The sequence below is a fragment of the Streptomyces sp. H27-H1 genome, from assembly GCF_026627445.1.
Classification (GTDB): Bacteria; Actinomycetota; Actinomycetes; order Streptomycetales; family Streptomycetaceae; genus Streptomyces.
The window spans coordinates 1-55,612 of the sequence record NZ_JAPNLJ010000038.1; the positions used below are offsets into that span (position 1 = coordinate 1).

The 55,612-nt window shown below is 71.7% G+C and carries 53 protein-coding genes, 1 tRNA gene, 1 pseudogene and 1 riboswitch (1 of these 56 cut by a window edge); of the genes and pseudogenes, 18 read left to right on the forward strand and 37 right to left on the reverse strand.

All coding sequences use genetic code 11. The features are described 5' to 3' along the window. On the forward strand, positions 1–514 hold a 514-nt coding region (locus OTB20_RS31255; protein ID WP_267822653.1), incomplete at its 5' end, for a transposase. Positions 515–522: 8 nt separating this feature from the next. Here the strand turns inward: OTB20_RS31255 and OTB20_RS31260 are convergent. Both OTB20_RS31260 and OTB20_RS31265 read right to left on the reverse strand, forming a co-directional pair. Continuing rightward, positions 523–1,422: an amidohydrolase family protein gene (locus OTB20_RS31260; RefSeq protein WP_267822654.1), complete on the reverse strand. Its 900-nt coding sequence runs from the start codon at positions 1,420–1,422 to the stop codon at positions 523–525. Between the two features lies 1 nt (position 1,423). Further along, positions 1,424–2,335 (reverse strand): SDR family oxidoreductase, encoded by a 912-nt coding sequence (locus tag OTB20_RS31265; RefSeq protein WP_267822655.1) that lies wholly within the window; start codon positions 2,333–2,335, stop codon positions 1,424–1,426. A 163-nt stretch (positions 2,336–2,498) separates the two neighbouring features. On the opposite strand from OTB20_RS31265, the gene OTB20_RS31270 reads away from it, so the two are divergent. Next, on the forward strand, positions 2,499–2,912 hold the full coding sequence (locus OTB20_RS31270) for a MarR family winged helix-turn-helix transcriptional regulator (protein WP_267822657.1): 414 nt from the start codon (positions 2,499–2,501) through the stop codon (positions 2,910–2,912). A gap of 45 nt (positions 2,913–2,957) precedes the next feature. Here the strand turns inward: OTB20_RS31270 and OTB20_RS31275 are convergent, their stop codons facing one another. The 5 genes from OTB20_RS31275 to OTB20_RS31295 are packed head-to-tail and all read right to left on the reverse strand — an operon-like array spanning position 2,958 to position 8,188. Then, positions 2,958–3,740: an ABC transporter ATP-binding protein gene (locus tag OTB20_RS31275; protein WP_267822658.1), complete on the reverse strand. Its 783-nt coding sequence runs from the start codon at positions 3,738–3,740 to the stop codon at positions 2,958–2,960. After that, positions 3,737–4,720, reverse strand: a complete 984-nt coding sequence (locus tag OTB20_RS31280) for an ABC transporter ATP-binding protein (protein WP_267822659.1) — start codon at positions 4,718–4,720, stop codon at positions 3,737–3,739. Before OTB20_RS31280 ends, OTB20_RS31275 begins: the two co-directional genes overlap by 4 nt. Positions 4,721–4,725: 5 nt before the next feature. Then, a complete protein-coding gene (locus tag OTB20_RS31285; RefSeq protein ID WP_267822660.1) occupies positions 4,726–5,595 on the reverse strand; it encodes an ABC transporter permease in 870 nt (289 codons plus the stop codon). After that, entirely contained in the window at positions 5,592–6,545 is a 954-nt protein-coding gene (locus OTB20_RS31290; protein WP_267822662.1) for an ABC transporter permease, read from the reverse strand. The genes OTB20_RS31285 and OTB20_RS31290 overlap by 4 nt, the downstream gene beginning before the upstream one ends. Beyond that, positions 6,542–8,188 (reverse strand): ABC transporter substrate-binding protein, encoded by a 1,647-nt coding sequence (locus OTB20_RS31295; RefSeq protein WP_267822663.1) that lies wholly within the window; start codon positions 8,186–8,188, stop codon positions 6,542–6,544. Before OTB20_RS31295 ends, OTB20_RS31290 begins: the two co-directional genes overlap by 4 nt. Positions 8,189–8,329: 141 nt before the next feature. Between OTB20_RS31295 and OTB20_RS31300 the strand changes: the two genes are divergently transcribed. Next, positions 8,330–9,400: a LacI family DNA-binding transcriptional regulator gene (locus OTB20_RS31300; protein WP_267822664.1), complete on the forward strand. Its 1,071-nt coding sequence runs from the start codon at positions 8,330–8,332 to the stop codon at positions 9,398–9,400. Here the strand turns inward: OTB20_RS31300 and OTB20_RS31305 are convergent. Continuing rightward, positions 9,367–11,001, reverse strand: a complete 1,635-nt coding sequence (locus OTB20_RS31305; RefSeq protein ID WP_267822666.1) for an amidohydrolase — start codon at positions 10,999–11,001, stop codon at positions 9,367–9,369. The two genes, OTB20_RS31300 and OTB20_RS31305, sit on opposite strands and share 34 nt — an antisense overlap. 149 nt (positions 11,002–11,150) lie before the next feature. On the opposite strand from OTB20_RS31305, the gene OTB20_RS31310 reads away from it, so the two are divergent. Both OTB20_RS31310 and OTB20_RS31315 read left to right on the forward strand, forming a co-directional pair. After that, positions 11,151–11,858 carry a TetR/AcrR family transcriptional regulator gene (locus OTB20_RS31310; protein ID WP_267822669.1) on the forward strand — a complete coding sequence of 236 codons (708 nt, stop codon included), beginning with the start codon at positions 11,151–11,153 and terminating at the stop codon, positions 11,856–11,858. 189 nt (positions 11,859–12,047) lie between these two features. Then, entirely contained in the window at positions 12,048–13,436 is a 1,389-nt protein-coding gene (locus tag OTB20_RS31315) for an NAD(P)/FAD-dependent oxidoreductase (RefSeq protein WP_267822671.1), read from the forward strand. A 93-nt stretch (positions 13,437–13,529) separates the two neighbouring features. Here the strand turns inward: OTB20_RS31315 and OTB20_RS31320 are convergent, their stop codons facing one another. After that, on the reverse strand, positions 13,530–14,231 hold the full coding sequence (locus tag OTB20_RS31320) for a substrate-binding domain-containing protein (protein WP_267822673.1): 702 nt from the start codon (positions 14,229–14,231) through the stop codon (positions 13,530–13,532). 95 nt (positions 14,232–14,326) lie between these two features. Between OTB20_RS31320 and OTB20_RS31325 the strand changes: the two genes are divergently transcribed. From OTB20_RS31325 to OTB20_RS42915, 8 genes and pseudogenes are all read left to right on the forward strand, one after another. Further along, on the forward strand, positions 14,327–15,094 hold the full coding sequence (locus OTB20_RS31325; RefSeq protein ID WP_267822676.1) for an IclR family transcriptional regulator: 768 nt from the start codon (positions 14,327–14,329) through the stop codon (positions 15,092–15,094). A 105-nt stretch (positions 15,095–15,199) separates the two neighbouring features. Continuing rightward, complete coding sequence (locus OTB20_RS31330) at positions 15,200–16,411, forward strand: 4-hydroxybenzoate 3-monooxygenase (protein ID WP_267822678.1); 1,212 nt, start codon at positions 15,200–15,202, stop codon at positions 16,409–16,411. A gap of 28 nt (positions 16,412–16,439) precedes the next feature. Continuing rightward, positions 16,440–17,465 carry an amidohydrolase family protein gene (locus OTB20_RS31335; RefSeq protein ID WP_267822679.1) on the forward strand — a complete coding sequence of 342 codons (1,026 nt, stop codon included), beginning with the start codon at positions 16,440–16,442 and terminating at the stop codon, positions 17,463–17,465. A 17-nt stretch (positions 17,466–17,482) separates the two neighbouring features. Next, positions 17,483–18,172, forward strand: a complete 690-nt coding sequence (gene ligK, locus OTB20_RS31340; RefSeq protein WP_267822682.1) for a 4-carboxy-4-hydroxy-2-oxoadipate aldolase/oxaloacetate decarboxylase — start codon at positions 17,483–17,485, stop codon at positions 18,170–18,172. An 11-nt stretch (positions 18,173–18,183) separates the two neighbouring features. Then, complete coding sequence (locus tag OTB20_RS31345) at positions 18,184–19,095, forward strand: amidohydrolase family protein (RefSeq protein WP_267822683.1); 912 nt, start codon at positions 18,184–18,186, stop codon at positions 19,093–19,095. Positions 19,096–19,120: 25 nt separating this feature from the next. Then, the gene (gene ligA, locus OTB20_RS31350; protein ID WP_267822685.1) at positions 19,121–20,428 is read left to right on the forward strand and encodes a protocatechuate 4,5-dioxygenase subunit alpha; all 1,308 of its coding nucleotides are present in this window, start codon (positions 19,121–19,123) and stop codon (positions 20,426–20,428) included. A gap of 1 nt (position 20,429) precedes the next feature. After that, a complete protein-coding gene (locus OTB20_RS31355) occupies positions 20,430–21,404 on the forward strand; it encodes a Gfo/Idh/MocA family oxidoreductase (RefSeq protein WP_267822687.1) in 975 nt (324 codons plus the stop codon). Positions 21,405–21,693: 289 nt separating this feature from the next. Beyond that, positions 21,694–21,810 (forward strand): annotated as a pseudogene (locus OTB20_RS42915) (hypothetical protein); the annotation flags it as partial. A 336-nt stretch (positions 21,811–22,146) separates the two neighbouring features. Here the strand turns inward: OTB20_RS42915 and OTB20_RS31360 are convergent. Continuing rightward, positions 22,147–22,220: transfer RNA gene (locus OTB20_RS31360), tRNA-Pro, on the reverse strand. A 146-nt stretch (positions 22,221–22,366) separates the two neighbouring features. Here OTB20_RS31360 and OTB20_RS31365 point away from each other — a divergent pair. Together OTB20_RS31365 and OTB20_RS31370 are read left to right on the forward strand one after the other, a co-directional pair. Then, on the forward strand, positions 22,367–23,071 hold the full coding sequence (locus tag OTB20_RS31365; RefSeq protein WP_267822689.1) for a transketolase: 705 nt from the start codon (positions 22,367–22,369) through the stop codon (positions 23,069–23,071). Positions 23,072–23,137: 66 nt separating this feature from the next. Further along, complete coding sequence (locus tag OTB20_RS31370) at positions 23,138–24,037, forward strand: transketolase family protein (protein ID WP_267822691.1); 900 nt, start codon at positions 23,138–23,140, stop codon at positions 24,035–24,037. Here the strand turns inward: OTB20_RS31370 and OTB20_RS31375 are convergent. The 10 genes from OTB20_RS31375 to OTB20_RS31420 all read right to left on the reverse strand — a co-directional run bounded on the left by OTB20_RS31375 (position 24,024) and on the right by OTB20_RS31420 (position 33,129). After that, the gene (locus OTB20_RS31375) at positions 24,024–24,425 is read right to left on the reverse strand and encodes an MmcQ/YjbR family DNA-binding protein (protein WP_267822693.1); all 402 of its coding nucleotides are present in this window, start codon (positions 24,423–24,425) and stop codon (positions 24,024–24,026) included. The two genes, OTB20_RS31370 and OTB20_RS31375, sit on opposite strands and share 14 nt — an antisense overlap. Before the next feature lie 98 nt (positions 24,426–24,523). After that, a complete protein-coding gene (locus tag OTB20_RS31380) occupies positions 24,524–25,075 on the reverse strand; it encodes a GAF domain-containing protein (protein WP_267822695.1) in 552 nt (183 codons plus the stop codon). Positions 25,076–25,143: 68 nt separating this feature from the next. Continuing rightward, positions 25,144–25,728 carry a GTP-binding protein gene (locus OTB20_RS31385; protein ID WP_267822697.1) on the reverse strand — a complete coding sequence of 195 codons (585 nt, stop codon included), beginning with the start codon at positions 25,726–25,728 and terminating at the stop codon, positions 25,144–25,146. Further along, positions 25,706–26,125 (reverse strand): DUF742 domain-containing protein, encoded by a 420-nt coding sequence (locus tag OTB20_RS31390; protein WP_420716522.1) that lies wholly within the window; start codon positions 26,123–26,125, stop codon positions 25,706–25,708. Before OTB20_RS31390 ends, OTB20_RS31385 begins: the two co-directional genes overlap by 23 nt. Beyond that, a complete protein-coding gene (locus OTB20_RS31395; protein ID WP_267822700.1) occupies positions 26,122–26,553 on the reverse strand; it encodes a roadblock/LC7 domain-containing protein in 432 nt (143 codons plus the stop codon). The genes OTB20_RS31390 and OTB20_RS31395 overlap by 4 nt, the downstream gene beginning before the upstream one ends. A 38-nt stretch (positions 26,554–26,591) precedes the next feature. Further along, entirely contained in the window at positions 26,592–28,325 is a 1,734-nt protein-coding gene (locus OTB20_RS31400; protein ID WP_267822701.1) for an ATP-binding protein, read from the reverse strand. A gap of 299 nt (positions 28,326–28,624) precedes the next feature. Continuing rightward, positions 28,625–29,827: an MBL fold metallo-hydrolase gene (locus OTB20_RS31405; RefSeq protein WP_267822703.1), complete on the reverse strand. Its 1,203-nt coding sequence runs from the start codon at positions 29,825–29,827 to the stop codon at positions 28,625–28,627. Between the two features lie 136 nt (positions 29,828–29,963). After that, positions 29,964–30,809 carry an SGNH/GDSL hydrolase family protein gene (locus tag OTB20_RS31410; protein ID WP_420716523.1) on the reverse strand — a complete coding sequence of 282 codons (846 nt, stop codon included), beginning with the start codon at positions 30,807–30,809 and terminating at the stop codon, positions 29,964–29,966. Positions 30,810–30,918: 109 nt separating this feature from the next. After that, positions 30,919–32,067 carry a winged helix DNA-binding domain-containing protein gene (locus OTB20_RS31415; RefSeq protein ID WP_267822707.1) on the reverse strand — a complete coding sequence of 383 codons (1,149 nt, stop codon included), beginning with the start codon at positions 32,065–32,067 and terminating at the stop codon, positions 30,919–30,921. A gap of 60 nt (positions 32,068–32,127) precedes the next feature. Continuing rightward, positions 32,128–33,129: a M23 family metallopeptidase gene (locus tag OTB20_RS31420; protein WP_267822709.1), complete on the reverse strand. Its 1,002-nt coding sequence runs from the start codon at positions 33,127–33,129 to the stop codon at positions 32,128–32,130. A 4-nt stretch (positions 33,130–33,133) separates the two neighbouring features. Continuing rightward, positions 33,134–33,328, reverse strand: a riboswitch (cyclic di-AMP (ydaO/yuaA leader). 325 nt (positions 33,329–33,653) lie between these two features. Here OTB20_RS31420 and OTB20_RS31425 point away from each other — a divergent pair. Further along, positions 33,654–34,460, forward strand: a complete 807-nt coding sequence (locus tag OTB20_RS31425) for a tyrosine-protein phosphatase (RefSeq protein ID WP_267822711.1) — start codon at positions 33,654–33,656, stop codon at positions 34,458–34,460. A 52-nt stretch (positions 34,461–34,512) separates the two neighbouring features. Here OTB20_RS31425 and OTB20_RS31430 read toward each other — a convergent pair whose 3' ends face one another. The 15 genes from OTB20_RS31430 to OTB20_RS31500 form a co-directional block, all read right to left on the reverse strand. Next, positions 34,513–35,919, reverse strand: coding sequence for an aspartate aminotransferase family protein (locus OTB20_RS31430; protein WP_267822713.1), 1,407 nt, complete (start codon positions 35,917–35,919; stop codon positions 34,513–34,515). After that, entirely contained in the window at positions 35,916–36,947 is a 1,032-nt protein-coding gene (gene hpnH, locus OTB20_RS31435; protein WP_267822715.1) for an adenosyl-hopene transferase HpnH, read from the reverse strand. Before hpnH ends, OTB20_RS31430 begins: the two co-directional genes overlap by 4 nt. 5 nt (positions 36,948–36,952) lie before the next feature. Beyond that, positions 36,953–37,618, reverse strand: a complete 666-nt coding sequence (locus OTB20_RS31440) for a 1-hydroxy-2-methyl-2-butenyl 4-diphosphate reductase (RefSeq protein ID WP_267822717.1) — start codon at positions 37,616–37,618, stop codon at positions 36,953–36,955. Further along, the gene (gene shc / locus OTB20_RS31445; protein WP_267822719.1) at positions 37,615–39,651 is read right to left on the reverse strand and encodes a squalene--hopene cyclase; all 2,037 of its coding nucleotides are present in this window, start codon (positions 39,649–39,651) and stop codon (positions 37,615–37,617) included. Before shc ends, OTB20_RS31440 begins: the two co-directional genes overlap by 4 nt. Before the next feature lie 115 nt (positions 39,652–39,766). Next, positions 39,767–40,861, reverse strand: coding sequence for a polyprenyl synthetase family protein (locus OTB20_RS31450; protein ID WP_267755260.1), 1,095 nt, complete (start codon positions 40,859–40,861; stop codon positions 39,767–39,769). A 116-nt stretch (positions 40,862–40,977) separates the two neighbouring features. Next, positions 40,978–42,351 (reverse strand): hydroxysqualene dehydroxylase HpnE, encoded by a 1,374-nt coding sequence (gene hpnE / locus OTB20_RS31455; protein WP_267822720.1) that lies wholly within the window; start codon positions 42,349–42,351, stop codon positions 40,978–40,980. A gap of 91 nt (positions 42,352–42,442) precedes the next feature. After that, positions 42,443–43,375: a presqualene diphosphate synthase HpnD gene (hpnD, locus tag OTB20_RS31460; RefSeq protein WP_267822722.1), complete on the reverse strand. Its 933-nt coding sequence runs from the start codon at positions 43,373–43,375 to the stop codon at positions 42,443–42,445. Between the two features lie 53 nt (positions 43,376–43,428). Then, the gene (gene hpnC / locus OTB20_RS31465; protein ID WP_267822774.1) at positions 43,429–44,343 is read right to left on the reverse strand and encodes a squalene synthase HpnC; all 915 of its coding nucleotides are present in this window, start codon (positions 44,341–44,343) and stop codon (positions 43,429–43,431) included. A gap of 407 nt (positions 44,344–44,750) precedes the next feature. Next, positions 44,751–45,527 (reverse strand): ABC transporter ATP-binding protein, encoded by a 777-nt coding sequence (locus OTB20_RS31470; protein ID WP_267822724.1) that lies wholly within the window; start codon positions 45,525–45,527, stop codon positions 44,751–44,753. Continuing rightward, entirely contained in the window at positions 45,520–46,449 is a 930-nt protein-coding gene (locus OTB20_RS31475) for an ABC transporter permease (protein ID WP_267822726.1), read from the reverse strand. The genes OTB20_RS31470 and OTB20_RS31475 overlap by 8 nt, the downstream gene beginning before the upstream one ends. A gap of 96 nt (positions 46,450–46,545) precedes the next feature. Then, entirely contained in the window at positions 46,546–47,409 is an 864-nt protein-coding gene (locus tag OTB20_RS31480) for a glycosyltransferase family 2 protein (RefSeq protein WP_420716526.1), read from the reverse strand. A gap of 35 nt (positions 47,410–47,444) precedes the next feature. Further along, positions 47,445–48,224: a CDP-alcohol phosphatidyltransferase family protein gene (locus tag OTB20_RS31485; RefSeq protein WP_267755250.1), complete on the reverse strand. Its 780-nt coding sequence runs from the start codon at positions 48,222–48,224 to the stop codon at positions 47,445–47,447. Continuing rightward, on the reverse strand, positions 48,202–49,263 hold the full coding sequence (locus OTB20_RS31490) for an iron-containing alcohol dehydrogenase family protein (RefSeq protein WP_267822730.1): 1,062 nt from the start codon (positions 49,261–49,263) through the stop codon (positions 48,202–48,204). Before OTB20_RS31490 ends, OTB20_RS31485 begins: the two co-directional genes overlap by 23 nt. Further along, positions 49,251–50,003: a phosphocholine cytidylyltransferase family protein gene (locus OTB20_RS31495; RefSeq protein WP_267822732.1), complete on the reverse strand. Its 753-nt coding sequence runs from the start codon at positions 50,001–50,003 to the stop codon at positions 49,251–49,253. The genes OTB20_RS31490 and OTB20_RS31495 overlap by 13 nt, the downstream gene beginning before the upstream one ends. Next, a complete protein-coding gene (locus OTB20_RS31500) occupies positions 50,000–51,805 on the reverse strand; it encodes a DUF5941 domain-containing protein (RefSeq protein WP_267822775.1) in 1,806 nt (601 codons plus the stop codon). The genes OTB20_RS31495 and OTB20_RS31500 overlap by 4 nt, the downstream gene beginning before the upstream one ends. A 511-nt stretch (positions 51,806–52,316) precedes the next feature. Between OTB20_RS31500 and OTB20_RS31505 the strand changes: the two genes are divergently transcribed. Next, positions 52,317–53,555, forward strand: coding sequence for a bifunctional class I SAM-dependent methyltransferase/N-acetyltransferase (locus tag OTB20_RS31505; RefSeq protein WP_267822777.1), 1,239 nt, complete (start codon positions 52,317–52,319; stop codon positions 53,553–53,555). A gap of 161 nt (positions 53,556–53,716) precedes the next feature. Beyond that, positions 53,717–54,316, forward strand: coding sequence for an isopentenyl-diphosphate Delta-isomerase (idi, locus tag OTB20_RS31510; protein WP_267755244.1), 600 nt, complete (start codon positions 53,717–53,719; stop codon positions 54,314–54,316). A gap of 14 nt (positions 54,317–54,330) precedes the next feature. Here idi and OTB20_RS31515 read toward each other — a convergent pair whose 3' ends face one another. Together OTB20_RS31515 and OTB20_RS31520 are read right to left on the reverse strand one after the other, a co-directional pair. Then, positions 54,331–54,849 (reverse strand): ATP-binding protein, encoded by a 519-nt coding sequence (locus OTB20_RS31515; protein WP_267822779.1) that lies wholly within the window; start codon positions 54,847–54,849, stop codon positions 54,331–54,333. A 130-nt stretch (positions 54,850–54,979) separates the two neighbouring features. Beyond that, positions 54,980–55,612 carry the 3' portion of an HdeD family acid-resistance protein gene (locus OTB20_RS31520; RefSeq protein WP_267822781.1) on the reverse strand. The gene runs 21 nt beyond the window's last position, so only the last 633 of its 654 coding nucleotides appear in the window; its start codon lies off the right edge, out of view; it ends in the stop codon at positions 54,980–54,982.

Sequence of the window (55,612 nt, forward strand, 5' to 3'; positions counted from 1 at the left end):
GGAGAAGGCCACCGCGCAGGTGATCCACACCCTGGCGAAGGAGGTGATGGGCCTCAACGAGCAGATCGCCGAGATCGACAAGCTCATTGCGGCCCGGTTTCGCGACCACGAGCTCGCCGAAGTGATCGCCAGCATGCCCGGCATTGGCCCGCTTCTGGGGGCGGAGTTCCTGGCTGCCACCGCCGGCGACATGAGCCGATACGGCAGTTCCGACCGCCTGGCCAGCTTCGCCGGAGTGGCCCCGGTGCCCCGGGACTCCGGCAACGTCAGCGGCAACCTGCACCGGCCCCGGCGCTACCACCGCGGGCTGCAACGCGTCTTCTACACCTCCGCACTCATCAGCATCCGCAACTGCGACGAGTCCCGCCGCTACTACGAACGCAAGCGCGCCGAAGGCAAGCGACACACCCAGGCCGTCCTCGCCCTGGCCCGCCGACGCGTCAACGTCCTGTGGGCCCTCATCCGCGACGGAAAGTGCTTCCAACGTGAACTCCCTGTCACTGCCGCTGCTTGACAACAGCATTAGGAGGTGAGCAGGCCGAGCAGCCGGGCGGCGTTCTCCTTGAGGATCTTCGGCCGGACTTCGGGCTTGATGCCGAGCGTTTCGAAGTCGGCGAGCCAGCGGTCGGGGGTGATGACCGGGTAGTCGGAGCCGAACAGGACCTTGTCCTTGAGGAGGGTGTTGGCGTACCGCACGAGCTGGGGCGGGAAGTACTTCGGGGACCAGCCGGACAGGTCGATGTGGACGTGCGGCTTGTGGGTGGCCACCGCCAGGGCCTCGTCCTGCCAGGGGAAGGAGGGGTGGGCGAGGATGATCCGCAGGTGCGGGAAGTCGACGGCGACGTCGTCGACCAGCATCGGGTTGGAGTACTTCAGCCGGATGCCGCCGCCGCCCGGGACTCCGGCGCCGATTCCGGTCTGGCCGGTGTGGAACAGGGCGGGAACGCCGAGCTCCTCGATGGCCTCGTACAGCGGGTAGGCGAGGCGGTCGTCCGGGGCGAAGGCCTGGAGGCTGGGGTGGAACTTGAACCCCCGCACGCCGTACTCCTCCACCAGGCGCCGCGCCTGAAGCACTCCGGCGCGGCCCTTGTGCGGGTCGATGCTCGCGAACGGGATCAGCACGTCGGCATGGGCGGCGCAGTTCTCCGCGATCTCTTCGTTGGAGATCCGCGGATGCCCTGTGGCGTGTTCGGCGTCGACGGTGAACACGACGGCGGCCATGCGCCGTTCGCGGTAGTGGTCGGCCATCTCATCGATGGTGGGCTGCCGGTGTCCGTGGGCCTTGAAGTACTTCTCGGAGGCGCCCAGCAGTTCAGGGCCGAGTGCCGTGCGGCCGTCCTTGGCGACCTCGGCGTGCGTGTGCATGTCGATGGCGGTCAGCCGGTCGAGGTCGAGCGCGGGTTCGTAGGCACGGTCGCCCATGTCATGCCTCCGGGGCCTGGGGCGCGGGAATTCCGTACGTCTCGGGTTCGGCTCCGACACCACCGGGCCATTGCGCTGCGATCGCCTCCGCGCTCCACCCGCCGTCGGCGAAGGCGGTCGCCTTCTCCTTGGGGTGCGCCCACAGGGCGAGCCGGTCGCCGCCTACGCCGATGGCCTGTCCGGTCACGTCCTTCGCGGCGTCGGAGGCGAGGAAGGTGACGAGCCCGGTGACGTCCTCGACGGTGCCGAGGCCCTCGCCCTTGCGCAGCCAGTCCGGCAGCGGACTACCGGTGCGCTCGGACTCCTCGATGACGGGGGCGAAGGCCGGGATGGTCCTGGTCATCTCGGTGGCGGCGACCGGGACGACCGCGTTGACGGTGATGCCGGAGCGGCCCAGTTCCATGGCCCAGGTGCGGGCCATGGCTACGATGCCGGCCTTGGCGGCGGCGTAGTTGGTCTGACCGAAGTTGCCCCGCTGTCCGGCGGGCGAGGAGATCAGGACGAGACTGCCGCCGGTCCCCTGCTCCCGCATCCGGACGGCGGCCGCCCGGGCGCAGGTGAAGGTGCCGCGCAGGTGGACGCGGACGACGTCGTCGAAGTCGTCGTCGGTCATCTTCCACAGCACGCGGTCGCGCAGGATGCCGGCGTTGGTGACGAGCACGTCCAGGCGGCCGAATTCCCGTACCGCGGCGTCCACGAGCTCCTGGGCCGCCGCGCTGTCTCCGACGGCCGCGACGACTCCGGCCGCCGTGCCGCCCTCGGACCGGATCGCGGCGAGGGCGGCGTCGACCGTGTCCTGGTCGACGTCGTTGACGATGACCGCGGCGCCGGCGGCGGCGAGGGCCCTGGCGTATCCGAGGCCGAGGCCGCGTCCGCTGCCGGTGACGACGGCGACCTTCCCGTGCAGATCCATGAGGTGCCTCTCTGAGGGGTGGGGGATGCCGGAGCACCGGCGGACGGCCGGGCTCGATCGACAGGAATCCTGTTGAATGACAGTCTCGTCAATCAACAGGATTCCTGTCAATGCTTTAGGGTGTACCTGCCATCCACCCGGGCACCACCACAGGAGGACGAACGTGAGCACCTCGCTGCTCTACCTGGTCAAGCGGACGGAACTCGCGGTGCGGGCCCGTCTCGAAGAGCTGGTCAGGCCTGCGGGCATCACCGCCCTGCAGTACACCGCCCTCACCGTCCTGGACCGGCACGACGGGATCTCCGCCGCCCAGCTTGCCCGCGACTCATTCGTCACCGCCCAGACCATGGCCGACATGGTCCGCGCCCTGGAGAGCCGCGGCCTGATCCGCCGCGAGCCGAACCCCGACAACCGCCGGGAACGCCTCGTCCTGCTGACCGGGGCGGGGAAGGGGCTCCTGGACGAGTACGCCGGACCGGCCCGCGCGCTGGAGGAGCGCATGGTCGCCGACCTGACCCCGGAGGAAGTCGACGGGTTCCGGCAGGCACTGCAGCGCACGTGGCGCTCCCTGACCTGACCGCGCGGGGCGCCGCCCGATGGTTTTCTGCCCGTCGTCCGGCCCTCAGCCACCTCCACCCAGCAGACTGCCGCGCCGTGGCACCGAGCTGAGCAGGAGTCGGGTGTACGGGTGCTCCGGGGCGTCGAGCACCCGGTCCGCGGGGCCCGACTCCATCACCCTGCCCGATTTGAGGACGAGCACCTCGTCCGCGATGTGGCGTACGACGGCCAGGTCGTGGGTCACGAACAGGAAGCCGACCCCCGCCTCGCGGCGGATCTCACGCAGCAGTTCGAGGATCTGGGCCTGGATGGAAACGTCCAGCGCGGCGACCGCCTCGTCCAGGACCAGCACCCGGGGCTCCACCGCGAGGGCGCGCGCGATCGCCACGCGCTGGCGCTGCCCGCCGGACAGGTCGCGCGGCAAGGCCGCCGCCTCTCGGGTCCCGAGGCCGACCTGATCCAGGTGTCCGGCGACACGGACCGCGCGCGCCGCGGCGTCCAGGTCGGTGTGCAGCCGCAGTACCTCGTCCAGGCAGCCGCTCACCGTCACCCGCGGATCGAGCGACAGGTAGGGATCCTGGAAGACCATCTGGATCTCCCGCGCCCGGGAGAGCCGTTCGGCGCGGCCGCGGGCCCGGGCCGAACGGTCCCGGCCGTCGAGCCGGACCGTACCGCCGTCCGCTCGCTCCAGGCCCACGAGCATCCGGACCGTCGTCGTCTTGCCGCTGCCGGACTCGCCGACGATCGCGAGCGAACCGCCGGCCGGCAGCGAGAACGACACCCCGTCGACCGCCGTGTGCTCCCCGTACCGCTTGTGCAGCCCCTCGACCACCAGACCCTTCGTCACAGCGTGATTCCTTCCTCGGCGCGCAGGCACGCGGCCAGGCCCCCGCCGTGCGGTGCCAGTACGGGCGTCTCCACCGCACAGCGCGGCAACGCGTGCGGACAGCGGGCCGCGAACGCGCAGCCGGGCGGGGCCTCGGACAGTGAGACGGGCCGGCCCTGGATGGGCCGGGGCGGGGGCGCGCCCGCTTCGATGCGCGGAGTGGAGGCGAGGAGCCCCGCCGTGTAGGGGTGGCGGGGCCGGTCGAAGAGCTCGTCGGTGGAGCGGGTCTCGACGATCCGGCCGGCGTACATCACGTACACCCGGTCGCAGATCGCCGAGGCCAGCTCCAGGTCGTGGGTGACGAAGAGCATTCCGGTACCGCGCTCGGCCCGCAGCCGGGCCAGGATCGCGATCACCTCCGCCTGGGTGGTGACGTCCAGCGCGGTGGTCGGTTCGTCGGCCAGGAGCAGGGCCGGCTCGGCGGCGAGGGCGGCGGCGATGACGACCCGCTGGAGCATGCCGCCGGAGAACTGGTGCGGGAAGCGGCGCAGGGCGCCGCGCGGATCGCGGATGCCGACGGCGTCGAGGAGTTCCTCGGCACGTGCGGCGGCCCGGTCGGCGGGGGTACCGGAGGCGCGCAGCCCCTCGGTGAGGAAGTCGCCCACTCTGCGCAGCGGGTTGACGGAGGCACGCGGGTCCTGGAAGACCATGGCGACCTCGCGGGCCCGCAGCCCGGCGAGCTCCCGCGGGCGCATGCTCAGCACGTCCCGCCCGGAGACCCGGACCCGACCGGTGGCCCGGGCGCCCGGGGGCAGCAGTCCGAGGACGCTGCGGCAGGCGACCGACTTGCCCGAGCCGGACTCGCCGACCAGGCCGACGGTCTCCCCGGGCCGTACGGTCAGGCTGACCCCGTCCAGGATGGGCCGGGCGGCCCGGTCGTCCGGGAGCCGTACTCCGAGCCCGTCGATCTCCAGGACGGGCGTGGTCGATGGCGTGGTCATGGCGTTCATCTCTCCCGCCTCGCGATCCGGTCGGCGAGTCCCTCGCCGACGATTCCGAACGCCACGACCGCGAGCACGACGCACGCGGACGGCGCGAGCGTCGGGAGCATCGCCCCTTGCATGACGGCCCCCTGACCCTCGTTGATCATGGCGCCCCAGTCGGCCGTCGGCGGCTGGACGCCGAAGCCGAGGAAGGACAGGGCCGCCAGGTCCATCAGCGCGTACCCGAAGTTCATCGCGGACTGGGCGAGAACGGTCGGCGCGATGTTCGGCAGGAGGTGACGGGCACAGACCGTCCAGCCGGACCATCCCTGCACCACGTAGGCCTCGATGTAAGGCCGTTGTTTCTCCTGCCGGGCGATGCCGCGCACGAGCCGGCCCACGTACGGGGTGTAGGCGACGGACATGGCGATGACGGGTGCGGTCATGCCGGAACCGAGGACGGAGACGAGCAGGATCGCCAGCAGCAGTCCCGGGATCGCGAAGACCAGGTCCATCGAGCGGGACAGAAGAGTGTCCGCCCAGCCGCCCCGCCAGGCCGCCACCACACCGAGCAGCAGGCCGAGCAGGGTGGAGACGGCGACGACGAGCAGCGGCCCCAGGAGCCCGGTGCGGGCGCCGTGGATCAGCCGGGACAGGATGTCCCGCCCCGACTGGTCGGTCCCGAGCAAGTGGTCGCCGCTGGAGCCGGCGAGGCTCGCGGCGAGGTCGAGCGCCTCGGGGTCGTACGGGGCGAGGACGGGTGCGAGGACGGCGACGAGGACGAGCACGGCGAGCACCGCGACCGAGACCGCGAACAGTGGCCCCTGGCCCAAGAAGCGCAGTCCGCGCAGGCCCGGTCTGCGGTACGCCGCCGTGGTGAGGGTGGAGGTCATGGAGAGCCTTCCCCGGGGGAGAGACGGGGGTCGATGAGCGGGGCGAGCAGGTCGACCGCGAGGTTGACGAGGACGAAGGCCGCCACGCTGAGCAGGGTGACGGCCTGGACCACGGCGAAGTCCTGCGCGGTGACCGACTGTACGAGCAGTGAGCCGAGCCCCGGCACGTCGAAGGCGGTCTCCACGATCGAGGTGCTGATGAGCAGGCCGGCGAGCATGGTGCCGCCGACGGTGACGACGGGGCCCAGCGCGTTGCGCAGCACGTGCCGACGCACCACCGTCCGCCCAGCGACGCCCCGGGCCCGCGCGACCTCGACGTGCTCGCGGCCGAGTTCGTCGAGCATCGCGGAGCGCGTGACCCGGGCCAGCAGGCCCGCGAACGTCAGGGCGAGGGCGACGGCCGGCAGGGTGAGCTGGTGGACCCGGGCGCCGAAGCCCTCCGCGGCGCCGCCGCCCGGGCCGGGGAACCAGCCGAGCCCGACCGAGAACACCGAGACGAGCACGATCGCGGTGACGAAGGACGGGGTGGCGGTGGCCACGCCCGTGCCGATGAGCACCGCCCGGTCGAGGAGCCCGGGGCGCAGCGCCGCGAGGATGCCGACGCTCACCCCCAGGACGGCGACGAGCAGGGCCGCGTAGCCGACGAGGAGGGCGGTGCCGGGCAGCCGGGAGCCGAGGAGTGCGGTGACGTCCTGGTGGTACTGGGCCGAACGGCCGAGGTCGCCGCTCAGGACGGCGCCGAGCCACTTGCCGTACTGCACCACCACGGGGTCGTTCAGGTGGTGCTCGGCGCGCAGGGCGGCCACGGCCTCGGGGGTCGCGGGGCGGCCGTGCAGCAGGAAGGTCACCGGGTCGCCGGGGGCCAGGTGGATCGTGCCGAAGACCACGACGGAGGTCACGAACAGCACGGCCACCAGGCCCAGGAGCCGTCCGACGAGGAAGCGGGTCATTTCTGTGCGGCCCCGATCGTCGCGGCCCACGGGTAGTAGAGCTGGGTGATGCCGGTGGGGGCGCCGGTGATCCGCTTGCCGAGGAAGACCGAGTACGGCGCCTCGTACAGGGGGATGACGGGCAACTCGCGCAGGGCGATCGCCTGGAGCTTCGCGGTGAGGTCGGCGCGCTTGGCCGGGTCCGGCTCGGAGTTGGCCCGGTCGAAGACGACGTCGAATTCGGTGTCGGACCAGGAGCCGTAGTTCCCGAAGTCGCCGGCGCGCAGGTACTGGTAGAACTCCAGCGGGTCCGGCGTGTTGTCGTAGCCGTTGGTGATGACGAGGTCGAGCCCGTCGCGGGCCTTCGGGTCGACGAAGATGCTGCTGTACGCGTCGGGGGAGACGGTCTTCAGCTTGACGTCGAGGCCGATCTGGCGTCCGGCCGCCTGCACCGCGTTGGCGACCACGCTGATCTCGGGGGCGAGCGAGCTCGTCACGAGGGTGATCGAGCGGCCGGTGGCACCGGCCTCCTGGACCAGCTTCTTGGCGGCCGCGAGGTCATGGGGCAGGTCGGGCAGCGTGTCGTAGTGCGTGGCGGCCTTCTCCGGGAGGAGCGCCCAGGCACCGCGCGCCGCGGGGGCCTTGGCCGGGACCCCGACGCCGCCGGCCGCCGCGTTGATGATGTTCTTCCGGTCGAGCGCCATGGACAGGGCCTTGCGGACCCTGAGGCTGCCGAGCGGGCCGTCGAAGTTGAGGACCGCGAGGTTCGCAGCCGCGGTGTTGGGGCCGAAGAGGACCGCTCCGTTGCCGCCCGCCCGCAGTTGGGCGAGGGAGGAGGACGGCACCATGTAGCCGCCGTCGGCCGTGCCGGACAGGAAGGCGTTGGAGCGGGCGGCCGCGTCCTCGATGAAGGTGAACTTCACGGACCGGGACTTCGGAGCGAGCGCCTTGTCCCAGTACGCCGGGTTCTCGCGCAGGGTGATGCTGTCGCCCTGCGCCCACTTCTCCAGGGAGAAGGGGCCGGTGCAGTTCAGGGCGCCCTTCGGGGTGCCGTAGTCCGGGCCTTCCTTGGCCAGGGAGGCCGCGCTCACGACGGTGCCGGGAGAGGCGGCCATGAGTTCGTGGAAGAGGACGTCGGCCTTCATGAGGCGGATCGTCACCTCCAGCGGGCCGGTCGTCTCGACGGAGTGGACGTTCTTGAAGGCCGAAGCCCACGGGGAGCCGGTGGCCGGGTCCATCTGGCGCTTGAGGGAGGCGACGACGTCGTCCGCGGTCAGCGTCGTGCCGTCGTGGAACTTCACGCCCGGCCGCAGGGTGTAGACGAGCGTGCGCGGGTCGGGCTGCGCCCACTTGACCGCGAGACCGGGCTCGACCTTCAGGTCGGGGGTGACGCGGAGCAGCTGCTCGCAGACGTTGGCGAGCACGGTGTTCGGCGGGTAGTCGTACGCGAGGGCGTAGTCGAGGGTGTACGGCTCGGCGTACAGCGACCACGTGAAGGAGTCCAGGGGGCCCTGGGCGGGCGGTGAGGTCGGGGTGACCTCGAAGGCGGCACCGCCACCGCCAGTGGTGCCGGTCTGGGGCCGGGTGGCGCCGGAGCAGGCGGTGAGAGAGGAGGCCGCGAGCACGGCGGTACAGGCGAATGCGATGAATCTGGGGACACGCATGCAGATCCACCCCTTTACGGGTGTTGTGAGGGGCACGGGGGGATGGAGCGAGTATTGATGCGGGAACGTTCCCGCACAAGAGTTCGGCCAGGATTGCGGGAACGGTTTTGCAGAGGCCGGGAGGATGGCAGCATCCCTCTCATGACCGAAGATTCAAGGCTCGGCGAGCAGCCCGCCCCACGCGTGCGGCTCGTGGACGTCGCCCGCGAGGCGGGCTTGTCCAAGACGACCGTCTCGGCGGCGCTCAACGGCACCGGCCGGCTCTCCCCCGACGTACGGGAGCGGGCCCGCGAGACCGCGCGCACAATGGGCTACCGGCCCAACGCCTCCGCACGCCAGCTGCGCGCGGGACGGGCCCGGCTGATCGGATATGTGGTCGGCGAGCTGGCCGACGCCCCCTGGACCTTCCTGGAGTCGCCGTACTTCGCCCGGCTCACCGGGGCCACCGCCGCCACCGCGCTCGGACGCGGCTACGCGATCGTGCTGCTGCCCGCAGGCTCCCTGCAGAGCGAGTGGTCCACGCTGCCCCTCGACGCCGTGATCGTCGCCGACCCCGTCGCCGACGACCGGATCGTCGAGGACCTGCTCGCCGCCCGCATCCCGGTCTTCAGCGACCGGTCGGTGGAAGGCCGACCGGAGGCCCACTGGGTGGACGTCGACGCGGTCGACGCGGTCCACCGGACCCTGGACCACTTCGCGGCCCAGGGCGCCCGGAGGCCCGCACTGGTCGTCCCGGACAGCACCACCCGCTTCCACCGCGAAGTGTTCGCCGCGCACCATGACTGGTGCACGGCGCACGGGCTGCCGGAGCTGGCCGTACGGGCCGCGGAGCCCGGCAACGGGCCGGTGGTCCGGGCCGTCGAGACCGCTTTGGGGGCCGGGCCGGAACGCCCCGATGCCCTTTTCGTGGTCGCCGAGGCCAGCCCGCCCCTCGTCCTGGACGCGGCACGGCGGCACGGCTACGACGTTCCTGGCGACCTGCTCGTCGCGTGTATCAGCGAGGACGAGGCCGCCGTGCACACCGAACCGCCGGTGACCACGCTCAGCCTGCGCCCCGGCGCCGTCGCCGAAGCCGGGATCGAGCTGGTGGTGGCCGTTCTGGAGCACGGGCGGAGGGAGACCAGCGGGGTTCTCGTGCCGGTCCGCCTCGACGTCCGCGCCTCCTCGGTACGGCATCCTCAGCCTCCGAACACGAGCTCGCCGCCCACATAGGTCCGCTCCACCCGCGCCTCGGCGATCTCCTCCGGGGGCGCGGCCAGGATGTCCCGATCGAGCACCACGAGGTCGGCCAGATGGCCGGGGAGGAGGCTGCCGGCGTCGTCGAGCCGGCTCACGTGCGCGGAACCGGCGGTGTAGGCGGCGATCGCCGAGAGGAGGTCAATGCGCTGCTCGGGCAGGAACACCCGCTCGTCGTCGGTCCCCGGCTCCCGGCGGTTCACGGCCACGTGGATGCCCGCGAGCGGGTCCGGGCTGGAGACCGGCCAGTCACTGCCCGCCGCCAGGGTGGCCCCCGACCGCAGCAGACCTCCGAACGGGTACTGCCAGGCGGCGCGCTCCGGGCCCAGGAACGGGATGGTCAGCGCGTCCATCTGCGGCTCGTGCGCCGCCCACAGCGGCTGGATGTTCGCGATGGCGCCGAGCGCGGCGAACCGGGGCAGGTCGTCGGGGTGGACGACCTGGAGGTGTGCCAGGTGGTGCCGGTTGCCGCGCCGCCCGTTGGCCACCACGGCGGCCTCGACCGCGTCGAGCGCCTCGCGTACCGCACGGTCGCCGAGCGCGTGGAAGTGGACCTGGAAGTCCAGCGCGTCCAGCGCGGTCACGTGACCGCGCAGGGCCTGCGGATCGATGAAGCTCAGCCCGCTGTTGGCCGTGGCACAGCCGCAGCCGTCCAGGTACGGGGCGGTCAGCGCGGCCGTGAAGTTCTCCGCGATCCCGTCCTGCATGATCTTCACCGACCCGGCCCGGAACCGCCCGTACGCCAGCTCCTTGCGGCGCTCGACCAGTTCGGGGATCTGCTCGGCACCGCGCTCACGGTCCCACCACAGCGCGCCCGACACGCGGGCGGTCAGCGAACCGTCCCGCGCGGCGGTCAGATAGGCCTCCGAGGGGTCCCCCATCCCGTTGAAGCCGCCGAGCAGCGCGTCCTGCCAGCCGGTGATGCCGAGTGAGTGCAGCAGCTCCTGCGCCCGCAACAGGCCCGCGATCCGGTCCTGCGGCGTACTCGGCGGCACCAGCCGCGAGACCAGAGCCGTCGCGCCCTCCTGGAGCATTCCGCTGGGCGTGCCGTCCGGCTCGCGCTCGATCCGACCGTCGGCCGGATCCGGGGTGGCGGCGGTCAACCCCGCCCGTTCGAGGGCCCGGGTGTTGGCCCAGGCCCCGTGGTGGTCGCGGTTCGAGAGCAGCACCGGCCGGTCGGGCACCACCGAGTCCAGCAGCTGCCGGGTCGGCAGTCCGCCCGCGAAGCTCTCCATCGACCAGCCGCCGCCGGTGATCCACTCATGCTCCGGGTTGGCCTCCGCGTACGCCCGGATCCGCTCCAGGTACGCGGCGACGTCGACGATCTCGGTCAGATCGCATTGCGCCAGCTCACTGCCCCCGCCCACCGCGTGGACGTGAGCGTCCTGGAAGCCGGGCATCAGGAGCCTGCCCGCGAGGTCGACCACCTCCGTACGGGGCCCGATCAGCTCCCGCACCGCGTCATGTCCGACGGCGGTGATCCGCTCCCCCGTGACCGCGAGCGAACTCGCCCGGGTGCGGGCCGGATCCATGGTGAGGACTGGACCTCCGGTGAAGACCAGATCGGCGTGAGACATGCGGCGGCTCCCTTGCGTGCGGATGCGCTGGACAGACTGCGTACGGATGGTCTGGACGGCTTGCGTACGAATGCGCGGAACGGGTGACGGGCGCCATCGAAGCCCGCGAGCCGTTTACACGTCAATGGTGTTGACGTAAGGTCCCGGCCATGTCCGAACGCGTGGTACCCGAGGGCAGGCGGCAGCGCAGCCGTCCGACCAAACACGGCGCCGTCCTCTCCGAACGCCTCATCGTCGACACCGCACTGCGTCTCGTCGAACAGCACGGCGCGAAAGCACTCTCGGTACGCAGGCTCGGGGCCGCGCTCGGCGCCGACCCCACCGCCCTCTACCGCTACTTCCGCAACACCGACGCCCTGCTCCTCGCCCTCGCCGACGAGCTCATCGGCCGCGCCCAGGAGGGTTGGACGGCCACCGGCAACTGGCGGGAGGACCTGCGCTCGATGGGCCGACGCATCCACGCCTCGTACCTCGCCCAGCCCCAGGCCGCGCTACTCGCCGCCCACCGCACCACCGGCCGCCCGCACGAGACCCGGGCCGTCGAGACCATCCTCGGCATCCTCCGTGACGGCGGGTTCCCCGACGCCCTGGCGGTACGGATCTACCACGCCTTCGTCGACCAGTCGCTCGCCTTCGCCGCCCAGGACGCCGCGGCGGCGGCCCTGCCACCCTCGGCAGCGGCGACCGACGCCGAGGTCTGGCATGCCGCGTACAGCCGCCTCCCCTCCGACACCCACCCGCACATCGCGGCGGCGTACCCCCTCCTGGCCGTCGACATGCGCGACAGCGGCTACCCCTTCGCCCTGGAACTGATGCTCATCGCCGTCGCCGCGCTGCACCCGGACGCGGGGCGGTAGCGGCCCCGAGCCGCGGCCGCTGCCTGCCCGTGGAGCCCGGCCGGCACCGCGGACCGCAGCCCCCGCAATCCACCCGAAGGCGCTTACGTCAACACCATTGACGTTGCTGTGTCCGACCGGGTCTCATGGGCGGCACCTCGGAGGGAAGTCCCCGCGCCCGGGCTCCTCCGCCACCCGAAGGAAGCCACCATGGACCCCCTGCTCTCGCTCCGGGACGCCGATCCGACCCCGTTCTGGCTCGACGATCCGCGCCGCCCCCGGGCCACCCCCGCCCTCATCGGCGGCACCACCTGCGACCTGCTGGTCGTCGGCGGCGGCTACACCGGTCTGTGGACCGCCCTCGCCGCCAAGGAGCGCGACCCCTCCGCCGATGTCGTCCTGGTCGAGGGCGACGAGGTCGGCGGCGCCGCCTCCGGCCGCAACGGCGGCTTCTGCGAGTCGAGCCTCACCCACGGTCTCGCCAACGGCCTCGCCCGCTGGCCCGACGAGATCGGCGTCCTCGAACAGCTCGGCCGCGCGAACCTCCAGGCCATGGAGGACACCCTCGCCCGCCACTCCATCGACTGCGACTGGGAGCGCACCGGATCCCTGGTCGTCGCCACCGAACCCCACCAGGTCGACTGGCTCGCCGAGGAGGCCGAGGCGGCCGCCCGGTACGGCGCCACTGCCACCGTCCTCGACGCCGACGCCGTCCGCGCCGAGATCGACTCCCCCACCTTCCTCGGCGCCGTCTGGAACAAGAGCGACACCGCCATGGTCAACCCCGCACGGCTCGCCTGGGGCCTCAAGCGCGCCTGCCTCGACCTCGGTGTCCGCATCCACGAGCACAGCCCGGCCCTTTCCCTCGACGAGCAAGGCGCCGTCGTCTCCGTCCGCACCCCCTACGGCCGGATCACCGCCGGGCGGGTGGCGCTCGCCACCAACGCGTACCCCTCCCTGGTCCGCCGCCACCGCCTTTACACCGTCCCCGTGTACGACTACGCCCTCATGACCGAACCGCTCGGCGAGCAACAGCTCGCCTCGGTCGGCTGGCACAACCGGCAAGGCTGGGCGGACCCCGCCAACGCCTTCCACTACGTGCGGATCTCCGCCGACAACCGGATCCTGTGGGGCGGCTACGACGTCGTGCACCAGCGCCGGGTCCGCGCCGAGCACGACCAGCGCCCCAAGACCTACGCGACGCTCGCGCGCCAGTTCTTCCGCACCTTCCCGCAGCTGGAGGGCATCCGCTTCAGTCACGCGTGGGGCGGCGCCATCGACACCAGCACCCGCTTCTGCGTCTTCTTCGACACCAGCCATCACGGCAAGGTCGCCTACGCCGCCGGCTTCACCGGACTCGGCGTCGGCGCCAGCCGGTTCGGCGCCGAGGTCATGCTGGATCTCCTGGCGGGCGAGCGCACCGAGCGGACCGCCCTCGATCTCGTACGCCGCAAGCCGCTGCCCTTCCCGCCCGAGCCCGTCCGCTCCCTCGGCATCGGCATCACCCAGCGCTCCCTCGCCCGCGCCGACCGCAACGAGGGCCGCCGCGACCTGTGGCTGCGGTCCCTGGACCGCCTCGGCCTCGGCTTCGGCAGCTGACCGAACCAGCATCGGGAGGCCCGGTCGCGCGGCCTTTCGTGCCGCCGTCCGCGGCACACGGTCACCGTTGCCCGGGCTGCTGCCGACGCACCCTCAGCCCCGGTCCCCGGGGGCCCGCATGCCCCTGGCGCGGGCGGTCTTCGACGCCGCGTCGGAGGCGAGGAGACCGAGGATTTCGCAGGCTCGGCCCGGTTGGGTGGAGGCGGCCAGTACGCCTCCGCTGAACGTCGAGGTGATTTCGGTGTCGCCCGGCAGCGGGCCGACGATGACGACGCCCTGCAAGTCCATCAGTTCGCTGTGCTGCTGGAAGGCCAGGTCGGCTTCGCCGGACGCCAGCAGGCTGCCGGCAGGCACCCCCGGTGATGCTTGGACAAGCCGGTCCCGGAGCGTGTCGGCAAGGTCCAGCCGGGTGATGAGATCGAGCAGGGCCGTGCCGCTGGGGCCCGTCGAGTAGGCGATCTTCATCGCGGACAGGAGAGCGGTCCGCAGGTCGGACTTCGAGCGGAGTGCCGGCACCGGTGTTCCTTCCGGCACGGCGGCGACGACCTGGGAGACCCACAGCGGGCGCACCGTGTCCCCGAGGAGGTGTCCTTCGGCCGCGAGCTCGGCCATTGCTCCGTCGGCCAGCACGAGAAGGTCGGCCTCGACTCCCTGGCGCACCCGTTGGGCGATCTTGACGCCGCCTGCGGATTCGAACCGCACCGGAATCCCGTGAGCGAGGCGGATCTGTTCGGAAAGCTCGGTCAGTATCAGCCGCGTCGCCATCGAGGACAGCCCGGAGGTGTCTCGGTCCATGTCGCCTCCTTGTGTCCGGCAGGTGGTACGGCGTGTCCGCCAGATGGTACGGCGCACGGCCGGGCGCTTCAACGCCGGTCTGCGAGACTGAGCGTGTGAGCAGAACCCGGAGCACGGCGGCTGGGAAGGTCCTCGAGGTCCTCTCGGCCTTCGATCGCGACCACCCCTCGCGAACACTGTCGGAGATCGCACAGTGCACGGGCCTGGCTTTGAGCACCGCACACCGAGTGGTCGCGGAGCTGGCGGAATGGGGCGCGCTGGAGCGCACGGAGGACGGGTCGTGGCATGTCGGGCTGAGGCTCTGGGAGATCGTCTCCGGATGCCCCCGCACGCAGATTCTGCGCGATGCGGCCCTGCCGTTCATGCAGGACCTCTACGAGGCGACCCACGAGAACATCCAGCTCGCGGTGCGCGAGGGCACCGATCTCGTGTTCGTCGAACGGATCGCCGGGCATCGCTCGGTGGAGCTGTTGACGATGGTCGGGTCCCGGTTCCCCATCGGCTCCACCGGGATGGGCCGGGTGCTGCTGGCACACGCACCGCTGGACATCCAGGAGGAGGTGCTCGACTCGCCGCTGCGCGCCTGGACCCCGCACACCGTCACCGACCAGCGAACGCTGCGCGCGCAGTTGGACCTCATCCGCCGCGAGCAGGTCTTCGTCAGTGACCGGCAACTCTCCGAGAGCACGGTCGCGGTGGCCGCACCGGTACGGATCGGCCCGGCCGGACCGGTCAGCGCCGCGCTGGGAGTCGTCATCGCGGCGAGCAGCGCGAGCCGTGCGCGCGGGCTGCGCGAGCCGCTCCTGAGAGCTGCGTACGGGATCTCCGACGAGCTCGGTCGGCGGACCCGTACGACGGTCTGAAATCCGAGCAGGGCTTCCGCCTGGCGGAAACAGCGGTGACTGGTCGCGGTCGTGGATGTCAGCGTTCGGGGTGTTCGAGACGCTCGCAGTCACTCAGGAGATGCCATGGCTGACGCCATCATCGACACCGTTGCCTCGGTTCCGGTCGCTGTCATCGGTGCCGGTCCAGCCGGCTTGATGCTGGCCCACCTACTCGGGCGCGCAGGGGTCGAAACGATCGTGGTCGACACCCGCACCCGGCGGGAGATCGAGACCACACAGCGGGCCGGCATCCTGGAGGCCGACGCGGCCCGGGACCTGGTCGAGACCGGCGTCAGCGACCGGATCCTGCGCGAGGGCCACGAACACGAAGGCACCGAGCTGCGGTTCGGCGGCCGGGCGCACCGCCTCGACTTCAAGGAGCTGGTCGGCGAGTCGGTGTGGCTCTACCCGCAGACCGACGTGTTCATCGACCTGGCCGACGCCCGGGAGCGCGACGGCGGCACGGTCCGCTTCGGCGTCAGTGACACCGAAGTCCTCGACATCACCACCGACGCCCCCCGGGTCCGCTACACCGCGCCCGACGGGTCCCGCCACGAGATCCGGGCCAAGTACGTGGTCGGCGCGGACGGTTCGCGCAGCATGTGCCGCGATCTGGTGCCGGAGGATCAGCGGGTGCGCTACGGCAGGGAGTACCCCTTCGCGTGGTTCGGCATCATGGCCGAGGCTCCGATGAGCGCGCCCGAGCTGGTCTACGCCCACTCCGAGCACGGGTTCGCGCTGATCAGCCAGCGCACCCGGACCGTGCAGCGGATGTACTTCCAGTGCAGCCCCGACGAGTCCGTCGACGCCTGGCCGGACCACCGCATCTGGGAGACGCTCCAGGCCCGGGTGGCCGGAGAGGACGGCTTCCGACTCAAGGAGGGGCCGATCTCCGAGAAGACGGTGCTGCGGTTCCGCTCGTTCGTGCAGGAGCCGATGCGGTGGGGCTCGATGCTGCTCGCGGGCGACGCCGCGCACACCGTGCCGCCGACCGGCGCCCGCGGGCTGAACCTGGCGCTGCACGACGTGAAGGTGCTCTCCGACGTCCTGTTGCGGGCACTCGGTGGTGCAGGCGAGGCCGTGCTGGACGAGTACCAGCCGCGCGCCCTGCAGCGGGTCTGGCGGGCCCAGAACTTCTCCTACTGGATGACCCAGCTGCTGCACACCGCGCCCGGCGGCACACCGTTCGACCTGAGGCGTCAGCTCGGCGAGCTCGACAACGTGGTCGGCACGCGCGCCGGCCGCAGCTACCTCGCCGAGCAGTACACCGGCTGGCCCGCCCGCAGCCGGGGCTGACCCCAGCACGACCACCAGGAGAGAGCACATGATCATCGACTGCCACGGTCACTTCACCACCGCACCGCCCCAGTTGGCTCAGTGGCGCGACCGGCAGACAGCGGCGGTCGGCGCCCCCGGGGAAGCGCCCGACCCCGACGAGTTGGTCATCACCGACGACGACCTGCGCCGGGCGATCGAGGGCAACCAGCTGCGGCTCATGGACGAACGCGGAACCGACCTGACGGTCTTCTCCCCGCGGGCCAGCTTCATGGCCCACCACATCGGCGACTTCGAGGTCTCCTCGGTCTGGGCCCGGATCTGCAACGACCTGGTCCACCGCGTCAGCACGCTCTACCCCGACCGCTTCGCGATGGGCGCAATGCTGCCGCAGTCGCCGGGCGTCGATCCCGCGACCTGCCTGCCCGAGCTGCGGCGCGCGGTCGAGGAGCTCGGCGCGGTGACGATCAACCTCAACCCTGATCCCTCGGGCGGCAGGTGGACCGCGCCACCGCTGACCGACCGCAGCTGGTACCCGGTCTACGAGGCGATGGCCGAGTACGACATCCCCGCCATGATCCACGTCAGCACGTCCTGCAACCCGGCCTTCCACACCACCGGTGCCCACTACCTCAACGCCGATACCACGGCGTTCATGCAGCTGATCCAGGGCGACCTGTTCGCCGACTTCCCGACGCTGCGGTTCGTGATCCCGCACGGCGGCGGCGCGGTGCCCTACCACTGGGGCCGGTTCCGTGGCCTGGCGATGGCGCTGGGCAAGCCGGATCCCGAGTCGCTCCTGGACAACGTCTTCTTCGACACCTGCGTCTACCACCAGCCCGGCATCGACCTGCTCACCCGGGTGATCCCCAGCCGGTCCGTCCTGTTCGCCAGCGAAATGATCGGCGCGGTCCGCGACCTCGATCCGCGCACCGGCCACCACTTCGACGACACGAAGCGGTACGTCGAGGACACCACACACCTCTCCGACGAGGAGCGGGCCGCCGTCTACTCCGGCAACGCCCTGCGCGTCTACCCCCGACTCGCCGGCCGCCTCGCCGCAGCCGGCTACTGACCCCAGGAGAAGAACCCATGGAGCACACCGAGATCGGTGTAGTCCACACGTCGATCGACCGCGCCGATCCCGAGGCCGTCGCCGCGCTGTCGGCGTTCGGCGTGGCGACCATCCACGAGGCCATGGGCCGAGTGGGGCTGATGCGCCCTTACCTGCGCCCGGTCTACCCGAAGGCCCGCCTGTGCGGCACCGCGGTGACCGTGCTGCTGCAGCCCGGCGACAACTGGATGCTCCACGTCGCCGCCGAGCAGATCCGGGAGGGCGACGTCGTGGTCGCGGCCTGCACGACCGAGACCGAGGACGGCTTCTTCGGCGACCTGCTCGCCACCTCGTTCCGCTCCCGGGGAGGCCAGGGCCTGGTCATCGACGGCGGTGTGCGCGACGTGGCCGACCTGGCGGAGATGGACTTCCCGGTGTTCGCACGGGCGGTCAACGCCAAGGGCACGGTCAAGGCCACGCTCGGCTCGGTCAACGTGCCGGTGGTCTGCGCCAACGCCCTGGTCAGGCCCGGCGACGTCGTCGTGGCCGACGGCGACGGCGTGGTCGTGGTGCCGCGTGAGCGGGCCGCCGAGGTCGCCGCGGCGTCGGCCGCGCGCGAGGCCGGCGAGGCGGGCAAGCGTGCGCGGTTCCGCGCGGGCGAGCTCGGCCTGGACCTGTACGGCATGCGCGGCCCGCTGGCCGAGCGTGGGCTGCGCTACGAGGACTGAGGAGGACGACCATGTTCGAGAAAGACCCCGAGTGGCTCGACTGGTACACCGGTCCGAGCCGGCCGCGGTTCCGGCTGCCCGGAGGCGCCGTCGACGCGCACTGCCACGTCTTCGGCCCGGGGGCGGAGTTCCCGTTCGCACCCGAGCGGAAGTACACCCCCTGCGACGCGTCCAAGGACCAGCTCTTCGAGCTGCGCGACCACCTGGGCTTCGCCCGCAACGTCGTGGTCCAGGCAACCTGCCACGGCGCCGACAACAGCGCCTTGGTCGACGCCCTGCGGGACTCGCAGGGCCTGGCCCGCGGCGTCGCGACGCTTCGGTCCGGGGTCTCGGACGCGCAGGTGCGGGAACTGCACGAGGCCGGCGTTCGCGGCGTGCGGTTCAACTTCGTCAAGCGGCTCGTGGACGCGGCGCCGCGGCAGGACCTGTGGGACGTCGTCGAGCGGATCGCGCCGTACGGCTGGCACGTCGTCGTCTACTTCGAGGCAGCCGACCTTGCCGGGCTGCGCGACTTCCTGCTCTCGGTCCCGGTGCCGTTGGTCGTCGACCACATGGGCCGGCCCGATGTCGCCAAGGACCCGTACGGTCCGGAGTTCGAGGCGTTCCTGGACTTCATGCGGGCGAGGCCGGACATCTGGTGCAAGGTGACCTGCCCGGAGCGACTGTCGGCGGCTGGCCCGCCGGCCCTCGACGGGCAGCAAAACGCCTACCGTGACGTCGTCCCGTTCGCCCGGCGCGTGGTCGAGGAGTTCCCGGACCGGGTGCTGTGGGGCACCGACTGGCCGCATCCGAATCTCACCGACCACGTGCCCGACGACGGTCTGCTCGTCGACTTCATCCCGCACATCGCACCGACGCCGCGGCTTCAGCACAAGCTCCTCGTGGACAACCCGATGCGCCTGTACTGGCCGGACGCCGACTGACCACCGCACGATTGGAGCTCCCGCAGTGTCGCTGGACAAGACCTACAAGCTGGTGCCGGGGACGACCCTCTTCGACGCCGAGCAGTCCGCCAGGGGTTACCACCTCAACCAGTTCTGCATGTCGCTGATGACGGTGGACAATCGTGAGAGCTACCTCGCCGACGAGCGCGCCTACCTCGACGCGTGGCCGCTGCGGGAGGAGCAGAAGCAGGCGCTTCTCGACCGCGACCTCAACGCCGCGATGCGCGAGGGCGGCAATATCTACTTCCTCGCCAAGTGGGGTGCGGCGCTGGGACTGTCGTTCCAGCAGATGGCGGGCTCCATGACCGGCATGACCGAGCAGGAGTACCGGGACATGATGGTCGGCGGGGGCCGCTCCGTCGAGGGCAACCGGATAGACCGCGCCGTCCTGGAGGCGGCACACGCCGCCCCGGAACCGTCGGCCGAGCACGCCACGATCACCGGCGCGGTGTTCACCTCGCACGTGCCGGCGATCGGCGCGGCGATGGACCACCACAAGACCGACGAGCCCTACTGGAGGCCGGTCTTCGAGGGCTACGAGTTCTCCAAGCGGTGGGAGCGCGAGAACGTCCCCGACGTGGTCTTCCTGGTCTACAACGACCACGCCACCGCGTTCGACCTGTCGATGATCCCGACCTTCGTGCTCGGCACCGGCGCGGCCTACGACACCGCTGACGAGGGCTACGGGCCCCGGCCCGTCCCCGGCATCGAGGGCGACCCGGAGCTGGCCGCACACATCGCGCACTCGCTCATCAGGGACGACTTCGACCTCACCCTCGTCAACGAGATGGTCGTGGACCACGGCCTGACCGTACCGCTGTCGCTGATGTTCGGGGACGTCGAGAAGTGGCCGTGCAAGGTGATCCCGTTCCACGTCAACGTGGTGCAGTACCCCGTGCCCTCGGGCGCCAGGTGCTTCAAGCTCGGCCAGGCGCTGCGCAGGGCGATCGAGTCCTACGACAAGCCGTTGAAGGTCCAGGTGTGGGGCACCGGCGGTATGAGCCACCAGTTGCAGGGCCCCCGCGCCGGCCTCATCAACCGGGAGTGGGACAACGCCTTCCTGGACCGGCTGGTCGAGGATCCGGTCGCCCTGTCGCAGGTGCCGCACCTGGAGTACGTCGAGGAGGCGGGCTCGGAGGGCATCGAGCTGGTCATGTGGCTGATCGCCCGCGGGGCGATGAGCGACCTCGACGACTCCGGGCAGGTCGAGGTCAAGCACCGCTTCTACCACGTGCCGGCGTCCAACACCGCCGTCGGCCACCTGATCCTCGAGAACCACCCGCGGGCCGAGGCGCCCGCCGTTAAGGAGTGACATGACTGACGAGCAGACCGTCCGGATCGCCCTGGTCGGGGGCGGTGCCTTCGGCGCCAAGCACGCGGCCGCCCTCAAGCGGATCGAAGGCGTCGAGGTTGCCGCCGTGGTGAGCAGCACCCTCGACAGCGCCCGGAGGTTCGCGGAGGAGCAGGGCACCGGCCGCGGCGTCGCGACCTTGGAGGAGGTGCTGGCGATGGACGACATCGACGCCGTCATCCTCGCCACGCCCACGCAGATGCACGCCGCGCAGACGCTGGCCTGCCTGGAGGCGGGCAAGCACGTCCAGGTCGAGATCCCGCTGGCTTCCTCGCTCGGCGACGCCGAGGCGTGCCTGGCGGCACAGCAGCGCACCGGCCTCGTTGCGATGGTGGGGCACACGCGGCGCTTCAACCCAAGCCACCAGTGGGTGCGTCAGCAGATCCGGGCCGGGGAGTACCGCATCCAGCAGATGGATGTGCAGACCTACTTCTTCCGCCGCACCAACGTCAACGCCCTCGGTCGGCCACGCTCTTGGACCGACCACCTGCTGTGGCACCACGCCGCGCACACCGTCGACCTCTTCGCCCACCAGACCGGCTCGCCGATCGTGCAGGCCAACGCGATCCAGGGCCCGATCCACCCCGACCTCGACATCGCCATGGACATGTCGATCCAGCTGCGCGCGGAGAACGGCGCCATCTGCACCCTGTCGCTGTCGTTCAACAACGACGGGCCGCTCGGCACGGTCTTCCGCTACATCGGCGACAACGGCACCTACATCGCGCGATACGACGACCTGGCCACCGGCAAGGACGAGCCGATCGACGTGAGCGGGATCGACGTCTCGATGGACGGCATCGAACTGCAGGACCGCGAGTTCGTCGCCGCCATCCGCGAGGGCCGCGAACCGAACTCCTCCATCGCCCAGGTGATGGCCTGCTACCGGACGCTGGCCGCCCTCGAGGAACAGCTCGACGCCGCCTCGGCCTCGTGACCGAGGCGCCGAAGGCCGGCCCCGAGCCGCGCGCCGCGCCGACTCGGTCCGCGTTCGAGGCCCCGGCGATCGGCCTGGGCCGCATGAACCTCAGCCACGCCTAGGGTGCGGCGCCCACGCCGCAGGCCGCCGAGCACCTGCCGCGGACGGCCCGGGGGGAGGGCGTCCCCCCTTCGACACCGCCGCTCTCGCGTCGGAGCGACGGCCGGACTCGTCGAGTCAGGAAAGGTGCGCGCGCTCGGGCTGTCCGAGGCGTCCGCGCGGCACGGACAGCCCGAGCGTCACCCCCGTCGACACCGTCAGGCTTGCGCTGCGGGCCGCCCTGACGGCCAAGGCCGGCTGGGCCCAGGGCCTCGGCCTGGTGGTCACCGGCATCAACTCCGGTCCCAACGTCAGCGCGCAGGTGAACGACTCGGGCGCCCGTCGGCGCCGCCCTGGCCGCCGTCGAGGAGGGCGTCCCCGCCCTCGCCTTCTCCACCGTCGGCGACAACAGCGGCGTCAACTTCCCGATCACCAACTACCGGGCCACCGCCGCCGACTACGCTGCCCGCCTGGTGGCCGGCCTGCGCGTTCGCGGCCTCTCAGCACCCGCGCCGCGCTCAGGGTCGACCATGCCGGAGGCGTCGGTGACGGCTGCGGCCGGGATGCGCTCTTCGCGGCCGTCCCATATTGGTCCCTAAAAACGACCAAGGGGCTGTTTCAGATTGCTCTGAAACAGCCCCTGATCTGCGACTTCGAAAAGTCGGGACGACAGGATTTGAACCTGCGACCCCTTGACCCCCAGTCAAGTGCGCTACCAAGCTGCGCCACGTCCCGATGCCCGTTGACCTGGGGTTTTCCCGGGTTGAACGTGCAGGAGAACAATACCGCACTTCTGGAGGTGGTCGTGCACACCTCTCTTGACCGCGGCGGCGCGAGACGGTCCTTGACCTCAACCGGACTTGAGGTTGCACGATCGATGCATGACACAGACAGCAGCCGCGGACACCGGATTCCGCTACGAGGACCTGGGCGCGCTCATCGCCCTCATGACCGGGGCCGAGAAGCACGGTCCCGCCGCGACCTCCACGCTCGACGCCCTCTGGGTGCTCTACGACCGGATCCTGCGGGTCGGGCCCGGCACCGCCGAGGATCCGGGGCGGGACAGGTTCCTGCTGTCGAAGGGGCACGGGCCGATGGCCTACTACGCCGTGCTCGCCGCCAAGGGGTTCTTCCCCGTCGACTGGCTCAGCGGGTTCGGCGCGTACGACTCGCCCCTCGGGCACCACCCGGACCGCACGCTGATCCCCGGCGTGGAGATCGGCAGCGGCTCGCTCGGGCACGGGCTGCCCCTCGCCGTCGGGAGCACGCTCGGACTGCGGGCCCAGGGGCTCGCCGACGCGGACGTGTGGGTGCTGATCGGGGACGCCGAACTGGACGAGGGGAGCAACCACGAGGCGATCGCGTACGCCGGCTCGGCCGGTCTGGAGCGGTTGCACACGATCGTGATCGACAACGACTCCGCGACCCACGGCTGGCGGGGTGGCATCGCCTCGCGTTTCGAGGCGGCCGGCTGGTCGGCCGTGACGGTGGACGGCCGGGACCATGCGGCGCTGCACGCGGCGTACACCGCGCCTCATCCGGGGCGTCCGCTCGCCGTGGTCGCGCGGGTGGAGAAGAAGCGGTAGCGGAGCGAAGCAGCTCTGCGGGTTCGAACGAGTTCACACGAGTTCACACGAGTTCGAGGGGGAGACATGGACACCATGCGCGAACGGTTCGTTTCGGTCACAGCGCGGGCACTCGACGAGGATTCCCGGCTGGCCCTCGTGCTGGCCGAGATCACCATGGACGGCTTCCGGCCGGCCCAGGACCGGCATCCGGACCGGGTGATCAACGTCGGCATCCGGGAGCAGCTGCTGATCGGCGTGGGCGGCGGGCTCGCACTCACCGGGCTGCGGCCCGTCGTGCACACCTTCGCCAGCTTCCTCGTGGAGCGGCCCTTCGAGCAGGTCAAGCTCGACTTCGGGCACCAGGGCACAGGCGGTGTACTCGTCAGCGCCAGCGCGAGCTACGACTGGCCGACCGGCGGATTCACCCACATGGCGCCCGGCGACGTGGCTCTGCTGGACACCCTGGACGGCTGGACCGTGCACGTCCCGGGCCATCCGGACGAAGCCGAGGCGCTGCTGCGCCAGGCCTACGCCGCCGGGAACGACAAGGTCTACGTCCGGCTCTCCGCGCAGTCGAACACGGCGGCCCGCCCCGTCACCGGCCTGGGCTTCCAGACCGTACGCGAGGGACGTACGGGCGTCGTCGTCGCCGTCGGGCCCCTGCTCGACAACGTCCTCGACGCGACCGAGGGCATGGACGTGAGCGTGTTGTACGCGCCGACCGTGCGGCCCTTCGACGACGCGGCACTGCGCGCCGCGGTGGGGCACGGCCCGGCCGACGTGGTGCTGGTCGAGCCCTACCTCGCCGGGACCTCCACCGCCGCCGCCAACGACGCACTCGAACCTCTCCCGCACCGGGTGCTCGGTCTGGGTGTCGGCCGCGCCGAGCTGCGCCGCTACGGCACGATCGACGAGCACACGGCGGCGCACCGGCTCGACCCTGCTGCCCTGCGTGCCCGGATCGCCGCCTTCACCCCTCGGTGACCCGCCCGCTCCACCCGGGGCCGGCCAGCTCCGGGTGGGCCGCGGCCAGCCGCTTGGGGGCCGCCTGGCACCAGGAGTCGGTCAGGATCGAGCGCAGCTCCGCCGCGCCCTCGACCGCCGCCAGCCGGACCCGGAGCCACGCGTAGTTGTCGTCGTGGCCCGGCCGTATGAAGAACTTCTCCGGTTCCGCCGCGATCAGTTCGTCGCGGTCCTCCTTGGGGCACTTCACCCCGATGGAGGTGTCGTCGTCGGCGAGCGCCGCGAAGATCTTCCCGTTCTTCCCGTTCGCTCCGCCGACCCTGAAGGTCGGCATGCCCCAGGCGAGCTTCTCGCTGCTGTCCGGGAGCGACAGCGCGATCTGCCGGACGTCCTCCGCCGTCGTGGCCATCCCCCGACTCCTCTCCAGTGCGCTCCGCTCCGGTCCGCTCCGGTCCGCGCCGGACACGGTGGTGCCTCGTCTTCGACCGTAGCCCCGGGCACTGACATTCACCCGCGGGCCGTTAGGTCCTCGCGCGCGTGCACCAGTTCCACCAGCTCCGCCGCCAGCGCCTTCAGCGTCGCGAGCCCCGCCAGTCCCCACCGCCTCGGCACCACGTCCACCGCGCACACCGTCCCCAGGACGATCCCGCGCCGGTCCGTCAGCGGGGCGCCCGCGTACGAGCGCACACCGCTCTCGTCCACGACGGCGTTGCCCGCGAAGCGCGCGAAGTCCCGTACGTCCTCCAGCACCAGCGCGCGCCGCCGTACCACCACGTGCGGGCAGTACCCGTGGTCCCGGGGCAGCGTCCGCGCCGGATAGCCGCTCGACGGGGCGTCGGCCGTGTGGTGCAGGCCGGCGAAGAACTGCCGTTCCTCGCTGATGAAGTTGACACCCGTGTACGGAGCGTCGAGTGCGTCCGCGACCCGCCGTGCGAACGCGTCCAGCTCAGCGTCCACCCGCTCCCCCAGGCCCAGTTCGCGCAGTCTCAGCACGCGCGCGGGCGCCTCCCGGTCCACCGGTGTGAGCAGCAGGTGCCCGGTCGATTCGTAGTAGGTCATCGAGTCTCCCCCACATCACGTCACTCCGCGCGATTCGCGGACCTCGTGCACTTCGGGTGCTACGGGTTCTACGGGTACTTCGTGTCGAGCAAGTGGTGGACCAGGGCTGCCAGCGCCCCCGTTCCGGAGCTCGGCAGGCGGGCGTCGCAGCGCACGACGGGCACCTCCGGCCCGAGCCCCATGGCGTCCCGCACCTCGTCGGCGGCGTAGCGGTGGCCGTCGTCGAACTCGTTGACGGCGACGATGAAGCCGATCCCCCGCCGCTCGAAGAAGTCCACGGCGGGGAAGCAGTCGGCGAGGCGGCGCGTGTCGGCGAGCACCACCGCCCCCAGCGCCCCGGTGCACAACTCCTCCCAGAGGAACCAGAAGCGCTGCTGGCCCGGAGTACCGAAGAGGTAGAGCACGTGCCGCTCGTCCAGGGTGATCCGGCCGAAGTCCAGTGCCACGGTCGTGGTCGTCTTCGCCTCGACCCCGTCCAGCGGGTCGGCGGCCTCGCTCAGCCCGCTCAGCAGCTCCTCCGTGCTCAGCGGTTCGATCTCGCTCACCGCGCCGACGAAGGTGGTCTTGCCCGCCCCGAACCCGCCCGCGACCAGGATCTTCAAGGTCGCGGAGGATTCGCGGACGGCCGGATCAGAGCCGTTTGCGCAGGCCATCGAGCACCGCCCGGAGCAGGGACTGGTCGTCGTCGGCGAAGGAGCCGCCGGTCGGGAAGCACGGCGCCCGCACCGTCACGGCCCCGTGTCCCATGAGGTCGCCGAGGACGACCTTGACCACCACCGCCGGCAGCCTCAGGTGTCCGGCCACCTCGGCGACGGTGACGGCCGCCGAGCCCGCGCACAGCCTGAGCGCGAGGGCGTGTTCGGCGCCGAGCGGTGCGCGCGGGCGCACTCCGGTCGCCGTCACCAGCGACAGCAGGTCGAGGGCTACGGACGGTCGCGTCCGCCCGCCGCTCGCCGTGTACGGACGGATCACCCGGCCCGCCGAATCGTCCAGCCACGGCGCGTCACGCACTCCCCCCGGTGCCGTTGTCCCCCCGGCGCGGGCCCTCATCGCTCCACGTCGGCGGCGGGCCGCCTCGGCGGGGCCGCCAGGTACGGGCGAACGCTCTTGACCAGCATGGCCATCTCGTAGCCGAGGACGCCCGCGTCGGCCTCCCGGTCCGCCAGTACGGCCAGACAGGTGCCGGATCCGGCCGCCGAGACGAAGACGAGAGCGGTGTCGAGCTCGACCACCACCTGCCGGACCTCGGCGCCCTCCGCGAACCGGGACCCCGCGCTGCGGCCCAGCGCGTACAGCCCGGACGCCAGGGCCGCCAGGTGGTCGGCGCTGTCGGCGTCGAGTCCGTGCACACAGGTGACGAGTCCGTCGGCGGTCAGCAGGACCGCGCTGCGCGTGTACGGAACCCGCTGGACCAGGCCGCCGAGCAGCCAGTCGAGGTCCGAGAGCCTACTGGTCGTGATCGCCACTTCGCCGCCCATGGGGGTGTGCTCCTTCGCTGTCGGGTGAGAGGCCGGGGTCACGTCTGGTGCTCCGACTGGGCGAGGCCGAAGCCCCGTTGGAAGGCGGCCATCAGGCCGGGGTCGTGCACGGGCCGCTCCGCGCTTGCGGCTCCGACTGGCCGGGGTACGGGGGCCTCGCGCAGTTGGGGCGCGAGGTGTTCCTGGGCCCGCCGCCGGGGGAGTGGCGGCCGTTCTCCGCCGTCCCGGGCGGCCGGTACGGTCAGCGGCGGCGCGACCGGCGCCACCACGCTCCCGGCCGGCGCCGCGAACGCGGGCGCCGCGACCGTGACCGCCGGCTCCGGGGCCACCGGCGCCGTGACCGACAGTCCGGTGACGGCCGGTACCGCGACCAATGTCTCCCGGGCCGCCGGCGCCGTACGGGACACCGTGCCCGGTACGCCGACGTCCCGGCCCGGCGGCACCGGCGGGGCGCCGGAGGGCTCCGGCCCGGGCAGGCTCACCCGCGCCGGCTCCAGCCGTGGAGCGCCCGCCCCCTCGCCGGTCCCCCAGGAGGTGGACCGGGAGCCGCCCAGGGAGCCGGCCGCGCTCGGCGCCTCCGCCCCCAACAGCTCCTGGGGCAGGACCAGTACGGCGAGCACGCCGCCGTAGATGTTCGACTTGAGCTCGACGGCGATCCCGTGCCGGCGGGCCAGCGCCGAGACGACGAACAGGCCGATCCGCCCGTCGGCCAACAGCTGCCGGACGCTGATCTGGTCCGGGTCGCCGAGCAGGGCGTTCATCCGGTGCGCTTCCTCGGCCGGCATGCCGAGGCCCCGGTCCTCCACCTCGACCGCGATCCCGGCGGTGACCCGCTCCGCGCGCACCACGACATCGGTGCCGGGGGCGGAGAACACCGTGGCGTTCTCGACGAGTTCGGCCAGCAGGTGCACGACGTCGGCGACGGCGTGTCCGCGTACGGAGCCGCCCGCGGGGGGCACCACCTTGACCCGGGTGTACTGCTCGACCTCCGCGACCGAGGAGCGCAGTACCTCGCTCAGGTCGACCGGCCGGGTCCACTGACGGCGCGAGGCGGCTCCGCCGAGCACCGCGAGGTTCTCCGCGTGGCGCCGGATCCGAGTGGCGAGGTGGTCGACGTGGAAGAGCTCCCTGAGCAGGTCCGGGTCCTCGACCGTGTCCTCCAGGTCGTCCAGCAGCGAGATCTCGCGGTGTACGAGGGACTGGAGGCGGCGCGCGAGGTTGACGAAGACCTCGACCTTGCGGTCGCTGTCGGAGGGCGTGACGGGGGCGCCGACCCCGATCAGGGTCGCATGGGCCTGTTCGCGGGCACCGCGAAGCTCCTGGGAGAGCAGCCAGAACTCGTCCACCGCCGCCGTCTCGGGACCGAAGGGCGGTGTGTCCGGCCCGCCGCGCACGGGGCGGGCGGGCAGCTCACCGCGTTCCAGCCGGTCTGCGGTGGTGCGCAGCTCCTGGCGTCCGCGGACGCTGGAGCGGCGCAGTGCCTCGCAGCGGTCGCGCACGGTCTTTGCTGAGCGCTGGGCCCCGAGCAGGGCGGCCGCGAGGGCGGCCGCGAAGAGCAGGGAGCAACCGCTGAGCACCGGCCACAGCCGGGGGTCGCGGGAGCCCTCGCCGCCACCGAGCTGGAGCGTGAAGATGACCGCGGCGGCGCCGCTGAGCCCCGCGGCGAGCGTGGGCAGCAGCGCGGCGCGCATCAGCTGGGGCCGTATCTGCCGACTGGGACCGGTGACGGCATGTCTCGACGGGGAGTGGCGGGCGGCGCGGAGTCCGGACATCGGCGTCCTCGGTATGTGGGGCCCGGCCCCCGGGCGTCCCGGGATCCGGTGTTGATCACCGGATACCCACGCTAGACCGCACGCTCCGTCCCGGGGCGGCCAGTTGGGGAACTTCGCCCTGGTGCTTCCCGCTCCCGATGGAGCGCTCGTACGACAGCCCGAATACGCCGGGAGCGCGCACGCCCCGGCGCCTTGCCGGTTCGCGCCGCCCCCGGCCGCCCCCGCCGCCCCCGCGCCACTCACCCGCCCCACCGGCGGCGGGCCGGAGGGGCGGGGAGGGTGGGCTGCCCGGCGCGGCCCTAGGAGCCGACGGCCTCCGGCTCCTCATGGGTGACGGGTTCCGGCCGCTCGGCCGCGGCGGTCCTGGCAGCGGTCACCGGCGGCGGGGGTGAGCCCGCGGCCACGAAGGGCCGCCACCACGGTGCGCTCGGCGCGTCGGCGGCGCCCGGCTCGAACGGCTGCCCCGGCACGGGCAGGGCGATCGCCGCCCCGGCCCCCTCGGCGGCGGCGACGGTGCCCTCTCCCGGCTCGTCCCAGGGGTGCGGGGCCAGGTTGAAGGTGCCCCAGTGGATCGGCAGCATCGTGCCGCTCGGGGTACCGCCCTGCAGGTCGAGGTGGGCGCGCACGCCTTCCTCGGGCGTCATGTGGATGTCCGTCCAGAACTCCGAGTACGCCCCGATCTGGATCATCGTGGCGTCGAAGGGCCCGTGCGCCGCGCCGATCTCCTTGAAGCCGGGGAAGTAGCCGGTGTCCCCGCTGTGGTAGATCCGGTGCGTGTCGCCCGCCACGACCCAGGACGCCCACAGGGTGAACTGCTGGTTGCGCAGTCCGCGCCCGCAGAAGTGCTGGGCGGGGGTGGCGGTGAGCGCGAGTCCGGCGATCTCGGTGGTCTCGTTCCAGTCGAGCTCGCGCAGCCGGTCGGCCGGGACGCCCCAGCGCTCCAGGTGCGCGCCGACGCCCAGCGGAACGGCGAAGACCGTGTCGGTACCGGCCAGGGCCTTGATCGTCGGCAGGTCGAGATGGTCGTAGTGGTCGTGCGAGATCACCACCACGTCCACTTCGCCGAGCGCGGCCAGGGGTACGGGCACCGGGTGCAGCCGTTTGGGTCCGGCAAAGGGGAAGGGGGAGCACCGGTCGCCCCAGACGGGATCGAAGAGCACCCGGCGCCCGTCGATCTCGGCGAGCACGCTGGAGTGGCCCATCCAGGTCACCCGCAGGCCACTGGCCGGGGGCTTCGACAGCTCGGCCAGGGTCGTCGGATAGACCGGGATCGGGGCACCGGGGCTACGCCGGAGCCGCTGCTCCTTGTGGAAGTAGATCTTGGCGAACTCCGCCATGGATCCGGAGGGTCTGGTCCGGGTCCCGGCCGGGTTCTGGAAGACTCCGTCGGCGAAGTTCGGCGAACGCCGGATCCGCTCCAGCCGGGCACCGGACGGGTCCGCGCCGAAGGCTTCGGGCCGCAGCGCGCGCAGCCGTGGACGCAAGGGACGGGAGCCGGTCAAGGCGCCTCCAGTGTGGGGGGTGCGAGCAGGGCGTTCTCATGGTTACCACCATCCCAACGCGTGACAATCCCCAAGGATTCCGCTACGTGCCCGCGAACGCGCCCCGGCTCCCTCCCCGCCCGCCCCCGAACCACCTCTACAGCGGCAGCAGGTCCGGCCGCTTCGCCTCCATGTGGTCCCCGGAGGACTCCCCGCGCAGGCGCCGTCCGATCCACGGCACCAGGTGCTCGCGCGCCCACTGGATGTTGTCCCGGGTGGTGTCCACCGAGCCGCGCGGCCGCGTCGGCGGCCACGGCTGGTCCGGATCGGCCGGAGTGTCGAGGCCGAGCACCTGGGCGGCGCGCAGGGCGACCCGGGTGTGCCCCTCGGGCGAGAGGTGCAGCCGGTCGGCGTCCCAGGCCCGCCGGTCCTGTACGGATTTCAGTGACCAGAGGTCGAGTACGGGGCACTCGTACCGGTCGGCGATCGACCGGACGTGCGCGCTGAACGTCGCGATCTTGCCTCGCATGTGCTTGAGGACCGGCATGTCCCGCGTGTCGAAGCCGGTGGTGATCACGACCAGGCCGACGGATCCGGCGAGGTCGCGCACGGCCGCCTCGTACCGTTCGGCCACGTCGTCCGGATCGCTGCCGGGCCGGATGATGTCGTTGCCGCCCGCGCAGAAGGTCACCAGGTCCGGCGCGAGCTCCTTGGCCCGGGGGACCTGCTCGGCCACGATCTGGTCCAGCAGCCGGCCGCGTACGGCCAGGTTCGCGTAGCGCAATCCGCCGGACTCGCCGGACTCGCCCGCCTCTTCGTGCGCCTCGCGCTCGTCGGCCAGCAGGACGGCCAGCCGGTCCGCCCAGCCGAGGAACGCACCCCCGGGTCCCGGGTCCCCCACGCCCTCGGTGAAACTGTCCCCGAGCGCCGCGTACGAGCCAATGGTCTTGGTCTTGGATGTCGTCGTCGCTGCCACGGGAACCCATACTTCACCGCGGATCATGACCTACGCGACCGTAGCCAGGGGTTCACGGACCGTGATCTTCACCACCCGCCGGGCGGGGAATAACGTGGGTGGGGCCGCGACCCCCCTCCGGTCCCGGCCCCACGGCTCAGACGAGCAGCCGGGTCTCGGCGCTCGGTAGTTTGCTCCACCAGTGGCCGTACCGCCGGTAGACCTCCGGTTCGCGGTCGGCGAGGAAGGCCGTCAGCGAACGGGCCTCGCCGGCGAGCTCCTCCCAGACCTCGTCCGGCAGGGGGTGGAAGGCGGTCGCCTCGATCCCGGCCCCGGCAGGCCGCCACACCCCGGCCACCTGGCCGTCGACCAGCAGGGTCGCCAGCGTGTCGCCGTTCATCCGGGCGACGAGCCTGCGGTACTGCGGCGGGACCACGCGGCTCCGGTCGGCGTAGGCGAGCAGGACGCTGTCCCACATGGCCATCAGCCGGGGCGGGGCCGGTGTTTCCTCCGGCGGGCGCGGTGCTCCCTGGACGTCGAACAGCTCCTCGCCGTCCGGCCCCGTCAGCCTCTCGAGCTTCCCGGCGAGCTCCAGTGCCCGCAGCGCCTCGCGGATCCTGGCCCGCTGGACCATGGAGAACTGGGCCGCGTCCGCCACCGAGGCCGGCCCGAACCCCTCCAGGTAGCGCAGGACCAGCGTCCTGAGGGACTCCTGCGACACCTCCGGGTCGGCCGGTACCGTCCGCGGCCGGTTCGGCGGCGCGACGTAGGACGGACGCTCGCCGAACGACCACGGCGCCGCGGTCGGCGCGTGCAGCAGCGGCGCGTACTGCCGCAGCCCCCACCATGCTCCGGGCTGCGGCGCCGCTCCCAGCCGGTGTCCGAGCCAGGCCTCGCACTCCGCGGTCGTACGGGGCCGGTCGGCGAAGTCCAGCAGCTCCGGCACGAGGACGTCGGCGTCCTCGGCCGTCAACCCCGACACCGTGAAACGGGTCCCGAGCCGGGCGGCCCGTACGGACGGCTGGACGGCCTCCCGGAAGGGCCGGTAGTCCTGCGCGTGCACGGCGTGCAGGGTGAGCCGCATCAGCGTCGACTTGACGACCTCCCGGCCCGCGAAGGCGGCGTCGAGGCCGGCGGGGTCGAAGCCGGCGATCCGGTTCCACAGGGCGACGTAGGGCGAGGCCGCGTGCTGCGCCTGGAGGGCGACCACCCGGCGGACAGCGTCACCGACGCCCAAGGCCTCGCGCCGCAGCAGCAACTGCCGCGCGAGGGTTGAGCGGTTGAGCTCCTTTGCGGTGATCTTCATGCCGCGACCGTCCCGTCCCCTGTCGAAACGTGCAGCCTAACCCGCACGTCCGACACTGCCTCAGATGCTGACGCCCTTGGACCGGAGGTAGGCCAGCGGGTCGATGTCCGAGCCGTACGAGGGCCCGGTCCGGATCTCGAAGTGCAGGTGCGGGCCGGTCACGTTGCCCGTGGCGCCGGAGAGGCCGAGGCTCTGCCCGGCGGTGACGCTCTGGCCCGTGGAGACCGAGAGCTGGGAGAAGTGCGCGTACTGGCTGTACTTGCCGTCGGCGTGCCGGATGACGACCTCGTTGCCGTACGCGCCGCCCCAGCCGGCGGAGACCACGGTGCCGGCGCCGACCGCCCTGACGGTGGTGCCGGTGCTCGCGGAGAAGTCCACACCGGTGTGGTAGCCGCTGGACCACATGGAACCGGCGAGCTTGTAGGCGGTGGAGGTGCCGCCGCCGACCGGGGCGACGAAGCCGGACGACGTGGCGGTGTTCTGCTGCTTGGCGGGCGCCTTGGGGGCGCGCGCGGCCGGAGCGGCGGCCTCGTCATCCGAGGAATCGGCGGAGTCCCCGGAATCCGACGAATCGCCGGAAGAGGAAGAATCGGAGGAAGCGGACTTCTTGGCGGACTTCGGCGCCTCGGCCGGCGCGGACTCCGCGGCCGCGGCGGGGGCCGAACCCCGCGCGTCGAGCGTCAGCTTCAGGCCCGGGTGGATCAGCGACGGGTCGGAGCCGACGGCCTCGCGGTTGTCCGCGTAGAGCCGCTCCCAGCCGCCGGTGAGGTGCTGTCGCTCGGCGATCTTGGAGAGGTAGTCGCCCGGCACCACGGTGTAGGTGGCGGGGGCGCCCTGCGTGGCGGCGGGCGCGGCCTGGAGCGCGGCCGGGACCTGGGCGGCCACGGTCCGCGGAGCCTGGACCGGAGCGGCGGCGGGTGCGGCGGCCGGGACACCGGCCGCGTGGGCGCCGGTGGCGCCGAGCAGCGGGAGCGCGAGGGCCGCGCCGCCGGTGCCGGCGGCGGCGAATCCGCGGGATATCGAGCGGGACTTGGGACGGCGGTGCTTACCCGTTCCGGACATGGCGAATTCCTCTCCGACGCCTGCGAGGTGAGCTGTCGGGTTCGGACTGGAGATGTCCGGCGGTGCGTGTGCCGGTGAACTGCACATGCACGGCTTCACCCCGAGCTGTCCCGTTGTAAAGATCCCGAAGGAACTCCGGAACAGCGGCTTACCTGGTTCCCCCGCTCCTGCCGCGCGCGTGAATAGTCGGGTGCGGTTTCCGGACGGCGGCAGGATTAGGCGGTCCATCCGGATCGATCGCGAAGGTAATCGAGCCCGGCCGCACCGAACAAGTCCCGAATTCCCCGATGGATTCGAAGGGATGATGGACCGACGGAATTCCGGTCACCCTCCGTCCATTCCCCGCCCCCAACAGCCGCCCCGCCAGGGGAATTCGCCATTGTCGATCAGGCACTCACGGTCACCGTATGATCTGCCTCACGGGGTGATGCCCGATCTCGCCTCTCGCTATGGCAAGTTACCTAGAAGTAGCGTAATTCGGACACGAGCAACGACGACCGCACGGACGACACGGAGGACTCCCTGTGACCCAGCAGATACCCCAGAGCCCGTTCACGGAACCGGCGCTGACCGGCGTACGCAACTTCCGCGACGTGGGCGGGTTGCCGACCACGGACGGCCGAAGGGTCAAGTCAGGACGACTGTTCCGAAGCGGACATCTGGCGCATGCCACCGAAAGCGACGCAGAATTCCTCGGGTCGCTCGGGCTGCACACCGTCTTCGACTTCCGCAACGGCGCCGACCACACGCTGGAGGGCCAGGACGTGGAGCTGCCCGGCGTGCGCAACGTCGGCATTCCGCTGTCGGATCCGGCCGACGGCCGGGAGTTCTGGAAGATGGTCCGCGACGGGGACGTGGCGCAGCTCCGCGGGATCCTGGGCGACGGCAAGGGCGCCGCACGGATGTCCCGTTCGTACCGGGAGATGATCCGGACCCGTACCGCCGAGCACAGCCGGGTCGTGCACGCGCTCGCCGAGGACAGCGTCCCGGCCCTCATGCACTGCGCCGCCGGGAAGGACCGGGCCGGCGTGTCGATCGCCGTCACCCTGCTCGCGCTGGGCGTCGAGCGGGAGGCGATCATCGCGGACTACCTGGAGTCGAACGCCCCGCACAACCGCTACCGGGTCCGCCGGGGCACCGACACGCCCGAGGAGCGCGCCCCCGAGGTGGCGGAGCTGCTCGCCCCGCTCTTCGACGCCCGCGCCCCGTACCTGTCGGCGGCCCTCGAAACCATCGACGAGGAGTGGGGCGGTGTGGATCGCTACCTCGCCGAGGGCCTCGGGCTCGCCCCCGAGACCCTCGGCCGGCTCCGCGACCGGCTCCTGGACTGACGCCCACGAGGCGGGCCGCCGCCTGCCGGGCCGGCCGCCCCGCCGCCACCGCTCAGCGGTTGGCGACGGCCTGCCTCACCAGCGTCCTGCCGAAGTCCCACATGAGCGAGCCGCCGTGCGCCTCGTCCATGACCGCGCGGAAGGCGCCGACGAACCGGTCGACGTCCGCCTCGTCCACGATCAGCGGCGGGATCAGCTTGATCACTTCCAGGTGGTCGCCGGAGACCTGCGTGAGGATCCGGTGCTTCTGCAGCAGCGGCACCACGACCATCTGCGCGAACAGCCCCTTGCGCGCCGCCTGCAGCATGCTCCAGCGGCTCCGCAGCCCCAGCGAGGACGGCCGGCCGAACTCGATGCCGATCATCAGCCCGCGGCCCCGTACCTCGTGGAGCAGTTCGTACTCGTCCACGAGCGCGGCGAGCCGCCCGCGCAGCAGGTCGCCCGTCGCGCGGGCGTTGACCATTACCCCTTCGTCCTCCATGACGGAGAGGACCGCGAGCCCGGCCGCCATCGCCTGGGCGTTGGAGCCGAAGCTCGCGGAGTGGACGAGGACCCGGTCCATGGAGGAGTAGACCTTCTTGAAGATCCAGTCCTTGCCCAGGGTCGCGCCGACGGGCACGTACCCCCCGGAGAGGGCCTTGGCCACGCACACCAGGTCCGGTTCGACTCCGGCCTCGTGCTGGTAGGCGTAGAAGTCGCCGGTACGTCCGAGGCCGGTCTGCACCTCGTCCGCGATCAGCAGTGCTCCCCGCCGGTGCAGCAGTTCCTGCGCGGCGAGCAGGAACCCGGGCGGGGCGGCGAGCACCCCCTTGCCCTGGATCGGCTCCACGACGAAGGCCGCCACGTCGCCCTTCTTCAGCTCCCGCTCCAGCGCGGCCAGGTCGCCGAGGGCGATCCGGGTGTCCGGCAGCAGCGGCGCGAAGCCCTCGCGGAACCCGCTCTCGCCGTTGACCGAGAGCGAGCCCGTGGTGAGCCCGTGGAAGGCGTGGTCGCAGTAGAGGACCCTGGGCCGCCCGGTGGCGTACCGGGCGAACTTCAGGGCCGTCTCCACGGCCTCGGTGCCGCTGTTGCCGAAGAAGACCCGGTCCAGGTGCGGGCTGTGGGCGAGCAGCTTCTCGGCCAGCAGCCCTGGCAGCGGCTGGCAGTCGAAGCGGGTGAGGTCGGCGAGCTGGGCGTCGAGCACGTCATGCAGGGCCTGTTTGACCACCGGGTGGTGGCGGCCCAGGCCCATCACTCCGAAGCCGGCCAGCATGTCGAGGTAGTCGTTGCCCTCGGCATCCCAGAAGTGGGCTCCCTCGGCCCGCTCGTAGACCTTGTCGAAGCCGATGGTGTGCAGCATCCGGGGCAGCTGGTGGTTGAGGTGGCGGGCGTGCAGTTCGTACCGCTCGCCACCCCGCTCGGCCAGCAGGGCGCCGAGGTCGAAACCCCGGCCGCCCTCCCCCGCCCGGCCCGCGCTCATGCCGACTTGCCCCGGTTCCCGCCCACGGTCTCGCGGGCCGCCCGCAGCGACTCCTTCAGCGAACCCATGGTGGCCAGGACGGCCGTGGGCTCGTACCCGCAGTGCGCCATGCAGTTCGCGCAGCGCGGGTCCTTCCCGCGGCCGTACTTGCTCCAGTCGGTGTCCTCGATCAGTTCCCGGTACGTGGGCACGTACCCGTCGCTCATCAGGTAGCAGGGGCGCTGCCAGCCGAAGAGCGAATAGTTCGGAATGGCCCAGGCGGTGCAGGGGAAATCGGCTTTTCCTTCCAGGAAGTCCAGGAAGAGCGGGGAGTGGTTGAGCCGCCAGCGCCCCCGGTTGCCGCCCGCGAACGCCTTCTTGAAGAGTGCGCGGGTCTGTTCGACGCCGAGGAAGTGCTCCTGGTCGGGGGCCTTCTCGTAGGCGTAGGCCGGCGAGATCATCATCTCGTCCACCTGGAGATCGTCATTGAGGTAGTTGAGCACCTCGATGATGGTCTGCGGGGTGTCGGTGTTGAAGAAGGTGGAGTTGGTGGTCACCCGGAATCCACGCCGCTTCGCCTCCTTGATGGCCGCGACCGCCTCGTCGAAGACTCCTTCCTTCGCCACCGACTCGTCGTGGCGCTCGCGCAGTCCGTCGATGTGCACGGCGAAGGCGAAGTAGGGGGAGGGCGTGAACTTCTCGATCTTCTTGCGGAGCAGCATGGCGTTGGTGCAGAGGAATACGTACTTCCGCTTGGCCACCAACTGGCGCACGATCTCGTCGATCTGCGGGTGCATCAAGGGCTCACCGCCCGCGATGGACACCATCGGCGCACCGGACTCCAGCACGGCGCCCACCGCCTGGGCCACGGGCATGCGCTGCTTGAGCACCCCGGCCGGGTGCTGGATCTTCCCGCACCCCTCACAGGCCAGGTTGCACGCGTAGAGCGGTTCCAGCTCGACGATCAGCGGGAACTTCTCGCGCTTGCGGAGCTTCTGTTCGAGCAGGTACGTCCCGACCCTGATCGTCTGTCGCAGTGGCATGGCCATCTGGCTCACCTCCTGGGGAGCAGCAAAGAACGGTGCCAGTCATAAAACGCGGGCAGCACGGCACGCAGTACCCGAAAGGCCGATATTCCCCCGCGAACGGTGCCGATACGGACGAGCTCATGCTCCGGAGCGTCCACGATCACCCGGACGGCCGCAACCGGGCGGTCCGCGCCCCCCGGGGCGCTCCCGCCCCGGGTCGCGGTCCAGAGGGTCGCGGCCGATTCCATGTCGACCCCGATGGCGCCCTCGGCGCGCAGCCGGCCGCGCTCCTGGCCCCGGACGACGTGGTCGGACCCGGTCAGTGCGCCGAGGTGTACGGTCCGGCCGGGTACGGCCCGGGCCAGTGCCTCGGCGAGCAGGGCACTGCCGGCGCAGGCGACCGTGCCGCGCGGGTCCCGGGTCTCCTCGGCGACGATCAGGTCGCCGGGGCTCATGCCGGGCAGCAGCCCGGCGCAGAATCCGGTGGCGAGCACCGCGGCGCCGTGCAGCGCCGGCTCGGCCAGCTTCCGGCCCACGGCGCGTTCGGCCGCGCGGGGGCCCATCCCGGTGCGCAGGACCTCGTACCGCTCGGGCGCGCCCCGGTCCCGGCCGCTGCGCAGGGCCGTGCGCTCGATGCGCAGCGCGCAGGCGATCAGCAGCGGCGGCGGTGCCACGGCCGGGCCGTCGCTCATACGGTCTCCCCGGGGGACGGGGCCGCGAACGGGAGGGCTGCCGGACCCGTGTACCGGCCGCCCGGGCCGAACGGTTCTCCGTACAGGTAGCGGCCGAGGGCGGTGAGCGGGAAGACCTGCCGGTACAGGTGGTAGTTGATGGAGAAGTCCCAGGGGAAGCCGGTCCCGGTGAAGTACGGCTCGTCCCAGGTGCCGTCCGCGTGCTGGGTGGAGACGAGGTACTCGACCCCCCGTTCCACGGACCGCGCGTCGCGCTCCCCCGCCGACAGCAGGGCCATCAGCGCCCACGCCGTCTGCGAGGGCGTAGAGACGCCCTTCCCGGCCCAGGACGGGTCCTTGTAGGAACGCTGGTCCTCGCCCCATCCCCCGTCCTGGTTCTGTACGGATTCCAGCCAGTGCACGGCCCGCCGGATCGAGGGGTGCGAGCGGGCGAAGCCGGCGGCAGTCAGGGCCGGGACCACCGAGCCGGTGCCGTAGACGTAGTTGGTGCCCCAGCGGCCGAACCAGCCGCCGTTAGGGTCCTGTTCGGCGAGGAGCCAGGCGATGCCGCGGCGGGTGCGCGCGTCGCCCGCCCGGCCCTCCACGGCGAGCATCTCCACGACGTGGGCGGTGACATCGGCCGACGGCGGGTCGGTCACCTCGCCGAAGTCGCAGAAGGGCAGCTTGTTGGGATAGGGGCTGGTGTTGTCGGCGTCGAAGGCGCCCCAGGCGCCGTTCTTCGACTGCATGCCGAGGTTCCAGGACACTCCCCGGGCGATGGCGCCCTCCAAACGCGCCGGGTCGGGATGCTTGACGCGGCGCAGGGCGAGGACGACCTCGGCGGTGTCGTCGATATCGGGGTAGTTGTCGTTGTGGAACTCGAACGCCCAGCCGCCCGGGGCCAGTCCGGGGCGGCGCACGGCCCAGTCCCCGCTGCGGACGATCTCCTCGCCGAGCATCCAGTCGGCGGCCTTGACCAGGGCGGGGTGGTCGGGGCGCAGTCCCGCGTCGGCCAGCGCGATGGCCGCCAGGCAGGTGTCCCACACCGGGGACTGGCAGGCCTCGATCATGCGGGCACCGTCCGCGCGCCACACGGCGAACCGGTCCAGGGACTCCAGTCCGGCCTGCATCACCGGGTGATGGAGGTCGTAGCCGAGCAGGTGGAGGGCGATGACGGAGTACACGGCGGGCGGCTGGATGCCGCCCCAGCAGCCGTCGTTCTCCTGCCGGTCCACGATCCAGCGGCCGGCGCTCGCCATGGCCGCCGCGCGCAGCCGGCGCGGGGCGAACCGGCGGTAGACGTGCAGCGCCCTGTCCATCCGCTGGAAGGCGCCGTCCCAACTGGCCATCGGCGCGAGCCGCTTCGCCGGGTACGGGGTCCGCGCGTCGGTGTGCAGCTCGTCCAGGGCGAAGGGGGCCGGGCGGACCGGGCGCAGTGCGGAGACCACCGTGAGCGGGACGATCGTCTGCCGGGCCCAGCAGCCGAAGTCGTAGATGTTCAGCGGTACCCAGGGTGGCAGGAAGAGCAGTTCGGGCGGGAGTTCGGGCAGGTGGTCCCAGCTCCACCAGCCGAACAGCGCCAGCCAGATGCGGGTGAAGACGCGGGCGCCCGCGAGTCCCCCGTGGGCCCGGATCCACGCCGAGGCGCGGGCCATGTGCGGGGCGCCCGGATCGTCTCCGGCGAGGCGCAGGGCCACGTAGGCCTCGATGGTGGCGGACAGGTCGCAGGGGCCGCCGTGGAAGGTGGCCCAGGTGCCGTCGTCCTGCTGCTCTCCGCGGATGAACTGGGCCGCGGCCCGGGTGGTGGGCTCGTCCCGGATCCCGAGGAACTGGCGCAGCAGCAGGTCCTCGGCGTCCATGGTGACGTTGGTCTCCAGGTCGCCCTTCCACCAGCCGGCCTCGTCCTGCCGGTCCAGCAGGTCCCGGACCGCCCGGTCGACGGTCTCCCGCACCCCGCGCAGCCGGGCGGGGCCGGGGTCCGGCGGCCCGGCGGCCTCGGTGTCGTGGCGGTCGGCGCCGCAGGCATTGGCGCCGCCGTCGGTCGTCGCAGTCATGGCTTCCCCTTCGCGTGCAGTGTCCTCTGCTGTCCTGGGGTTCGCCGTCGGCCGGTACTACTGGCAGGCAGTACCGGCCGGCGACTGGCGATTCATATGCGCGTACGGGTGGCGATCACCTCTTGCGCACGACGACGAAGTCGGCGAGCGCCACGAGCTGGTCGCGCACCCGCTGGTCCATGTCCACGTCGTCGAGGGCCTTGATGGCGATCTCGTACTGGCGGCGCGCCTCGTCGGCGGTCCACCGGCGGCCGCCGGCGGCCTCGATCAGCGCCGCGCGGGCCGCGAACTCCTCCTCGGAGAAGTTCTCGAAGTCGTTGCTCTTGGCGTCGGCGGCGAGCAGTTCGGCGAGTTCCTCGCAGGCCGGTCCGCCGGCGGCGAGGGCGGCGACCACGGGCAGCGACTTCTTGCGCTGGCGCAGGTCGCTCCAGGTCTGCTTGCCGGTGGACTCCGGGTCGCCCCAGATGCCGAGGAGGTCGTCGACGGCCTGGAAGGCGAGGCCGAGGTGGTAGCCGTACTCCTCCAGCTTGTCGGCCGTACGGTCGTCCGCGCCGCCGAGCACGGCGCCGATGGAGACCGCGCAGGCGAGGAGGGCGCCGGTCTTGTTGCCCTCCATCTCCAGGCATTCCTCGACGCTGACGCTCTCGCGGTGCTCGTAGGAGATGTCCTGGGCCTGGCCGTCGATGAGCTTGCGGCTCGCGGTGGTCAGCCGGCGGGCCGCGCGGCCCGCCTCGACCGTGCCGAGCTCGAGGAGCACCTCGTTGGCCAGGGCGAACAGGGCGTCGCCGACCAGGATCGCGAGGGCGGGTCCGTGGACCTTCCACACCGTGTCGCGGTGGCGGCGCTGCTCGTCGCCATCCATCAGGTCGTCGTGCAGCAGCGAGAAGTTGTGGACGAGCTCGACCGCGACGGCTCCCGGGATGCCGACCTCGGCGGTGGCGCCGGCGGCCTCCGCCGAGAGCAGGGCGAGGGCGGGGCGGACGGCTTTGCCGCCGTCGCCGTCCGCCTTGTTGCCGTGGGCGTCGATCCAGCCGAAGTGGTAGGCGGCGACCGTGTTCATGGGCGCGGCGAGCCGGTCCACGGCGGCGCGGAGCACGGGCGTCGAGAGCGTACGGCCTCGTTCGAGGAGGGCGAGCGTGTCCGCCTTCTCCCCGCCGGCCGGGCCCGCACTGGCGTCCGTGTTCTCGACGGCCGGATTCCCCGGGTTCACTGGCTCTCCTCTGGTTCCTGTACGTACTGCGGTGCGTGGTGCTGCGGTGCGTGATGCTGCGCCGTTGGTACCGGTGGTGCCAGTGGTGCCCATGGCGCTGACATTGCCGGTGGTGGTCATACCGCCTCCTGCAAGGGGTGTTCGCGGTGGCGGCCCAGCGAGGCGAGCGCGGCATGGGCCGCGCTCAGTCCGCTGCGGACGGCGCCCTCCATGGTCGCGGGCCAACCCGTCGCGGTCCACGCACCGGCGAGGTAGAGCCCCGGCGTGTCGGTCCGGGTTCCGGGCCGCAGCCGTCCGACGCCGGGGGTGGGGGCGAAGGTCGCGGTGCGCTCCCGGGTGACGAAGAAGTCGCGCACCTTGGCTCCGCGGGCGGCGGGCAGCAGCCGTTCCAGCTCGGGCAGGTACTTCGCGCGCAGGACCGAGACGGGTTCGTCGATGTCCTCGTGGGCGGCCGACTGGGACAGCGCCAGGTACTGGCCGCCGTCGGGGAGTCCGGAGGAGTCGGTACGGTCGAAGACCCACTGGACCGGTGAGCCGAGGGCGGCGAAGAAGGGCTGCTTGAGCACCTTGGTGTCGTAGACGACGTGCACGTTGAGGATCGGCGCGGTGCCGATGTCGAGCAGTTTGTCGGGGTCGGCGAGGGCTCCGGCGGGCAGCAGCCCGTGCGCCTCGCGCTGCGGTACGGCGAGGACGACGGTGCCGGCGTCGAGTGACTCGCCCTCGGTGTCCACCCGCCAACCGCCTTCCGGCGTACGGGTGATGTCCGTGACCCGGGTGCGCAGTTCGGTGCGCACCCCGGCGGCGTCCAGGGCCTTGCGGGCGAGGGAGTCGTGCAGGTCGCCGAGCGGTACCCGGGCCCAGCCGATGTCGGACGCGCCGTTCTCGGAGAGCAGGCCCGTCTTGAAGACCATGGCGGCCAGGCCCAGCGAGGACTGCCCGGCGGTGGCGTTGAGGGTGGCGATGCCGATGAGGTCCCACAGCGCCTCGATGGTGCGCGGGGACTGGCCGTACCGGCCGAGCCAGGTCCCGAAGTCCAGACCGTCGAGCGCCGGGTCGGCGGGGTCGAGGCGGCGCAGCGCGAGAGCGGCGCGCCCGACGGACGCGCGTTCGGCGAGGGAGAGGTGCGGGTAGCGGGCCAGGGAGCCGGCCAGGTGCAGCGGCACGGGCAGGGCGCTGCGGCGCAGCCGGCCGAGCCGGGGGCCGCCGGGGTGGGCGACGTCGAGGACCGGTACGTCGAGGCGGTCCTGCAGGGGTGCCAGGTCCGCGCCTTCGACGCGGTCGAGGAACCACCGGTAGGCGGTGCAGCAGCGCAGGTAGACGTGCTGGCCGTTGTCGACGGTCAGCTCGCCGCGCTTGAAGGAGAACGCCAGGCCGCCGAGGCGGGGCCGGCCCTCCAGCAGGGTCACCCGCAGGCCCGCGTCGGCGAGTTCCAGCGCGGTGGTGACCCCGGCGAGCCCCCCGCCGACGACCACGGCGTGGTGCGCGCTCATGCGTCCTCCTCTGTCGCTCCCACAGACGCCTCCGGGCGCCCCGGGGTTGCTCCCGTTCGCCCGGCCGGCACGGTTCGCCGGCCCGCCGTCATCAGAGCCGCCTCCTGGCACGCTGGCGCGAGATGGTCCGCGCGTCCAGGCCGGAGAGGCCGCGGACGGCCACGTACGCCTTCTCGTGCGGCGGCAGCGAGACCCGGCCTCGGAGCACGGCCTGCGGCTCGCGCTCGATGCGGTCGAGGAGGCGCCGGTAGATGCCGGCCATGGCCGCGACGCAGGCGCCGCTGCGCCGGTCGAGCAGCGGCAGCAGCCGGTAGCCCTCCACGAACAGGGCGCGGGCGCGCCGGACTTCATGGTGGACCAGGCCTGCGAAGTCGGCGCCCGGGGACATCCGTTCGCTGTTGAAGCCTTCGGAGCAGCCGAACTTGGCGAGGTCCTCGGCGGGCAGGTAGGTGCGTCCGTTGCCCGCGTCCTCGCGAACGTCCCGCAGGATGTTGGTGAGTTGCAGGGCGAGGCCGAGGGTGTCGGCGTACTCGCCGGCCCGCTCCGCATCGCGTGCGTCGAGCCCGCCGGAGTGGGGGGCCGCGAACACTCCGAGCGAGAGCCGGCCGATGGCTCCGGCCACGCAGCGGCAGTAGACCTTGAGGTCGTCCCAGGTCTCGTAGGTTTCGCCGCGGACGTCCATCAGGACGCCGTCGATGAGTTCGTCGAGCCCTTCGAGCGGGATCGGGAAGCGGCGCGAGGCGTGTGCGAGGGCGACCGCGACCGGGTCGGTGTCGTCCTCGTCGATCTCCTCGGCGCGGATCCGGCCGAGCAGGGTGCGGGTCTCCTCCAGCCGGGTCGTCTTGACCTCGGGCGGCAGTGTGCCGTCGCCGATGTCGTCGACCCGCCGGGAAAAGGCGTACAGCGCGGACATCGCCTGCCGCTTGTCGGCGGGCAGTAGACGGATGCCGTAGGCGAAGTTGCGCGCCTGCGAGCCGGTCACGGCCTCGCAGTAGCTGTAGGCCGCGGAAATCGGTGCGGACATCGCAGCGGGCGCGCCCGGTGCGGACGCGTGTGTGGGGCCCTCCACGGTGGGGCTCACCCCTTTCTCGGCGCTGTGCGCAGGACGGCGGCCACCTCGCGGAGCAGGCCGCTCTTGGTGGGCTTGGGCGGGCCGGGAAGGACGTCGAAGCCGGCGGCGGTGACGGCTCGCAGGGCGGCGCGCCCTCCTCCCACGAAGCCCGCGAGGAGCAGTCGGAGCCTTCCGTGGACACTGCCCACGAGCGGCGTGCCTTCGTCGAGGAGCTCCCGCGCCCGTTCGGCTTCGAAGGCGATCAGGGCGCGTACGGACGCTCCCGCCGACGGGGCCTTCAGGTCGGCCTCGCTCACGTGGAAGCGGCGCATGTCCTCGCCCGGGAGGTAGATCCGGTCCCGGGCGAGGTCCTCGGTGACGTCCTGGAGGTGTTCGGCGATCTGCAGGGCGGTGCAGACGGCGTCGGAGCGGCGGATCCGCTCGGGGGTGCTGGTGCCGGTGAGGCCGAGTACGAGCCGGCCCACCGGGTTGGCGGAGAGCTCGCAGTAGCCGACGAGGTCGCCGTACGTGGCGTAGCGCGAGACCCGCTGGTCCTGGCGGTTGGCTTCGATGAGCCCGAGGAAGGGCTCGGGGGTCAGCGCGTGGGCGCGCACCACGGGCTGCAGAGCCAGCATCAGGGGGTGGCGCGGGGGGCCGTCGGTGCCGCCGAAGACGCGCCTGAGGTCCGCTTCGAAGGCGTCGAGCATCGCGGTCCGGTCGTCCGCGGCGGCGGGGTCCAGACCGAGCAGCACGGCGTCGTGGCCGCCGGGGGCGAGGTCTCCGTCGCCGATGTCGTCGACCAGGCGGGCGTACCCGTAGACCGCCATCAGGCCCTCGCGCCACGCGCGGGGCAGGAAGGCGGGGGCGACGGGGAAGTTCTCGGAGCTCGCCTTGCCGAGGGTGGCGGCGGCCGGTCGGGAGAGGGCGGAGGCGTCGGGCAGCTCGCGGGGCCGGGGACTGGTGCCGTGCCCCGGGGTCACCGCCCGCCGCCCGCGGCGGGGACGGCCGTCGTGCGTGGGGGCCGGAGAATTCCCGTAGCCATTGCCGTCACATCTCCCGTTCTACACTGCCAACCCAATACATCCCATTTCGGACACGCCGCCGGGTTTTCCCCGGGGCGTTCTGGGCCATTCACCTATGGGGGGAATCGCCCCCTCTTGCCCGCGATTGAGGACTGGCCCAGCTTACGCTGTACAACGGCACGGAGGCTCGACGGGTATTCACTCCGCCACCCCATGTCGCCCGCACGCCACCCGTGCGAATAACGGCCGCCGAGCACGGCGGGCATCCGTACGGCATGCGTCGGCCCCCGCCGCCGGACGCGGTGGGGGCCGTCGGTGGAAATCCGTCAGCCGGTCGCCTTCTCGTACGCCGCGACGACTTCCGCGGTGGGACCGTCCATCAGGAGTTCTCCGCGCTCCAGCCACAGCACCCGGTCACAGGTGTCGCGGATGGAGTTGTTGTTGTGGCTCACCAGGAAAACGGTGCCGGCCTTCTTGCGCAGTTCGCGGATGCGCGCCTCGGAACGCACCTGGAACTTCCGGTCACCGGTGGCGAGGGCCTCGTCGATCATCAGGACGTCGTGGTCCTTCGACGCCGCGATGGAGAAACGCAGGCGCGCCGCCATACCGGAGGAGTAGGTGCGCATCGGCAGTGAGATGAAGTCGCCCTTCTCGTTGATGCCGGAGAACTCGACGATGTCCTGGTAGCGCTCCCTGATCTGCTCGCGGCTCATGCCCATCGCGAGACCGCCGAGGACCACGTTGCGCTCGCCGGTGAGGTCGTTCATCAGCGCCGCGTTGACACCCAGCAGCGAGGGCTGGCCGTCGGTGTAGACCTTGCCCGACTCGCAGGGCAGAAGGCCCGCGATGGCGCGCAGCAGGGTGGACTTGCCGGAGCCGTTGGAGCCGATGACACCGATGGCCTCGCCCCGGTACGCCGTGAAGGAGACCCCGCGCACTGCGTGGACCCGGCGGACACCGGGTGAGTCGCCGCCCCGGCGGACGATCTTGCTGAGCGCCGCCGTGGCGCTGCCCTTGCCGGAGCTGCCGGTGTTGACGCGGTAGACGATGTGCACGTCGTCGGCGATGACGGTGGGGATATGCCCCTGGTTGTTCTCAGCCACGGCCGTAACGCTCCTCAGCCTTCCAGAAGTACACGAATCCGCCGAGGCCGATCAGGACCGCCCAGGCGACGGCGAAGGCCCAGACGTGCGGCGGCAGGTTCTCCCGGCCGTACCCGTCGATGAGTGCGAACCGGATCAGGTCCATGTAGATCGCGGCGGGGTTCCACTGCAGTGCGTCCGCGATCCACGAGGGCCTGCCCTTGAGCTGCTCGGTGATCGAGAACATGACGCCGGAGGCGTACATCCACGTACGCGTGACGAACGGCATGAGCTGCGCGAGGTCGGGGGTCTTGGAACCCATCCGGCCGAAGACCAGGGCGAGGCCGGTGTTGAAGGCGAACTGGAGGATCAGCGCCGGCACCACGAGCAGCCAGGACAGGCTCGGGTAATTACCGAAGGCGATCGTGACCACGAACACGACGACCATCGAGAACAGCAGCTGCTGGAGCTGCTGGAGCGAGAAGGAGATCGGCAGCGAGGCACGTGGGAAGTGCAGGGCGCGGACCAGGCCGATATTGGCCGGGATCGCCCTGACGCCCGCCATCAGCGAGCTCTGCGTGAAGGTGAAGACGAAGACACCGATCACGAGGAAGGGGATGTAGTCCTGCTTGTTGATGCCCTTGCCGGCGTCCAGGATCAGGCCGAAGATCAAGTAGTAGACCAGCGCGTTCAGCAGGGGGGTGGCCACCTGCCAGATCTGGCCGAGCTTCGCCTGGCTGTACTGGGCCATCAGTTTGGCCCGGGAGAACGCGATGATGAAGTGGCGTCGGTCCCAGAGCTGCCGTACGTATTCGGCCAGGCCCGGCCGGGCTCCGCTGACGGTCAGGCCGTACTTCCTGGCCAGGTCCGCGGAACTCAGCCCGGCGTCTTCGGACGGCGGGTTGCTCGTGGCGAGGGCGCCGTCCTGGGTTGTGTCACTCACAAGATGAAACTTTCCGTCTTCATGATGCGGCAGAAGGTGGCATCGGGCCTGAGTCGATCGGATCGTGATCGCGCCATGGTCTCAGACCCGGACGTGTCAGATGACAGGCGGTCTTCCCAGCCGGGTCAGCCGCCAGACCGTACGCCACTTCATGGGGCGCCGGGGACCGCAGGAGGTCGTCCAGCCCTCCTTGAACCCCCCGAACCAGGCCTTGAGCGCGGGTCCCGAAGGCTTGCGCAAGAGCGTCAGCACAAGCCAGACGCCCACGTAGACCGGGACCAGCGGTGCGGGCAGGTTGCGGCGGGCGAGCCACACCCGGTTGCGAGCCACCATACGGTGGTAGACCGCGTGCCGGGAGGGAGCGGTGGCGGGGTGCAGAAGCACCATGTCCGCGCGGTAGTCGATCAGCCACCCGGCGTCGAGCGCCCGCCAGGCCAGGTCGGTCTCCTCGTGCGCGTAGAAGAACTGCCCCGGCAGGTCGCCGACCTGCTCGAACACCTTCGTGCGGACGGCGTTGGCGCCGCCCAGGAAGGTGGTGACGCGCGAGGAGCGCATCGGGTCGGAGGCCCTCAGCCGGGGTACGTGCCGGCGCTGGGTCTCGCCGGTCTGCGGATCGGCGATCCGGAAGCTGACGATGCCCAGCTCCGGGTCCTCGGCGAAGGCCTGGCGGCACAGCTCGGCGGTGTCGGTGCGCTCCAGCAGCCCGTCGTCGTCCAGGAAGAGGAGGACGTCCACGTCGAAACCGTCGGCGCCCGGGGTACGGAACGCTTCGATGCCCACGTTGCGGCCGCCGGGGATGCCCAGGTTCTCGGGCAGCTCCACGGTGCGCACGCCGGCCGCCGGGTCCGCCAGGCCGGTGAGCCGCACGCCCTGGCCCACGACGACCACCTCGACCGGGGCCCCGACCTGCCGGGCCACGGAGTCGAGGAGCGCCTTGAGCTCGTCCGGGCGGTTGCCCATGGTGATGATGACGGCGCCCAGCCGCAGGGGCGCAGTCACTTGAGCCTGCTGGAGGCCAGGACCGACACCAGGTGCAGCACCGTCTGCAGCAGTGCGATGCCGGCGAGCACCGCGACGCCGAGGCGGGAGAAGTACAGGTCGCCGCGGACCTGGTCCAGGACGGCCAGCACCAGGATGAGCATCGAGGCCTCGATGCCGAGGACCAGGCGGTGGAACTTGAATGCGGCGGCGGCCCGGCGGGCGAGCGCCATGCCGGACGAGCGGGGCGTGGCCGCCGCGTCCTGGACCACGGGCTTGCCGGCCTGGTGGCGGGCGACGCCGACCAGGTCGGTCTCGGCCTTGATCAGGATCGCGCCGAGCGCCGCGAGGGTGCCCAGGAAGGCCCACAGCCAGTCGATGCGCCCGGTGCCCCACAGGTCGGAGGCGCGCAGGCCGAAGCCGACCAGCACCGCCGCGTCGCACAGGTAGGCGCCGACCCGGTCCAGGTAGACCCCGGACAGCGAGAACTGCTTCTTCCAGCGGGCGACCTCGCCGTCGACGCAGTCGAGCAGCAGGTACATCTGTACCGCCACCACGCCGAGGACGGCGCCCCAGATGCCCGGCACCAGCAGGGCCGGGGCGGCGAGGACGCCGGCGAGGGTCATCACGTAGGTCAGCTGGTTCGGCGTGACCTTGGTGGTGACCAGGAAGCGGGTGATGCGCAGGGAGATCTCGCGCATGTAGAGGCGCCCGCCCCAGTGCTCACCGCTGACCCTGTCCTTGACCCCTGCGGGGTGAACGACGGGGCGGAGTTCAGCTACGGATGGTCTTGGCATAGTCGGAGTAAGCGTCCCTGATCTCGACTGCGGACAGGTTGAGGTGCTCCAGGATCGTGAACCGTCCCGGACGGGTCTGGGGGGCGTACTCGACGGCCGCGACGAACTCGTCCACGCTGAACCCGATCTCCTCGGGCAGCACGGGCAGGCCGTGACCGCGCAGCACCCGGACGAAGAGCTCGGACTGCTCCTTGGCCCCCCGCAGGTGCATGGCGAAGGCCGCGCCGATGCCCACCTGCTCGCCGTGGAGCGCGGAGCGTCCCGGGTAGAGCAGGTCGAAGGCGTGGCTGATCTCGTGGCAGGCGCCGGACGAGGGGCGGGTGTCCCCGCTGATCGCCATGGCGATGCCCGAGAGGACGAGCGCCTCGGACAGCACGGTGAGGAACTCGTCGTCGCCGACCCCGCCGGGGTGGCGCAGTACGGACTCTCCGGCGGTACGGGCCATGGCGGCGGCCAGGCCGTCGACGGGCTCGCCGTTGAGGCGGTGCGAGAGCTCCCAGTCGGCGATGGCCGAGATGTTGGAGATCACGTCGCCGACGCCCGCGCGGACGAACCGCACCGGGGCCTCGCGGATCACGTCGAGGTCGACGACCATCGCGATCGGCATGGGCACTCCGTAGGAGCCCCGGCCGTTGTCGTTGTCCAGGATGGACACCGGCGAGCAGATGCCGTCGTGGGAGAGGTTGGTCGCGACGGCCACCATGGCCAGCCCGACCCGCGCCGCGGCGTACTTCGCCACGTCGATGATCTTGCCTCCGCCCAGGCCCACGACGGCGTCGTAGCGGCGGCCCTTTATGTCGTCGGCCAGCTTGACCGCGGAGTCGATGGTCCCGTCCACGACGGGGTACCAGTCGGCGTGCGGCAGCACGGACTCCAGCTTGGCGCGCAGCACCGCGCCGGAGCCGCCGCTGATGGCGATCGCGAGCTTGCCGGACGAGGAGACGCGCTGGTCGGCCAGGAGGCCGGCCAGATCGTCCATCGCGCCGCGGCTGATGTCGACGACGACGGGCGAGGGGATGAGCCTCGTCAGTACTGGCATGCGATCGTCCGGCCCTTGGCGAGGTCGTCGTGGTTGTCGATCTCGACCCACTTGATGTCACCGATGGGGGCCACGTCGATGGTGAAGCCGTCGTTGACGAGCTGCTGGTAGCCGTCCTCGTAGTAGAGGTCGGGGTCGCGCTCGAACGTGGTCTTCAGGGCCTCGGCCAGCGCCTCCGCGGCCTCCGGCTCGATGAGGGTGACGCCGATGTACTCGCCGGTCGCGGTGGCGGGGTCCATCAGCTTGGTGATCCGCTGGACGCCCTTGTCGCCGTCGGTGATGACCTTCATCTCCTCGTCGGCCAGGTTCTTGACCGTGTCGAGGGCGAGGATGATCTTCTGGCCGTTGCCGCGGGCGGCGAGCAGGGTCTTCTCGACGGAGACCGGGTGGACGGTGTCGCCGTTGGCGAGGATCACGCCCTGCTTGAGGACGTCACGAGCGCACCACAGGGAGTAGGCGTTGTTCCACTCCTCGGCCTTGTCGTTGTCGATCAGCGTGATCTTGACGCCGTACTTGGCCTCCAGGGCCTCCCGGCGCTCGTACACGGCTTCCTTGCGGTAGCCGACGACGATGGCGACCTCGGTGAGGCCGACCTCGGCGAAGTTGCCGAGCGTCAGGTCGAGGACCGTGATGCTTTCCTCGGCGCCTTCGGGGCCGACTGGCACGAGGGCCTTGGGCAGGGTGTCGGTGTACGGACGCAGCCGGCGTCCGGCTCCGGCAGCGAGGACGAGGCCGATCATGCTGGTTCTCCTTCGTCATGTACGGCGGGTGCCCCGGAGGACACCCAGAAGCGGATGCTCTCCAGGAGCACCACGAGTGCCACGAACACGGCGAGGGCCGTGAGCGCGACGGGGAAGTCCACGGCGCGCGACGCCAGGACGGAGGCCAGGACCGTGATCAACAGAACCCGGCCCTCGTGCCCGCCGATCGTCCGCACCAGCCAGTGCGGGGGCGCGCCGGTGCCACCGCGGATGCGGTAGACGGTGTCGTAGTGATGGTAGGCGACCGCCGCGACCAGTCCGAATGCCGCCGGAAGGGCCCCGGGGACGTCCGCCTTGGCCGCGAGGATCAGGACGGTGGTGTACTCGGCGGCCCGGAAGACGGGCGGCACGAGCCAGTCGAGCGCTCCCTTGAGGGGCCGGGCGACGGCCGCGCCGGCGAGTACGGCGTAGAACACGGCGGCGACGATCACCTGGCGGGCCCCGAACCCGTAGGCCCAGGCCGCCCACAGCAGCGCCGCCGAGCCGATCAGGGCGGCGACGATCCCGGCGCCGGGGGCCATCCGCCCCACCAGGCGGCCCGCGAGCTCGGCGACCGGGCCCGAATCCGCCAGGTCCGCCAGGGCCCGGGCGGCCCGGTCGGTCCGCTTCGCCTTGCGGGTCAGCGAGCGCAGGACCCGGCCGGCGGTGGTGTAGAGCGCTCCGAAGGCGCAGCCGACGAGCAGGGCGTAGAAGACGATCCGGGGGGTGGTCACGGCGGTCAGCACCGCGATCATGGCCCAGCGCTCGCCGATCGGGAGGATGATCATCCGCCGGACCCAGACCGTCCAGCCGACGCTGTCGAGCTTGACCGACAGGGCGGCGGTGGGGCTCCCGGAAGGAGAGGCCGCAGCGGCCGCTGCGTCGTGGTTGGCCTCGTTGAAGGCGAAGTCCACGACGTGCCGGCAGGTCATCAGGATCATGGCGCCGAGGGCCAGGGCCCATACGTCGTCGCCGTTCCTGGCCGCGCCGAGGGCGAGGCCCGCGTAGAAGGAGTACTCCTTCGCGCGGTCGAACGTGGCGTCGAGCCAGGCGCCCATCGTCGAGTACTGGAGCGAGTAGCGGGCGAGCTGCCCGTCCGTGCAGTCCAGGACGAAGGAGACGAGGAGCAGCACGCCGGCCGCCACGTAGCCCCAGCGGTCGCCGGTGGCGGCGCAGCCGGCCGCGATCAGCGCGGTGATCAGCGAGGCGGTGGTGACCTGGTTGGGGGTCAGTCCGCGGCGCGCGCACCAGCGGGCGATGTAGCGCGAGTACGGGCTGATGAAGAAGGTGGTGAAGAACCCGTCGCGGGACTTCACGGCGGTGCGCAGCCGCACGGCCTCGTCGTCGACGGCCGCGACGGCGGCGGCCGCCGCCGCGCGCTCGGCGGTGGTGGCGGGCACTGCGGCGACGAGGGTGCCCAGCTCGGGGCGGTGCACGGGGGTGCCGGCGGCCTCGACGGCGGCGGCGAGCCGGTCGGGGTACGGTCCGTTGCCCACGGGCGCGGACGCGTCGAGGGCGGCGGCCCGGTCCAGGTCGGCGCGGGCGCCGGGCTGGACGGCGAGGGCGCCGGTGACGGCGCAGACGTCGAACCGCGGGTCGGTCAGCGCGAGGCGCAGCGCGTGCACGTGCCCGACGAACTCTCCGTCCACGACGGCCACCCGCTGGTCGGCGGGTACGAGCGCCAGCGCGGCGGCGGTGTCCGACGGGGTGGCCGCGGGTCGGACCTCGAAGCCGAGCGAGCGCAGCTCGTCGGCGAGCGCTGATCCGGGCACCGGCAGGCCGGTAAGGATGACGGTCGGCAGACGAACTCACTCCTTGCACGCACACGGGTAACGCGCGCCGGGTGGGCCGGCGGCGCGTCGGCAGAGGCTATCGGATGAACGGAATCGGGGGTTCACCCCCTGTTTACGCCCCGATAAGCCGAAAATCACGGGCGCATGGGCCCTGTGCCGATCATCATTGACGATCGGCGGGAGCGATCACAAACCGCCCCTGGCGCAGCCGCTGTTAAAGTGGCCGCAGACGCGTACGAGTGCCGTCAAAGCGTCCTAATCGCCCGAATGTCACGCCGGACGTGACGAACGAAGGAAAGAGGTGGGGTTGATGACCGTCGCAGTCGTCGCCGCCCAGCGCAGCGGACTCCGGTTCATCCCTCTCTCCTTCCGGGCGTCCGGCCGGGTCTGATCACACCGATCACCCCCGTCGGCCGGAGCCCCCGTTCAAGGGTTCACGTTGACCGACCACACCGGTAACACCAACAACTCCCACACCACCGATTTCGACACCCAGAGCGACCTCTTTTTCGAGGCGTTCCTGGAGCTGCACCGCGGCCTGCCCCGGCAGTCCCCCGGCTCCGAGGCCACCACCCGCCACCTGCTGTCCCTGTGCGGACCGCTGCCCGAGCGGCCCCGCGTCCTGGACCTGGGCTGCGGCCCCGGCCCCAGCGCCCTGCTGCTCGCCGCCGAGGCGGGCGGCGGCGGGGCCGATGTCACCGCCGTCGATCTCCAGGACGGCTTCCTCGAGGAGCTCCGTGCGGCCGCCGCGGCCCGCGGGCTCACCGGCCGGGTCCGCGCCGTCAAGGCGGACATGGGCGACCTCACATGTCCGGACGGTTCCTTCGACCTCGTATGGGCCGAGGGCTCCGCCTACAACATCGGCTTCGCCACCGCGCTCGCACGGTGGAAGCGACTGCTCGCCCCCGGCGGCACCCTGGTGCTGAGCGAGTGCGAATGGACCGTCGAGGAACCCTCCGCCGGGGTCCGCGCCTTCTGGGACCCGCACTACGCGCTGCGCTCCACCGCCCGCAACCTGGCCGCCGTCCAGGCCGCCGGCTACCAGGTGCTCGGCGTCCACCGGCAGCCCGAGTCCGACTGGGCCGCCTACTACGGCCCCCTCGGCGAGCGGGCCGCCGGGGCGCCGGAACCCGCCGGGCCCGAGGCCGCGGCCGCGCTGGGCTTCGTACGCGAGGAGATCGACGTACGGGAGCGGTACGGGCACGAGTACGGATACACCGCCTACGTCCTGCGGCCGGTGACGGCCGGGGACGGCGGCGCCTGGCACGTGCGCCCCGAGGCGGCCGGGGACGCGGCCGCCGTGCACGCGGTGAACTCGGCGGCCTTCGAGACCCCGGCCGAGGCCGACCTCGTGGACGCACTGCGCGGGGACGGCTCCTGGCTGCCCGGCCTCTCCTACGTGGCCGAGGGCCCGGACGGGTCGGTCGCGGCGTACGCCCTGCTGACCCGGTGCGAGGTGGACGGGGTGGCGGCGCTCGCCCTCGCCCCGGTGGCCACCACTCCCGCGCTCCAGCGCTCGGGCGCCGGAAGCGCGGTCGTACGGGCGCTGCTCGCGGCGGCCGCGGCGCGCGGGGAGGGGCTGGTGCTCGTCCTCGGGCATCCCGCGTACTACCGGCGCTTCGGGTTCGCACCGGCTTCGCGCTTCGGGATCCGGGCACCCTTCGAGGTGCCCGACGAGGCGATGATGGCTCTGGTGCTCGACGACGCGGTGCCGGTTCCGACGGGCACGATCAAGTACCCCGCGCCGTTCGGGATCTGATGCACTGTCCGGTCCCAGGCCGGACGAACCGAACGCCCGGGACGGTCCGCTCCTCGTCGCTTATCACGCGGCGGGGGGCGGACATGCGCGGATCACCGAAGTGCGGGCAATCACCTTTTGTACGGCAGACTGAAAGCTGAAGTCCGAAGCGAAGGATGGGTATGCCGACCACACCAGCCACCGCCGCGAACAGTGCGACCACGGGCACCAGCGCTCAAGAACCGATCATGCTCGAACTGGTCGACGAGTCCGGCACCACCATCGGCACCGCGGAGAAACTCGCCGCTCATCAGGCGCCGGGTCAGCTGCACCGGGCGTTCTCCGTGTTCCTCTTCGACGAGCAGGGCCGGATGCTGCTCCAGCAGCGCGCCCTCGGGAAGTACCACTCCCCCGGCGTCTGGTCGAACACGTGCTGCGGCCACCCCTATCCCGGAGAGTCGCCGTTCGCGGCCGCGGCCCGGCGGACCCACGAGGAGCTGGGCCTCTCGCCCTCGCTGCTCGCGGAGGCGGGGACGGTGCGCTACAACCATCCGGACCCCGCGTCGGGGCTCGTGGAGCAGGAGTACAACCACCTGTTCGTGGGACTCGCGCAGGCTTCCGCGCGGCCGGATCCCGAAGAGATCTCGGACACCGCCTTCGTGACCGCCGAGGAACTCGCGAAGCGGCACGCCGAGGCCCCGTTCTCGGCCTGGTTCATGACCGTGCTGGACGCGGCCCGGCCCGCGATCCGCGAGCTGACGGGCGACGCGGCGGGCTGGTAGCGGCCCCCGCGGGCTCAGACCGCCGAGGTCGGGATGGCGGCGGGTGACGCGAGCGCCGCGTTGAGCGGCAGGGCCGCCCAGATCACCTTGCCGCCCGTAGAGGTGTGCTCCACGTCGCAGACCCCGCCTGCCTCCAGCGTGATCTCCCTGACGAGGAGGAGGCCCCGGCCGCCGGTCTGGCCGAAGTCGGCCTCCAGCGCCTTGGGGCGGTACGGGTGGTTGTCCTCGACCGCCACCCGTACCCACTCCCGGCCGATGGCCACTTCCACCGCGACCTCCGGCGAGAGCAGGGCCGCGTGGCGGACCGAGTTCGTCACCAGTTCGGAGACGATCAGCAGCAGGGAGTAGACCAGGTCCAGGTCGGCCGGCACCCCCTGGCGGCCGAGCAGGTCACGCACCGCGCGGCGGGCCTGCGGAACGGATTCTTCTACTGCGGGTGCCGTGAATCGCCACACCCCCTCGTACGCGAGGGGGGAGGCCTCGACCTCTGGCTCCTCCGCCTTGACTGGCGGGACGCTCCCGCTCACATCCATTTCCCGGCCCCCGTCTTCACGCTCGATCGTCTGCACACGTCAAGAGTGGGGACCGGACCGCTCCGGGCTGGACCGCTGACCAGAAGTCAGCATCAATCGGACACTTTCTGACCGCTGGCGTATGACAGAGTCAGTTGTTCGACCGTTCCTGATCTTCTGAGGGAAGCTTCTCGGCCGCCCGGGGCGTTTCGGCCACACCGACCCCCGCCCCCGCCGGCGTCACAGGAACCTCGTCGTCCCTGACCAAGCCCAGGATGCGGCGGGCTCCCATGCCCACGGCGATCAGACTCAGACCGTCGAACAGCAGCGCGAGGGAGAAGAACGCTCCGATCACGTACAGGCTGCTGCTGGGCCAATTGGAGAGGATCAGCAGGCCCAGCAGGATGCCGAAGGCGCCCTGGACCAGGGTCAGCCCGAGGTGCGCGCCGCGCACCACCACGGCGCCCGCCAGCCGGAACACCCCGCCGGTGAGGAACAGCAGCGCGGCGAACATGGTCAGTGCCTCCGCGCTCGCCTCCGGGCGGCGCAGGATCACGAAGCCGGCCGCCATGTTGATCGCGGCGACGATGACGGCGAGCCAGAAATAGTTGCTCTTGCGGGACTGGATCGCCTGGAGCAGCCCCACCACGCCGCCGGCCAGCAGCAGCCAGCCGAAGAGGAACATCGTGGTCAGGGTGGCGACGCCGGTGTAGACGAGGCCCACCAGCCCGGCCACCACCAAGAGCGCGCCTAGCAGTGCCATCAGCGCGAAACTGCGGCTGAC

Bases quoted from the DNA above. Each gene is read 5' to 3' on its own strand.
- OTB20_RS31380 (WP_267822695.1), bottom strand. From the start codon at position 25,075: ATGACCTACTACGAATCGACCGGGCACCTGCTGCTCACACCGGTGGAC.
- OTB20_RS31390 (WP_420716522.1), bottom strand. From the start codon at position 26,125: ATGAGGGCCCGCGCCGGGGGGACAACGGCACCGGGGGGAGTGCGTGAC.
- OTB20_RS31310 (WP_267822669.1), top strand. From the start codon at position 11,151: ATGTCCGAACGCGTGGTACCCGAGGGCAGGCGGCAGCGCAGCCGTCCG.
- OTB20_RS31430 (WP_267822713.1), bottom strand. From the start codon at position 35,919: ATGAGCGCGGGCCGGGCGGGGGAGGGCGGCCGGGGTTTCGACCTCGGC.
- OTB20_RS31315 (WP_267822671.1), top strand. From the start codon at position 12,048: ATGGACCCCCTGCTCTCGCTCCGGGACGCCGATCCGACCCCGTTCTGG.
- OTB20_RS31420 (WP_267822709.1), bottom strand. From the start codon at position 33,129: ATGTCCGGAACGGGTAAGCACCGCCGTCCCAAGTCCCGCTCGATATCC.
- idi (WP_267755244.1), top strand. From the start codon at position 53,717: ATGCCGACCACACCAGCCACCGCCGCGAACAGTGCGACCACGGGCACC.
- OTB20_RS31490 (WP_267822730.1), bottom strand. From the start codon at position 49,263: ATGCCAGTACTGACGAGGCTCATCCCCTCGCCCGTCGTCGTCGACATC.
- OTB20_RS31295 (WP_267822663.1), bottom strand. From the start codon at position 8,188: ATGCGTGTCCCCAGATTCATCGCATTCGCCTGTACCGCCGTGCTCGCG.
- OTB20_RS31370 (WP_267822691.1), top strand. From the start codon at position 23,138: ATGGACACCATGCGCGAACGGTTCGTTTCGGTCACAGCGCGGGCACTC.
- OTB20_RS31385 (WP_267822697.1), bottom strand. From the start codon at position 25,728: ATGGCCTGCGCAAACGGCTCTGATCCGGCCGTCCGCGAATCCTCCGCG.
- OTB20_RS31300 (WP_267822664.1), top strand. From the start codon at position 8,330: ATGACCGAAGATTCAAGGCTCGGCGAGCAGCCCGCCCCACGCGTGCGG.
- OTB20_RS31260 (WP_267822654.1), bottom strand. From the start codon at position 1,422: ATGGGCGACCGTGCCTACGAACCCGCGCTCGACCTCGACCGGCTGACC.
- OTB20_RS31330 (WP_267822678.1), top strand. From the start codon at position 15,200: ATGGCTGACGCCATCATCGACACCGTTGCCTCGGTTCCGGTCGCTGTC.
- OTB20_RS31395 (WP_267822700.1), bottom strand. From the start codon at position 26,553: ATGGGCGGCGAAGTGGCGATCACGACCAGTAGGCTCTCGGACCTCGAC.
- OTB20_RS31320 (WP_267822673.1), bottom strand. From the start codon at position 14,231: ATGGACCGAGACACCTCCGGGCTGTCCTCGATGGCGACGCGGCTGATA.
- OTB20_RS31415 (WP_267822707.1), bottom strand. From the start codon at position 32,067: ATGAAGATCACCGCAAAGGAGCTCAACCGCTCAACCCTCGCGCGGCAG.
- OTB20_RS31365 (WP_267822689.1), top strand. From the start codon at position 22,367: ATGACACAGACAGCAGCCGCGGACACCGGATTCCGCTACGAGGACCTG.
- OTB20_RS31345 (WP_267822683.1), top strand. From the start codon at position 18,184: ATGTTCGAGAAAGACCCCGAGTGGCTCGACTGGTACACCGGTCCGAGC.
- OTB20_RS31290 (WP_267822662.1), bottom strand. From the start codon at position 6,545: ATGACCCGCTTCCTCGTCGGACGGCTCCTGGGCCTGGTGGCCGTGCTG.
- OTB20_RS31495 (WP_267822732.1), bottom strand. From the start codon at position 50,003: ATGATCGGCCTCGTCCTCGCTGCCGGAGCCGGACGCCGGCTGCGTCCG.
- hpnE (WP_267822720.1), bottom strand. From the start codon at position 42,351: ATGAGCGCGCACCACGCCGTGGTCGTCGGCGGGGGGCTCGCCGGGGTC.
- OTB20_RS31285 (WP_267822660.1), bottom strand. From the start codon at position 5,595: ATGACCTCCACCCTCACCACGGCGGCGTACCGCAGACCGGGCCTGCGC.
- OTB20_RS31440 (WP_267822717.1), bottom strand. From the start codon at position 37,618: ATGAGCGACGGCCCGGCCGTGGCACCGCCGCCGCTGCTGATCGCCTGC.
- OTB20_RS31280 (WP_267822659.1), bottom strand. From the start codon at position 4,720: ATGACCACGCCATCGACCACGCCCGTCCTGGAGATCGACGGGCTCGGA.
- OTB20_RS31335 (WP_267822679.1), top strand. From the start codon at position 16,440: ATGATCATCGACTGCCACGGTCACTTCACCACCGCACCGCCCCAGTTG.
- OTB20_RS31485 (WP_267755250.1), bottom strand. From the start codon at position 48,224: ATGCCAAGACCATCCGTAGCTGAACTCCGCCCCGTCGTTCACCCCGCA.
- OTB20_RS31480 (WP_420716526.1), bottom strand. From the start codon at position 47,409: ATGGGCAACCGCCCGGACGAGCTCAAGGCGCTCCTCGACTCCGTGGCC.
- ligK (WP_267822682.1), top strand. From the start codon at position 17,483: ATGGAGCACACCGAGATCGGTGTAGTCCACACGTCGATCGACCGCGCC.
- OTB20_RS31305 (WP_267822666.1), bottom strand. From the start codon at position 11,001: ATGTCTCACGCCGATCTGGTCTTCACCGGAGGTCCAGTCCTCACCATG.
- OTB20_RS31410 (WP_420716523.1), bottom strand. From the start codon at position 30,809: ATGATCCGCGGTGAAGTATGGGTTCCCGTGGCAGCGACGACGACATCC.
- OTB20_RS31265 (WP_267822655.1), bottom strand. From the start codon at position 2,335: ATGGATCTGCACGGGAAGGTCGCCGTCGTCACCGGCAGCGGACGCGGC.
- hpnH (WP_267822715.1), bottom strand. From the start codon at position 36,947: ATGGCCATGCCACTGCGACAGACGATCAGGGTCGGGACGTACCTGCTC.
- OTB20_RS31375 (WP_267822693.1), bottom strand. From the start codon at position 24,425: ATGGCCACGACGGCGGAGGACGTCCGGCAGATCGCGCTGTCGCTCCCG.
- shc (WP_267822719.1), bottom strand. From the start codon at position 39,651: ATGACTGCGACGACCGACGGCGGCGCCAATGCCTGCGGCGCCGACCGC.
- hpnD (WP_267822722.1), bottom strand. From the start codon at position 43,375: ATGTCCGCACCGATTTCCGCGGCCTACAGCTACTGCGAGGCCGTGACC.
- OTB20_RS31515 (WP_267822779.1), bottom strand. From the start codon at position 54,849: ATGGATGTGAGCGGGAGCGTCCCGCCAGTCAAGGCGGAGGAGCCAGAG.
- OTB20_RS31355 (WP_267822687.1), top strand. From the start codon at position 20,430: ATGACTGACGAGCAGACCGTCCGGATCGCCCTGGTCGGGGGCGGTGCC.
- OTB20_RS31400 (WP_267822701.1), bottom strand. From the start codon at position 28,325: ATGTCCGGACTCCGCGCCGCCCGCCACTCCCCGTCGAGACATGCCGTC.